The following is a 57,671-nucleotide window of genomic DNA, read 5'->3' as shown; positions in this document are numbered from 1 at the left end:
TGCAAAGATAGTTTACAAAAGTTGCTCAGGCGGTTGCCTTAGTCTATTGGAATAAAAAAGTTTAACAATTTCTGTTAAGTGTTTTACCCCGCTCCAAGCATCCGTCTAGAAATCGCTTGAAAGACCCTCTACGCCGCACCCACGCTACGTTATTACTAGAGCGATCGCCACTGGCTCATGACGGTTACGCCATAGCTGAATGGCACTAAGACTCATGTGAAACCTCGTGAGGGCAGGGTGTTGGGGGTAGGGTGTAGGCTGAGTGTGTTCCAGACAATTGAATGCGAGTGCGTCAAGTAGTTCAACATCTTCTTAATTCCCTATACCCGAACCTGCAACCCCACACCCAAAAGCCAGGAATACCAGGGATTTATGCTTTTCTTAGTGCCATTCCGCCATCGCTCTTAAGCTCTTCAAAGATTTCTGGTCTTATTTGGCGGTAACTCTACTATTATCCAGTCATCAGTAATGAGGAGCATATTTTCCAGTGTTGTAGAGTTTTTTGTTCTTGACTAATAAATTTCGTCTTCTTCATCTACCCAATCTTCATCCCAGAGAAGTTGACTATAAACCTTAGTAGCTTGAGATATTTTGAGGTTGTGAGCTGCTGTCACACAATTTCTTGGTTGCCAGCCAATGAGGGCGTATCTCCCATGTAAATATCTGACAGCATTTTTGCAGTCATTAATTACTGGAATATCCTCTTTGATGTATTTTCGCAATTGGACTCCTAAACGAATTGCCTCCATTTCATAATTGTGAAAGTAGGGTTCTTCAACATCAGGTGTAGAAATCAGTAATCCTCTTACCCAGGCATGATTTTTATAGATAGCCTTCGCTACAACTAAATTGACTTGTTTTGGTGTCCAGTTGCTCCGAAGTAAAAAGTTATCTATTGCTGATTCATCATCTAAATCTATATCGACGTTAGATTCTGAAAGTATTTCCGAGATATCTGTATTTTCTAAGAACAGCTCGTACCACTCTTGAAAAGTTTCGGGACTAAATAGTTTTCTGGCTTCTTCAAATGAAATTTTTTCCCATCCTGCATCTGTAACTATTTCGTTACCAGTCCTTGTAATAAACAGATTCTTTTCTTCTAGCATCCAAGGGAAGGATGTCTTGTGATGTCTTCTCTTTCGTTTACCCATTCAACTACCTGATGCCATTGCGATGTCTGCGATGAGTCGCCTAAGCGTTTATGCATTCAATTTTAGTGCTATCGTTAATTATCTTTTAGACTTCTTTATCAAAAGAAAACTTCTGTATGTGACAATGCGTACACACAATAGCAACGTATTTTTTTCAGCTATCTTTACTAGGTTTTTACCCGCAGAAATCATCAACGCGGATATCACGCCAAATATCAGAAATCTGCCAGCCTGATTTGCCCACCGATTGCACTGGAGGATTGTCAAGGAATGGAACATAGTCAGGAACTCTAGGCTCTGAAATTGCTACTGGTTTCTCCTCAACCTCAACCACAGGGGCAGTAGAATTGACAGTATTAGCTTCAAGAAGTTGGTCTTCAGCCTCCTCGATTAATTTCATCTGTCTCAGGGTAAGCTTGTCAGATTTTTTGATGATCTTCTTACTATCTGTATCATTAGAAGTTTTCATTGGCTGTTCCCTTGAAGGCATTGGCTTAAAATTTGGATGGGTAAAGTTGCGAGAAGTTAGGTATAAATAATTTGCACAGAATTAACAAGGTACACCAAATCGATGGGAAATACGAGTCCCAAATTGTAAGAATTTATTAATTGTGTACAAATTTCTTTTTTGTGCAGATGCACCAGCATAATCTGTTGCACAGATGCAAGTATCAAGCGATCGCTTCTTCATCATGACTGTACTTCAAGATTGTTTTGTGCTTTTGTCTCTCAATAAGCAGATAATGGATGGTTAAGAGTTCTCGCTGTGGAGGAACAGCGTTGAGAAACTTATCAGGTGAGAAAGGCACAATTTTAGTAGTAGATGATGAAGCCAGTATCCGCCGAATTTTACAGATGCCTTCAATAACTGCCTTCGTCTTTGACGTTGCCGCAGGCATCGCTAAATGCCCTACTCCTACGGAGAAGCAAGCTACGCGCAGCGCCTCCGACTGGAGTTGGCATCGCCTGCCTATGCCATTACTGCTCGTCCGGCATTTCAAGCTATAGCCCTTATTCCACAAAGTTTGGAGCTTTTCAAGCGTGCCATTCGTATAAGAATCCTTTAATACTTGGGTTGCGATCGCTGTCATTAAGCAATGCCAATGGTAACGCACGAATATGACTTATGCTGTCAAGGGATATCAGGAGATAGCGACAGTGATGAGAGTTAGGTTAAGGAGTCTTCATGCGATTGCTGTAGGCAAGATTTGCAGTACTTGTACAAAGGTATAAATAGTTGTCAAAGTATAAGCTGAATACTGATTAAAGATGATTATAGTAAATTTATATACTCTATTGATGTGAATAACTCGGTAGAGTATTTTTGTGAAAGTGCGTCTACCGTAAGCGATCGCCTCTCCTGTGGCCTTGCCACAACCGACCCTCCACAGCCTAGCCATTGAACAAATTACTGCAAGGACTAAAATTGAAGCTTTAGATCGTTCAATTGAGACTCTCAAACAGGGTTTAAAAGATTTAGTCGAAGAAACTTCCAATGATAAGAGAGAACTGAAAATTCATGATCCACTAAACTCCAGTAATAACAACAAAAATGTGAGTCTTATAGAAAAATTCGGTATTGAGGTCAATATTCATATATATTATGCTACGAAGTATCAATAGGAGCAACTAGGCAACTTCTGGAATTGAGGCAACCTCTTTATCAGTTCTGTTGATAAATATAATCTTTCAACAGGTCTCAGTATCTATGCCATGAAAGTACTTCATCGGTTATTCTATATCCCAGGTTGGCCGATCGCTACTAAAATTTCCGTAGCGTTGATATCAGCAGTTTTCATCCCGATGAGCTTTACAACATATTACAACCTGCGAGAGAGCTTAGATCGTGTGGAAACGGCTGAATACCGTAAATTAGAACTATTAGCTATCAGTACTGTTAGTCGTCTTGAGCAACTGATTATTGATATTCAACGTTTTGTTATTCAAGTTAGTGGCGATCTCAATGTAGTGGATTCGATGTCTGCTAACACACCTGAAAGGCAAAAAACCCTATATCCAAGATTGCAAAAAACTCTAGAGAATACCTACCGTTCCAATCCAGATTTTGATGCTGTCTATATTTTGGACATCAAAGGTCAATGTATTGCGGCTACAGATCCTACATTTATTGGTCAAAACTACGCCTTTCGCCAATATTATAGCTCCGCTATTCAGGGACAACCCTACGTATCTAGCATCTTAATGGGTAAAACAACCAGACGACCAGGGTTGTATTTTTCCTCCCCTGTGAAATCAGAAAGTGGTGCGATTGTAGGAGTGATGGTACTCAAAATCAAAGGACAAGGTATTTGGGCGATAGTCGATTCATTGAGGTTAAGTGACCAGAGCTATGCTTTTCTTGTTGATCAGGAAGGTGTAGTCGTTAGCCATCCCGATAAATCGCTTTTATATAATACTGTTTTTCCCCTTTCACCAGAGAGAATTAAACAGATATCTTCTGATCGAGGAGATGGTTTAACTTCAATTAAGAGCTTGAATATTCCAGAATTGAAAGTGATGGTGAGGGCCAAACAGACAGGTCACACCAATTATTATTCAGAATTTGAAAAAAAGCGAATGATCGTTGGCTTTGCTCCCATGAAAATAGAACCGTGGGTATTAGGAATCAGTCAATCCAGAGAACAGTTTGAACTTCCTTTGAATCGTCTCATATTATTCAATATTAGCAGTGTCATGATTGTGGGAGGGATTACCGCAATCATTGCTTTGTTGTTAGGTTCTAAAATTTCCCGACCGATTCGCGCCCTAACAGAAGCAGCACAAGCACTAGAAAATGAAGATTTTAATCAAGAAGCGCATAACACCTTGGTTAAAGTATCTGATAGGCAAGACGATATCGGTCAATTAGTCAGTGTCTACTTGGATATGGCTAAAAAAGTGAGGATGCGAAATCAAAATCTGAAAATGCAAGTGCAAGAACTTCGCATTGAAATTGATGAGACTAAAAGAGCTAGGCACGTTGAGGAAATTACAGGAAATGAACATTTTCAGAATGTCCAAAAAAAGATTCAAAAGATTAAACGCAACGAAGTAACTGCTAGAGAAACTGAGATTGGCTACTACGAACGATTGCAAAATCAAGTGCGATCACTTAAGGAACGATCGCACTTAAATGTACCTGTTTCTGATATTACTAAAATTGTTTGATTGTGGCTTTACTCCAATTCAATATAGGCATTTAAATGTTGCTAAGTAAAAGATGGAATTTAGTATATCTGGCAGGAGGTGATAGATATGTCATCCGATGATGAATTGATATCCCGTGAGGAGGCATTAGCGGGTTTACCTGCCAGACGAGCCAATACACTACTGTTTTTAATCGAAAGTCGAACAGCCCAGATAGCAGCGCGATCGCGTGTGGAGTTTTCTTTGGCTGAACAATCTGCAAATGAGCGCGATTTGGCTTTTCTAGAAGCTTTTGCTTTAGGAAATGCCCCCCCACTCCGCCCCAGCATTCAGCAACTAGAACGCCATGCTAGCCAGTGGGCATCCCTAGTACCAGAGAACCCCAGAATAAAAGCTGCGATCGCTCAAGCCCTCGGACAAAAGTATACTTTCACCTATCAAGCAGTACCTAATATTCGGGCAACTTTGGGTCTAGATGAAAAACCAGTGCAACTATCTTACTCCCGCCTGTATAGAACGCAGATATTGAACATCTTTGCATCCAGCGTTACATTAATTGAAGAGTTGCGTTGGAAGTTGACAGACATCTCACAAAAAATCGAATCTTTACCACCCTTCTGGCTGGCCTCCTTACTCACAGTTGCTCTTGGTTTACCCCAAGCGTTCTTGGCCTTACCCATCGCTGTAGTTGATATTGGGCCATTAGCTACTGTTGCCTTTTTGCTGATCATCGGTGCGATTAACATTGTAACTATGGCTTGCATGGCAGAGGCTTTCGGTCGTAGTAGCGACTTTCGTTATGGTCATCCTTTCATCAAACAATTAGTATCTAACTATTTAGGAGAAGCAGGTTCATTTATACTTTCCATAGCTGTTGGTATCCGAGTCTTTTTCATCGCTTTGGCTTGTTACATCGGGTTGTCAACAACAATGGGAAACTTTACGCATATACCGCCAGAGCTTTGGGCTGTATTGCTGTTCGTGGCGGGGTTCTATTTGCTATCGCGCAAATCTCTAAATTTCACAGTTGCAGTGCTGGTATTACTAGCAGCAATCAATGTTAGTTTGCTGCTCATCCTTTTACTGCTGACATTGGGTCATGTACAACTGGAAAACCTGTTATATGTAAACTTGCCCTTTTTTAATGGTGAAGCTTTCCAACCCTGGATATTGCAAAGGATTTTGGGTGTGAGTCTCATGCTTTACTTTGGACACGTTTATGTAGGTGAATGTGCCAAAATTGTCCTTCCCCGCGACCCTAGCGCCTCCTCCTTAATTTGGGGTAGCGTGGCGGGAACTGCTTTTTTAACCGTGCTTTTTTGCTTATGGGTGTTGGTTGTTAATGGAGCGATCGCACCGCAATTATTAGCCAAACAGTCAGGAACGGCCTTAGAACCACTAGCTACTGAAGTTGGTTCCATTGTCCCAGTCTTGGGAACAGTTTTAGTTACCCTGCTTTTGGGAATGGCTTGGCTTCGTAGTTCAAGTCTCCTAGTCAACCTCACGAAGGAGTGGATACCTGCCCCAGCCCGTCCTATTTTAATGTTACCTCGTCAAGGGGGGACATTAATCTTTCACCCCTCTGGTAATTCTACGTTTGTTCCTTATATCGGTATAACCTATTTGGGAATAGTAGATGCTCAACCAAAGTTTCAAATAGATATTCAGTTACAAGGCCACATCCACAATGTAGAAATTGCAGTTACTGAGCATTGGGAGATCAAAGAGTTATTTGCTCAATTTCCAGGTTTACGCCAGTGGGATATCCGCCTGATGTTAGATATCAGATCAGTTAACCACGATCGCGTATATCTGCAAATTACTTCACCAATGGTTTTAGCCTACAAAGCCAGTTTGAAAATTGAACACAGTAATACTACTTCTGAGTACAAGAATAAAGTACCACGCTTATGGGTAAAACTCCTCAACCAGCGTCGCTTCTTGTTATCCATCAGCCCATTACTCTTAGTATTTCTGCTGACTGAGTGGCTATTCTTTGCTGGTACGCAATCCTTTACTAATATACTCGCCTTCGCTGGTGTCCTTGGTAACTCCCTAGTTGGTGGTATTTTCCCAATTTTACTATTGGTTTCTAGTCGCCAAAAAGGTGAACTAATGCCCGGAGTAGTTTTTAAGATCCTCAATCATCCGCTTTTCAGTTTAGGTATATATAGCATCTTTTTAGGGATTTTGTTGGTTCACGGTTTGTTCATCTGGCAAAATCCTCTAGCGCGGATCAGTGCATTAAGCATCGCCTCATTATCACTAGGAGCAACAGTAGTGATGAAATTTTACGGCGCTTTTGCCTCCCGCGTAGTAGTAGAACTACGAGAGGAACAGCAACAAGGTGGGCATTCCGTCTTTACAATCACTGCTGGCGGACAACCAAAGATGGCAGAGGTGCTGCTGGGATATGCCCAGGGTGAAGTACACCACCAAGCCGCAACTGTGGATATTCCCGTACTTTCATCTCTGCGTTATGCCATCTTTTCCCTACCAACCAAAGGAGAAAAAGAAATGAGAGTGTGGACACATGGAAGCAACTATGACGATAAATCAAACAATTTACCGACACTTGTGGAAATTGAAAGTGGGAACAAAAAAATGCAGTTTGACTTAAAGTTATCCAGTGGCAAAGTTTTGCTACCTCTGATTAGTGATAACTGCTGGTTGAAATTCACATTTCCAGAGCGAATTTAAATATTAAATTCCAAAATCAACTCTTACTCTCTGCGCCTACCCTGCGGGAAGCCGCTTCGCGTCTATGCGTGAGATAAATCATCCCAAAAATATGCAACGCCAATTTCTAAATAAAAGGTGAATTATGGCACAAATTATATCTGTTCATTCCTTTCGTGGCGGCACCGGCAAATCAAACACTATTGCTAACGTCGCAGCTACTATGGCAATCCAGGGAAAACGTGTGGCTATTGTTGATACCGACATTCAATCCCCTGGAGTTCATGTAATTTTTGGTCTGAGCGAAGACAAAATTGAATCTTCCCTCAATGACTACCTGTGGGGACGCTGTGAAATCAAAGACACTGCTCACGATGTTACTCATACTCTCACTACTAAGAATACAGATAAAATCAATGGTAGTCTTTACTTAATTCCCTCTAGTATTAAAGCTGGTGAAATTGCCAGAATCATTCGTGAAGGGTATGATGTAGTTCGACTAAACGATGGCTTTCAAGAACTCATCTCTAGTCTCAAGTTAGATTATTTATTCATTGATACTCATCCTGGTTTGAATGAAGAAACCTTAGTTTCCATTGGTGTTTCTAATGTTTTGATCATTATTCTCCGTCCAGATCACCAAGATTTTCAAGGAACTGCTGTCACAGTGGATGTAGCTCGCAAGCTACGAGTTCCAAAAATGTTGCTCGTGATTAATAAAGCACTACCGAGCTTAAATTTTACCGACTTGCAACAACAGGTAGAGAACATTTACAACGTCTCAGTAGCTGGTATTTTGCCCCTCTCAGAAGATATGGTGCAATTAGCCAGCAAAGATATTTTCTCTGTGCAGTATCCTGAGCATCCCATCAGCCAAGGCATCAAAAAAATTGCTGAACAAGTTGCTGACATTGCTTAATTAAACACCATGAATAACCAACAGCAATTTCGGGCTGGTATACTAGCATCCTATGGTGCTACTACCTCAGAAATAGATGAGTTACTTGCATACAACCATAATGTATTTAATCATTATCATTTCAATCATTCGATTACATTTCCTTTACCTCCTGAAGCTCATTTAGCTGTTTGGGAAGAGTACACTGCTACAGCAAAAGTTGTCGGAGCTTATACAGTTCTCAAGCAACACCTAGTACAATTTCAGTTCCCCATACTCAAAGGTATCAGCGAAACTCAAGCATATAGAAATGCTACCCGTAAGGGTGCGTCTGTCGATGACATGGTTGAGGTGACTGGTTTAGTTTTGCAGCAACCAGAGCAACTCCAATTAAGGATACATCAGAGCTTGGCTGGCAATATCCCGATTTTACTACCTGGAAACCGGGAAGATTTTGTTTCTCTAGTACAAGCCCTGACAATGCGAAATGAACCCAAGCTAGTCCCGCCATCGATGGGAGCTTGTATGGTTAGTGGGTTTAACAATTGGGATAGAATTCACCGATATCGCCAACAATGGGAATTCCAAAATCCTCAGAATTGTTCTGCAAGTAATTGGAAGTTAGAGTTACAACGCCTAACTCCACAAAAGGAACTTTATCAAGATAAATTCATTATTTTGAGTAACAGTCCTTATAGCAATGTTGCAGCCAAAGAAATTGGTCTTGAGGAATCTCTATGGCAGCGTTTATCCTTAACAATTCGGCTGGAACATGAATGTACCCATTATTTCACACATCGCTTGTTTAACTCAATGCGAAACAATGCCTTTGATGAACTTCTTGCCGACTACAGGGGTATTGTAGCTGCCATCGGGTATTATCGAGCCGATTGGTTTTTACATTTTATCGGCTTAGAGTCATTTCCTGATTATCGAGAGGGAGGTAGACTACAAAACTATCGGGGTAAACCTCCACTTTCTGACGGTGCTTTTAATATTTTACAAGCATTGCTGAAGGCAGCAGCATTAAATTTGCAGCGTTTTCATACAGAGTGGAGCAATGATTTGAAAACTTGCGATCGCCAAATTAAATTTTTAGTCGCATTATCTTATTTGACATTAGAAGAATTAGCGGAGCCAGGATGCAATTTGCTGATTCAAAAAGCTTTTGAAAAATCCCATATTTCGTAGATTAATAAGATATTTAGCCGTGCTTTGTTGTTTTCTGTTGTCGTTATAAATGAGGATGATTTCGTTATGACAGAAGTTTTACTGAAAGAATTGATTAATAGTGACATTAATTGGATAATTGCCAATAGTTATCAGAAGGAACTATCATCTGAAACTGTACTTATCCAAGAAGGAAAAACTGTCGATTCTTTATATATTTTACTAGAAGGAACCTTAACAGTTACCATCTATCAATCTGATGACAATCCTCTGAATCGAGCATTTGCAGCTTTTGATAATAGTGTCAACTCAGGCCGGGAGATTGCTAGACTGTCAAGAGGCGAGGTAGTAGGAGAAATTCCCTTTGTCAATACTCGTCCAACTGTTACTACTATCAAGGCTTTAGAAAAATCATTAGTGATGTCAATTTCCCAAGAAAAATTAGCCACAAAATTGCAGCAAGATGCTGGTTTTGCTTCCCGTTTTTATCGAGCGATCGCAATTATGTTTTTAGATAGAATACAAAATATGATTCGTCAGTTTGGTCGGCGTAATATTATACAAACTAAGTCTTTGAGAGATATGCTGTTTGTGTTAGCCGAATTACATGATAGTGACATTGATTGGATGATAGCTTGTGGCGTTCCCCAAAAAATTCCTGCTAATCAAGTAGTTATTCATGAAACAAGCCCTGTAGATGCACTATATATTATCTTGAGTGGAAGAATGTCTCTATGTGTTTCTGACGATGAGCGGAATCCCTTAGTTCGTGCTTTTGCAGCTATTGAGGGTAACGAAATCATTGGTCGAGAAATAGCAAGATTATCGAAAGGCGAAATAGTAGGAGAAACACCTTTCATTGATGGTCGCCTCCCTTCTACAACAGTGAAAGCAATTGAAGACTCTATAGTTCTATCAATTTCTCGACATCAACTAGCATTAAAATTACAGCAAGATGTAGGATTTTCGTCTCGTTTTTATAAAGTAATTTCTATTCTGATGTCTAATAGATTGCAGGAAATTATGAGTAGAATTGGCTATAGAAGGAGGGTTTATAGCCAAGGTCTTTCACTAGATAAAAATGCTGAATATGAGGATGAATTAAATATTAGTGTTTTAGATAAAATGGCATTAGCTGGGAAAAGATTTGATTGGATGATAGAACGAATGAGCATAGCTTAAATTTGAGTCAAATTAACATTAAAAAGGCGGTTAAAAACCGCAACTACACAGGCAAAACCCGCCTGCGCGGGTTTCAAACACTCAATTTTTCCTCAGTCCGCGTAGGCAGACTACCCTGCGGAGAACTCCTAAAGTAGCCGCAAAGCGTCTATGTTTGTGTAGCCGTGGGGCTAAACTACGACAGATACAATTTTTTCCACAACACACATATTTGGTATTTTATGTCAAGGCATAATTCCTAAATATGTTTGTTTGGATATTGTTGAACTCAGCACCCTTTTTGATTGAACCACCGTGAAAAGTCTGGTGTTGCTGATTAGCAATATAAATTTTATTTCGCGCATTCTTGACTGCTGAGGTTTACAGCACTTCAATAAAATAGCGAGTTCCATCTAAACATTGTGCATTTGATCAGTAGTAACTTTTTTGTACTCTAAAGATGTGATTCATTTAGCTATAAACAGTCACCTAACTAGGATTTAAAAAGTTTTACAGAACAAATATGCGTTATTTGTTAGCCGCTAACTTATATCTATTATCTATAAAATGAGTATCTATGTTAGAGAAAAAGCGTAGTTTATTTCGCCAAGAATCCGTAGAACGTTTATCTTCCCCTGAAAGACTAGACCAACTGATGCAAGTAGTCAGTCCCAGAAGCTGGCTACCTCTTGTCGCTTTAAGCTCCTTAGTAGGAGTAGCCATTATCTGGAGTATTTATGGACGTATTCCTATCACAATTGAAGGGCGAGGAGTATTAATTTACCCACGCAAAGTAGTGCAACTACAATCGAAAAATTCCGGGCAATTAATGACTTTAAATTTCAAAGTTGGGGATATTATCAAAAAAGGACAAATACTAGCGACAATTGACCAAGCTGATCTCCGTCAGCAATTGCAACAGCAACGAGCTAAACTGGTACAACTAGAATCACAAGACCAAGCAGTAAACTCACTGCAAGGGCAACGCCTAGAACAAGATAAACAGTCAACGCAACAGCAACGTCAATATCTCCAGCAACGGATTCAGGAACTTCAAACCCTGACACCTGTGATCAAAACTAGAGATAATAGTTCTCTTGAGCAACAACGTAAAAGCTTAAAACAAAACCTCCAACAGGTGCAAGCTCTTAGTCCTGTTTTCCGCCAAAGGATGGAAATCCGTAAACAGCTATTCCGACAAGAAGGAGTATTTTCAGCCGATGAAGCCCTCCAAGCAGAACAGGAATATTTAGAGAACTTGCAAAAAATTTCTGACCTCGAAACCCAATTAAAGGAACTCGATGTTAAGGAGACCGAAAAAGAAAAAGAATATAGTGAAAATCTCTCGACAATCTCCGACTTACAAACTCAGTTAAAAAAACTAGATAGTGAAAGTGCTTCTCAAGCTCAACAAGATTTAGAAAATACAACTGTCCGCAAAAAAGAGATTCAAGAAGTCAAGCGAGAGATTGCTAAACTGCAACTGCAACTAGGTGATAACAGCGAAATTATTAGTCAGTATAACGGCAGAATTCTAGAAATTACTGTGGCATCTGGGCAGGTGATCAACGCAGGTACTCGCTTGGCAAACATAGAAGCAGAAAATCCTGGTAGTAAACTAGTTGGTTTAGCTTATTTTTCAGTTGCAGAGGGTAAGAAAATCCAGTCAGGGATGGCTATTCAAATTACCCCTGAAACCGTGAAGCGAGAACGCTTTGGTGGCATTGTTGGTAAAGTTACTAGTATTTCAAATTTCCCAATTAGCAAAGAAGCAGCAATTAATGAGGTAGGTAATCCAGAAATCGTCGAAGGTTTGGTATCTCAAAAACAGGAAGGATTAATACAGATATTCTCTGATATAGAACAGGATTCTCAAACTTTTAGTGGTTATAAGTGGTCTTCTTCAAAGGGGCCACAGATGAAAATTTCTTCTGGAACTACTACCGTTGTGCGAGTTCAGGTCGAAGAACGCGCTCCAATCACATTTGTCTTACCTATCTTGAGGTCTTTCAGTGGTATCTACTAATTCTGCCTTAGTCCCACCTATGAGTTTTTGGCAGTACCTGCAAAAATTACTGCCTACAAGAAGCAAGCGGGTAAAAACACCAACTCTTCTGCAAATGGAGGCAGTTGAATGTGGTGCTGCTGCTTTAGGAATTATCTTAGGTTACTTTGGTCGGATTGTGCCATTGCCAGAATTGCGTCGAGAATGCGGTGTTTCCCGTGATGGTAGCAAAGCATCTAATGTGTTGAAGGCTGCAAGAAATTATGGTCTTGATGCCAAGGGCTTTAAAAAGGAACTAGATAAACTACAAGAACTGCATCCTCCCTATATTATCTTTTGGGACTTTAACCACTTCTTAGTAGTGGAAGGATTTCGCAAAGAGAGGGTTTATTTGAATGATCCAGCTACAGGCCCTCGTAGTGTGTCTTTGCAGGAATTTGACGAGGGTTATACTGGAGTAGCGCTGGTGATGGAACCAGGCGCAGAGTTCCAAAAAGGTGGTCGTAAACCTAGCATGATTGGAGCTTTGTGGGAGCGTTTACAGGGTTCAACTAGTGCTTTGATTTATTGTGTGGTGGCGGGATTTTTCTTAACTTTGGTGGGGATGGCTGTACCAGTATTCAGCCAAATATTTGTAGACGAAATCCTGGTAGAACAAAGATTGGATTGGCTAAATCCTTTACTTGTGGCTATGGCGATCGCATCTGTAATGCAAGGGTGTCTAACGCTACTGCGGTTGCGATATCTGCGTCGTTTGAAAATCAAGTTGTCTGTGGGGATGTCCAGTCGCTTTTTGTGGCATCTGCTGCGCCTACCTGTTGGCTTTTATGCCCAACGCTTCGCGGGAGAAATCACTAGCCGCATGAGTCTTAACGACCAAGTTGCCAATGTGCTTTCGGGACAGTTGACAACGACAGTAATTGATGTAGTCATGGTAGTTTTTTATGCCATCCTCATGTTTCAATATGACTGGCTGTTAACCTTGATTGTTATTAGTTTAGCGATCGCTAACATCTTCACCTTACGCTTAGTATCCCGTCAGCGCGTAGACTTGAATCAAAAGTTGATGTTGGATTTTGGCAAAGCTGAAGGCGTTTCTATTGCAGCTCTCCAAGGGATAGAAACACTCAAAGCATCAGGATTGGAGTCAGATTTCTTTTCTCGGTGGTCAGGCTACCATACCAAGGCAATCAATAGCCAACAGCAAATGGATGTCACCAACCAATTATTCTCCATTCTACCTACACTCTTACAAGCTATTTCTGCCATGTTATTGTTGGTGATTGGTGGTTTACGAGTGATGGATGGGTATCTCAGCATTGGGATGCTTGTAGCTTTTCAAGGTTTGGTGGGAAGCTTTGAAGCACCTGTGAGTAGTCTCCTCAACTTCGGTAGTACTCTTCAGGAATTGGAGGGTAATTTGATTCGCCTTGATGATGTGTTAGACAACCCAATTGATACTTCAGTAACACAGAGAAACTTGGTTGATGACCATGAAAACAACAAAGATATCCACCCCCTTTCTTCCTCCAAATCTTTACCCAGATTGCAGGGATATGTGGAGTTGCAAAACCTCACATTTGGCTATAGCCGCCTAGATCCTCCCTTGATCGAAAATTTTAACCTCTCACTTAAACCAGGACAGCGAGTCGCTTTAGTCGGTGGAAGTGGCTCTGGTAAGTCTACTATTGCCAAACTTGTAAGCGGACTTTATCAACTGTGGGCGGGAGAAATTATTTTTGATGATCAACCCAGAGAACAAATTCCCCACCAACTACTAACTAACTCCGTAGCTATGGTAGAACAAGATATTTTGTTATTTGGTGGCACAGTTAGGGATAATTTGACTCTTTGGGATCACACTGTATCCGACAAAAACTTGAAGCGGGCTTGTCAGGATGCAGCTATTGATGATGTCATCCTCTCAATGAATGGGGGATATGATGCAGAACTGATGGAAGGTGCTGCTAATTTAAGTGGAGGTCAACGGCAACGGATGGAAATTGCCCGTGCTTTGGTGAATAATCCTTCCATACTCGTCATGGATGAAGCCACCAGTGCCTTAGATGCAGAGACAGAAAGAATTATTGACCAAAATCTCCGGCGGCGGGGATGCACTTGCATCATGGTGGCGCATCGATTAAGCACGATTCGGGACTGTGATGAGATTATCGTGCTAGAGCGAGGCAAAGTCGTACAACGAGGTACTCATCAACAGTTGTGGCAAGTTGAAGGTGTGTACTCGCGGTTAATCCGCACAGAAGGGGAAGCCCTGGAGGAGGAATAAATCAATTCAAAATTCAAAATTAAAAACAGCCACCCACAAGGGGCAAGTTTTGAACCTTTACTTTTTTGATAAAGATGCACAAGGAAACAGATAAGCAATTAAATAACTCAAAATCCGAAATTTTAATTCGCGGTCAAACTTATATATTTCAGGGTAATGAGCCGATGCTATTGGATGACCCCTCTAGGGTTTGGGTAATTCAATCTGGCTCTATGGCGTTATTTGCCGTCACAGTTAAAGATGGTGTTATTGAAGGAACTCGCCGTTATTTATCTAGTATTAGTGAGGAGCAAGCATTATTCGGTACTAAAACTATTAATCAGCAACACCAAATTTTAGCTGTGCCGATTGGGGAAACTGAATTACTACAAGTACATCAAGAGTGTTTTCGGGAGTTAGTAGCTAACGCAGATTCGAGAGCAGTTAGTTGGGTAGATGCTTGGCTGTTGCAACTGAGTAGTGTATTGTCTGGCGTTACTATTCCAGAAATTGATGTGAAATCTAAGGGAGAAACACGGTTTTCTTTACTGGATGGTCAAACCTTCCAAGCGGAAGCAGGGGTGATCTGTTGGGTACAAATTAAGCAAGGGATTGTCCGCTTTCTGGGGTTGGAAGAAATGACGCTGACAACTGCAACCGGATATTTCCCCCTGACTGACAAAATGTGGCTAGAAGCCGTGGAGGGGGTTCAACTAAGCACTCAAACAACTAGCCAATTTTGGAACTCAGATCAGCTTTTGGTAGGGTTGTCTGAGATGCACATTCAACTGCTGCACTGTGTTGACTTTTTCGATCGCCAAGAAGCGCAAGCGGAAATGATGCGGTTGCGCGATCGCCAACGTCTCAATCGTCAAGTCACATCTCAGGCGTTGGGAGAGTTAGCGTCAACGTTGAGTTCTCAAGATGGCAACTTTTTCTTAGAGGGGACACCTTTATTAGTAGCTGCTGGGGCTGTGGGGAAAGCTTTGGGGGTGAAAATCTGCCCTCCAGCCCGCTCAGAAAACCTCAAACGAGTTAAAGAGCCATTGGAGGCGATCGTCCGGGCTTCTCGCATTCGGATGCGGCGGGTGCTGTTGCGGGATAAATGGTGGGAAAAGGATTGTGGGCCTTTGGTTGCTTATACTGAGGAGGGCAATCGACCAGTTGCACTGTTACCAATTTCTGCTAATTCCTATGAAATTTTTGATCCAATTGACCATACCCGCATCAAAGTAAATGAACCTATAGCCGAGACGCTTTCTCCCGTCGCCTATATGTTTTATCGGTCTTTTCCCGATAGCGTCCTCAAAACTTACAATGTGATTTTGTTTGCACTCAAAGGACGTAGGCTGGATATCCTACTCACCTTATTAACAGGTATTTCCGTCACACTTTTAGGGATGCTTACGCCCCAAGCTACCGCTATTATTATGGATAACGCAATCCCAGATAGCGATCGCGGATTGTTGCTGCAAATCGGTATGGGGCTATTAGTTGCTGCATTGGGTACAGTTTTATTCCAGCTAGCACAGGGTTTTGCTCTTTTACGCATCGAAACAGCAGCAGCCACAGCGACAGAAGTGGCGGTGTGGGATCGGCTAATGAATTTACCAGTATCCTTTTTCCGCAAATATACCACGGGGGATCTGCACTCACGAGCATCATCTGTTGGTGAAATCAGTCGAGAACTCAGTGCAAACACGATCATCAAACTGATTACCAGTTTCTTTGCCTTGTTTTATTTGGGGCAATTATTTAACTATAACTTTAAATTAGCCCTACTTGCAGTTGGAGTTGCGATCGTCACCAGCGCAGTTACTCTGGTTTCTGGTATCCTCCTCGTTGGTAAAGTGCGTCCTCTACTGGAATTGCAGGGCAATATTTTTGGACAGACAGTACAAATTATCAATGGCATTTCTAAACTGCATATTGCTGGAGCCGAGGAACGCGCCTTCGCCTCTTGGAGTAAAAACTACACTCGCCAACTGAAGCTTACCCTCAGTACACAACAAGTAGAAGATGCTGTAGTTTTTTTCAATACAGTGATGCCCATATTCACATCTGGAATTCTTTTTTGGCTGACCATTAACCAATTTAAAGAAGCTCAGACTTCAGGCACTATGGTGATTACCATTGGCACTTTCCTGGCTTTCAACGCCGCTTTTGGACAATTTGTTGAAGGAACTACAAATCTGAGTAACGTAGTCACTGAGATTGTCCAAATTACTCCTCACTGGAAACGCACCCAGCCCATTTTGCAAGCCATTCCAGAAGTAGATTTGAGCAAAGCCGACCCGGGAAAACTCGTAGGTAAAATTATCGTAGACCATATTATGTTTCGCTACCGGAGTGACGGAGCATTAACATTGGATGATGTGAGTATCTCCGCAGAACCAGGGGAATTTATCGCCCTCGTTGGGGGTTCTGGAAGCGGTAAATCAACGATATTCAGATTATTGCTAGGGTTTGAAACTCCCGAAAGTGGCAGCATTTACTACGATGGTCAAGACTTATCTGGGTTGGATGTAGAAGCAGTACGCCGACAGTTGGGCGTTGTTTTGCAAAATGGTCGCCTGAATGCAGGTTCTATTTTCGAGAATATTGCTGGTGGTGCCAATATTACCTTCGATGAAGCTTGGGAAGCCGCTAAGATGTCTGGCTTTGCTGAAGATGTAGCAGCTATGCCAATGGAAATGCACACGGTAATTAGTGAAGGAGGTAGTAATCTTTCGGGAGGACAACGACAAAGATTGCTCATCGCTCGTGCTTTAGTATTAAAACCCCGGATTTTGTTATTTGACGAAGCCACCAGCGCCCTTGATAACAGAACCCAAGCAATTGTGAGTGAAAGTCTAGAGAAAATGCAAGTTACGAGGATAGTAATTGCTCACCGACTTAGCACCATTCGTAATGCTCACCGCATCTATGTACTCCAGGCGGGACGAGTTGTGCAACAGGGAAGTTTTACAGAACTAGCTGCTGTTGAGGGGCTATTTGCTCAATTAATGGCTCGACAAATGGCTTAGTACAAAGCTAATGCGCCTACGCATTACATTTTTTCCAAACAACAGTCATTAGTGTTTACAAATGACCAAAAATAATAGAGGTACATCATGAAAATTCAGATGATTGGACACGCTTCAATATTTGTAGAAACGCAAGATTGTAAAGTGATGATGGACCCGGTGCTTTGGGATAAATTTTGTGAAGTCACAACGAGTATATGCCCTGAGCGAGAAGTTATTTATGAGCAAATTCCTGAATTTGACGTATTAGTAATTTCCCATCGGCATTTAGATCACTTTGATATTCGTTCTCTTGCTTATCTTCCCAAAAATGTTGATGTTTTCATTCCTAAAGATAAGTTATTAGAAGCTTGTCTACGTAAATTAGGATATTCTAAAATCTACGCTTTAAAGGACTCTGATGAAGTAAAAATTGGTTCTACGACTCTGATTGCCACTCGTTCAGAGAATCGCGTACCTGAGTATGGAATGGTATTTGCTGATCCGTCAGGAGTTTTTTGGAATCAAGTAGATTCATCAGTAAACGCAAAAACAATTAATTTTGTCAAATCTCGCTACCCCGTGATCGATTTTTTGTTAGCGAGTTGGCAGCCTATGTTAGAAACTGAGTATCAATACAATCAAAGCTTATCATTCCCTTTTCCGGGTTATAGCCATATTCTCCAACTGATTGGCTTAATTAAGCCAAAAGCAATTTCTCCTGGTGCTAACGGTTTCAAGTTTATAGATGGGTCATCTTGGCTAAATCAAGTTGTATTTCCAGTAACTCAAGAACAATTTTGTCGAGATATCGGGAAAGTTTGCCCAGCAGTGGAAAACATATTTTCTCTTCAGCCAGGGGATATTTGTGAAATTAAAGATGGGACATCAACCTATATTTCTGGAAAATCTCAATTTGTCAAGACGGTTGAAGATGATAGAGAAAAGTTACATTTTTCACCTGTAACGGTAAATGGCGAATTAATTGATAGAAACCCAGACAATTATGACATCCATGAAATGAGAAAGGCAATAGAGGAAGAGGTTTCACTGAATCTATCACCATTCTTCATGGAACATAAAAATGATTTATTTGGAGAGTATTGTCATTGGGAGGTTATATACCAAATAGAAATAGTATTTCCAGATGATTCTCAAAAATGGTATTTTGATTTTTCTGAAGAAACTATTCAATGCAAAGCAGGGGCTAATCCTTTAGCTAATGTGTTTAATATCATTACAGCTTCAAGTTTTTATGGAGTTTTAAAATGCGATAAAACTTGGGATTATCCTGGCACTGGCGGACATTTACGCGCGTTTGAAAAATTATATATAGCTAGTACTCATGGTACTATCCGCCCCGATATTAAATCAGTGAATATTTCTCCTTTAGCTCTGAGATTTCCCTATGAGAAACTTTTTGAAAGTGTATTGTACAAAGAAGTGGAAAAATGGGGAAGAGAATACGGAAATCATCAGATTGAGGATGAGAATAAAACAGCAATGATGAAGCTAGGAAATACTCTGATTAGGGTCTTTCCACAAAACCTCAATGAGCAGCAATTGATGACAACTAGTGTATAACAAAGCTGCAATACTTCTCTGATACTAATGGTAGGTTGAGTTTTGCGATCGCTCAACTCAACCTACCATCTAAACTGTATCTGTATTACTATTTAAGCAATAAATGTTGTATTTTTTTTTACAAAAAACTAATTTATGAACATAACAAAAAAAAATATCAAAACCATTATCACAGAAGAACATTCTTCTCAACTTCATGTTTGGCATCAATTAGGCTGGAAAAATGCCACTCTAATTTATCTAGATGAACATCTAGATTTTCAATATATTAGTGAAAATCGTATAGAAGCATTGAAAAGATGTCAAACTTCTGCTGAAATTGCTGAATTAGAAAAACCTTATCATATATTACCCGATCGCGGATACAGCTATGGTATCGAAGATTTTCTTTTTGCTGCTCATCGTCTGGGAATAATTGAACACCTCATTTGGGTAACTCTAACTCCCAAAAATCAACTACCAAATTCCATAAATTATATTCGTAAGTTACGTAGTTTCTTGCAAAATCAGGACGGATTTAGAACTAACGATCTGACAAATTGTAAGATTACAGGCAATATAGTAACAGCGACAATATTGGGATTAAACCTGACGATATGTGGATATGAAGATTTAAAAGATTTAGCCTTACCTGACAAGACTTTCATTGATATTGACATTGACTACTTTATTGGCTTGCCTGAAGATTATCCTTTGGTAGATCCCGAAAATATTTTTAATTGTTTAAATTCTCTTCCTATTAATTATGATACAGTCACTTTTACTCGCTCTGTGAGTAGTGGTTATATGCCCCTACGTTACAATTTTATTGCTGATTATTTAGCGGCTCTCTGGCGCAATGATCTAGATGACATAGCACATTATCGCCATTTATATGCTCTCGATCAACAAGCACAAAATAATCAGGTTGAAGCAGCTAAAAAAGGTTGTCTTCAAGAATTGCAAAAAAAGCCAAATTCTGCCGCTACTTATTACTTACTCAGCCTTTGTGAAACTGAACCGCTAAATGCTGCTGATTATGAACGAATTGCAGGAGAGATTTCCCCTAGTTATCGCCCTAGTGTACTTCGTTCACTTAACGGAATTGTTAGCCGGGAATTAGAATATGATAAAAATACATTAAAATCGTTAACAGATAAACTGATGCTAGCTGAGACTAACCTAGAAGAAGAACGATTAACTCACTATACTTTAGGGATTTTATATAGTGTAAAATCAGAAAAAGTAGAGAGCATTAAACATTATGAATATTGCCAAACAATCCAAGCAGGGAATTATCCTGAATTAAGTTTTAACATAGGTCTAATATTTATGAAAAATCAAGATTATAAAACAGCGATTAGCTTTTTTAGTCAGGCATTAACTGATGAATCAACAGAAGCTAAAGCATATAAAATGCTCGGTAAAATTTATCTTGAACAGGGCAATTATCAGTTAGCACAGGAAAATCTGACATTAGCCACAAAAATTATACCTACCGATGAACAACCAGTGAAATTATTAGCAAAACTATACAAAGAGATAGGAGATAAAACAAGCTATGATCGTGAAATGCTAAAATACTATCGAATGAAATTGCTGTTTCAAAGATTTGCTTAAAAATAAATACTTTATCTCAATTATATGTAAGGTTTAAAAAAATGTAGGTTGGGTTGACGTAAGGAAACCCAACACCGAGATATAGGTTAAGCTTTCGAGATCCATGTTGCGTTGCGCTTAACCCAACCTACAGCTAATACACTAATTTAGAGTTTCTCTTAGCTCAAAGCGAAATAAGTTTGAGCAATATGCTTTTTAAAGAATCAAAATTGTCTCGCAAAACAATATTTTATCTCATGAATAGCTGCACATTAGAAAATTATCTTCAAGTTGTTGTACCTCACCTTTCACCTGAATTAGTTTCTCCCGAAGCTCTGTCTCATATCCAGCCAATTGCCAGAATTTTTCCACCTTCGTCAGAAGGTTTATTTGAGTGCCGTTTGGGTGCTGATAACTCCAAAGTAGACTTTTCGGTTCTCGCTACAAACTTCGATGGAAGTCATCATAACTTTGGAGGGATAAATTCGGTTATGAATTTTCCAGATATAATTTTTACTAATCCTATATGGAGACGCATTCAGGATTTTTGCTCTGTTTGTTGTCAGCCTAAATCCCTATTATCAAAGAGTGCAGAAAATATTTGGCTGGAATTTGATCTTGATGAGCAGCCGGAAGAATTACCAATACCTAGCTTATTTTTAGGTTTAAAAGAATTTCAGTTAAAAAAACATACTACAGAAACATCTAAGATTAGCGATGAACAATTACAGACTATAACAACTGTGTTGCAAATATTATTTGAGCATGATATTTCACCTCTTATTGAGAAAAATCTGGGTATTTGTGTAAATTCTTTACCATCCGGCTCCCAGGTGCTTTATGTAGGAGCTATGTTTTCTCGTCAATTGGATGCTGTAAGAGTTAATCTTGGTGGTATTCGTGTTGAGATGCTTGAAGATTATCTTGCTCAAATTGGTTGGATATATTCAGTCAAACCTCTCAAAAAAATAATTAAATTACTTGCTAAGTTTTCAGATGCAATAATTCTGAATCTCGATATAGGAACTAGTATTTTTCCAAAGATAGGGCTAGAGTGTTTATTAGAAAATAAAAGTTCGCGGCTTGAACCAAAATGGCAATTACTTTTAGATTTTCTGGTAGAGCAAGGATTATGTATACCTGAAAAACGTGATGCTGTTCTTAATTGGTCTGGATGCTCTCACGAGAAGTCTTATCCAGAGCTATGGTCAAAAGAATTGAGTAAAGTATCCAGCTTTCTTGGTTCAAAATGGTATAGTATTTGTTTTAGAAATTTGAACCACATAAAAATAATTTATCATCCAGATGGAAATTTGGAGGCAAAAGGATATTTAGCATTTGGTCATAGGTTTGTTTGCAAGAATTAGGAAATATATAGCAATCATTTATATTTGATTTGTGAAAATAGCCACATTTAGATTTCCGACTTATTTAATAAGTCGGGAATCTAATAGTATCTTCGTTAGATCAAAAAGTCTATATCTACAAAATGTGTATTTTGAGCGAAAAAATGTGTATTGTTTGGGCGATGTAGCTACTGTATTGTGTAGTTATAGCTTAGACAAAAAGAAATAAGTCATCTAGTACAACTTTTCACTTAATTATTGCTAAAAAATGGGCAATCAAAAGCAAATTGAAATAAAAATTGCAAGCACATAAACAGCAATATATAAGATGAAATAGTTATTATCAATACTTGATAAATGGTAAGTTTATTTTGTCTAAGTAAATATCCGCTCTATATGTCTGATGATGCTATTAGCTCACAGGAAATAATATAAATTACCCATGAGAGACTAAAGGTAATCAGAGGATATTAGTGTGGCTACTCTGTTCTGCAAAAATAGAAGGAGAAATCTCATGTCAACACAAGAATTTTCACGCGAAGAATTTAACGCAAATGTAGCTGCTAAAGCTTGGCAGAATGTTGCATTTAGACAAGAGTTATTATCTAATCCCAAAGCAGCTATTGCAAGGGAATTGGGAACAACTCTGCCTGAAAATTTGCAGATTCACGTATTTGAAGAAGATACCAACAATATATATTTGGTGATTCCACCCGTACCACAGGTGGATGAAGAACTTAGTGAGGAGGCACTAGAGCAAGTTGCAGGAGGTTACATTGCTTCTAGAAAGAAAGGTAAATTCTTTGTGATCACCTAATATAGGGCTATTGAACATCAAGTTCTTGATTGTTCTTGTTGCGATCGCCTTGCTCATGTCTGATTCACAATAGTGCAAGATTGACATGAGCATAAACCTCTTAAATTCAACTTACCACCCAGGAATTTTAAGGGATGTATTAGGAGAATGTAAAGATAATATATCTTAATAAACAGGATTTATTAGTAATTAAGTTTGCATTCTCCTCTCTCTTTCTCTGCATTTAAAATTTCCAAGCAATATCGGTTTAATGGAGTATAGAGTAAAGAGTAAAGGCTGCAATGATTGTGCGATCGTTTGATATTTTCGTCAGCTATAATCAATATTAAAAAATGGCGAAAAAGATGTGTAATTAAATATTAGTGTTGACAAAAACATCAAATCTAAGATTTGCAACTATTTGATCTAATTCCTAAAAAATATGCAAACTCAAGAATTAAATCAGCAGGTGGAAGCACAGTTGATTCCTCCACCTTTCAATATTAAAGAATACTGCATAGATAACCATGCTAGTTTTGAAAAAATTGATCAGATTGATCCAAAACTATTATCTAAGTTTAGCCAAGTTAAGCGATTTATCGAACGATGGGACGCAGATCAGGAATTTCGCAGCCAAGTTGTCAAAGACCCTTATCATACTTTTGTGCGATATGGTTTGCAAATAAATCCTGAAGATGTCAGACCAAAGTGGGATAAAGATTGCGTTAGTAAGTGGCAAGAAGAAATATCAGAGTTTTCATTATTAAAACTGAGTAATGAGTTTTATGAACGGCTTGATAAAGCGACAAATGAACCGGAATCCGCTCCAAGTGATCCCCATATTCGAGCGTGGCGGGAACGACAAATTACACGTACTGCTAGCCAATTAAATCCAGCCTTTCATAAAGTAATTCAACACATTCCAGTTTGTTTTGAACTGAGCAAGGGCTGTTCAATTGGTTGTCGCTTTTGTGCCGTGTCAGCACCTCGTCTCAGTGATATTTTCTTCTATACTGCCGAAAACGCCAAATTGTGGCGTGAAGTGCTGGAATTAATGAAAGGCTTTTTAGGAGATGCGGCTGGAAATGGTTTTTGTTATTGGGCGACAGATCCCCTTGATAACCCAGATTATGAAAATTTCTGTATTGATTTTCATGCTGTTACGGGATATCTTCCCCAAACTACAACAGCGCAACCCATGAAAAATCCACAGCGCACACGCTCTCTTTTAAAGTTATCAAAAGAGAAAAATGGCATCTGCAATCGCTTCTCGATTCCTTCCTTAAAGATGTTAGAGCAAGTGCATCAAGAGTTTAGTCCTGAAGAACTACTGGGAGTACAAATAGAGTTCTTGAATGATGGGGCAGAAGGTGCTGAAAAAGCTCATGCAGGGAGACAAAGAGAACAAAATATCCAACAAGGTAAGTTAGATGAAGAGTCTCACAAACAAGGGACGATCGCTTGTGTTTCTGGATTTTTATTCAACATGGTTGAGCGCAGTGTGAAGCTGATTAGCCCTTGTAATGCTGATGAACGCTGGCCACTAGGTTATATAGTCTACGATCAAGGAACATTTGTAAATGTTGATGACCTCAAGACTTTGATTGAGAGGATGATTCGGGATAATATGTCACGGATGCTAAGGTCTGGTGACTTGATACGCTTTCGTCGCGATCTTAAGTATGAAGCTCTTATCAATGGCTTTCAACTTTCCACCCATATTAAAACCTTCAAGTTCCGCCATAACTCTTTGTGGCAAGAGTTGGGGGTTTTAATCCACCAAGGTCAGCATACAACCGCAGATATTACTCAATTGTTTGCTAACAAAGGAGTATTATCACCGCAGACATCCTACTATCTCAATGTTTTATTTGAGCGTGGAGTTTTAGACTCCGAGCCTCAACCTTAAGAAGCGTAATACCATTTCTTTGTGACGCTGCATATATTTCCCCTTGGCTACGTCGTCGGGACTAGTAGTCTGCCAACCTAAAATTGTTAGGTGAGGGCTGGGAAAAGGGGAAAGGTTAAAGGTTAAAGGAATAAACATCTTTTCCCTTTCCCCCTTGCCCTTTACCCCGCCAAGTTTCCTTGGCGAACTACTATAGGGGGATATTGTGATGTATTCATACATAATTGGCATAAATTCGAGGAAGCATTGAATGTTGGTGGATAAGTTTAATTAATCGCATTGCGATCGCCTACTTCATAAGAATATTCACCAGCTATTTTGAAGAAGACTGAAAAGATTTTGAATGGAAACTAAATATCGTTGGTCAAACACACAAAGCAATACCAAATTCGTCAATTCCATCAATACTAAATTTGACGAATTTAGTAGCAAAGAAATACCACAACGTCTGCATTACTTTTTTGAAAATCGATGTGATATCGACGCTAATGCTGCTGCTCTAATCTGTGATACACAGTCTCTCACCTATGGTGAACTAGATGCACAAGCTAACCAGTTAGCTAATTACTTGGTGCATAAAGGTATCAGCCAAGGTGACAGAGTTGGTATTGTCCTCGAACGCTCAGTTAACACTTATGTAACTCTGCTGGCTATACTCAAGAGCGGTGCTGCTTTTGTGCCTCTAGATTCGTCTTTTCCTGAAGATAGAATTCGCTTCATTGCTGAAAACGCATCGCTGAATCTGCTTGTGAGTAGCACACAACTAACTGAGCTAACTAGGGGAGTTTCCTGTCAGGTTTTGATGCTGGACACTGTAGAAAAAGATATTGCAGCCCAGCCGAAGACGCGGATTAAACTTTCAGATTCAGAAGACGAACTCTGCTACATTATCTATACTTCTGGCTCGACTGGTCGCCCCAAAGGTGTTGCTGTTAACCATTCAAATATATGCAACTTTATCACAATATGTACACCAATTTACGGTGTTAAGAGTTGGGATCGAGTTTATCAAGGCATAATTATCGCCTTTGATTTCTCCTTCGAGGAAATTTGGCCAACCTTCGCTGTTGGAGCAACCTTAATTGTCGGGCCAATAGATCATCGAAAAATCGGTTCAGACCTTGCTGATTTTCTGATTGAGCAGAAGGTGACAATTCTTTACTGTGTCCCTACCCTGCTGGCAACAGTAGATCGTGATATACCTGCAATACATACTTTAATAGTTGGTGGTGAAGCCTGTTCCCAGGATCTAGTCAAGCGTTGGAGTCATTCGGGTCGCCGAATGCTTAATACCTATGGCCCAACAGAGACGACGATTACTGCTCTCTGGACTGAGCTAGTACCAGACAAAGCGGTGACTATTGGTAAACCGCTACCGAATTACAGCGTTTATCTTTTAGATGAGCATCTGCAAGAAGTACCACTGGGTGAGATTGGGGAAATCTGCATAGGTGGAATTGGTGTTACACCAGGTTACGTCAATCTTCCAGAACAAACTGCCTCTAAGTTTATTGCCAATCCCTTTGAGCCAAGCCATAAGGGAGAAAAATTATATCGTAGTGGTGATCTCGGTCGGGTAACACCAGACGGCGAAATAGAATTTCTGGGTCGTATCGATCATCAAGTGAAGATACGCGGTTATCGGATTGAACTTGCTGAAATTGAGGCAATTTTACTAGAGAATCAGGAAATCGAGAATGCTATTGTCTCGCTTGTATCTATTAATGATGCAGTCAAAGAATTAGTAGCTTATATCACATTACACATTTCCGTAACTGACTACGAAGCTCTGAAATATAGCCTCTACACATCACTAAGTAGCCGTTTGCCTAATTACATGGTGCCAGCATTCATCGAGATTTTGAATGCTATTCCCACGCTACCCAACGGGAAATCAGACCGTTCTAAGCTACCGACACCAACCACTGCGAGGCTTAGGCAAAACTCTGGTAACTATGTACCACCAACCACACAGCTTGAGCAAGAGCTAGCTAATACTTGGGGTCATGTCTTCGGGAACAACAATATCTCAGTTGAGGAAGACTTTTTTGAGGATCTTGGTGGTCATTCCCTATTTGCGGCTCGAACTATCTCTAATTTAAGACTTAACCCAGCATTACAATACCTTTCCATTGCTGATTTGTACTCTCATACAACTATCCGCGCTCTAGCAGGCCACATTGAGAGCATCCAGCAACAGCAAACTCAGTCAATTTCCTCTCAGTTATCCACCAAGTCGCAGCTTCGGACAGTGCGACATCATAGCAATCTACGAGTATGGTTCTGCGGAGGTGTACAGACATTATTGCTATATCTGCTGTTTGCTATTCTCGGAGTTCCATTGATATTGCTGTTAGCTAATACTCATAGCTGGTCATCACCACTCCAGATGTGTACTAGAGCTATTTTGCTTTCAGTTAGTTGGTTACTAATTACCTTAATGCTGCCAATAATAGCTAAATGGCTACTTATTGGTCGGTTCCGCCCTGGTCGTTATCCGTTGTGGGGTTGGTATTATTGCCGTTGGTGGTTAGTAAGAAAGATTTTGGAACTAGCACCACTTGATTATTTAGCAGGTTCGCCCTTGATGCCTTTTTATATGCGGTTGCTGGGCGGACGCATTGGTAAAGGATGCCATATTGGGACTAAAGACCTACATCTACCTGATTTAATTGCGATCGCAGATGAAGCGAGCATCGGTTACAGTGTGCAAATACAACCTTTTATAATTGAGGATGGATGGCTCTATCAAGCACCTATCCAAATTGGTGCTAATACCTTCATTGGTACTAACTCAGTAGTCATGCTTGGTAGTAGTGTTGGTCAGGGAGTGCAGCTAGCTGAACAGTCTTTGGTGGCGGAAGACCAAATAATCCCAGATGATGAGACTTGGGCCGGGTCGCCCTCCGAACGCACCAGTCATGCTGATCCAGTTATCACCGAAATTAGCGATCGCAAAACGCCTGTTCTCAAGTGGTCGCCAGTGCTGTGGCTAGGTTTTGTAGTTGGAATTGTTTTGTTTGAGACTTTACCCTTGATCATCTTTACTCCAGGGTTAGTATTCGAGTACTTTGTATCCCAAAGGGAACTTTTCAAAGGTTTTTTATATACACCGATCGCAGGTTTTTTGTATACATTCACCGCCTGTACGTTAGTCGCCCTTGGTAAGTGGTTGGTTATGCCAACTACCCGCCCCGGAATTTTTCCTGAGCAGTCTAGTTTTGGTTTGCGTAAGTGGGTGGTTGATAAGTTGATATTTACTAGTTTGGCTGTCACCAACACGCTCTACGCTACACTTTATACATCACCTTGGCTGCGTTTATTGGGAGCCAAAATCGGGCCAAGGTCAGAAGTTTCCACAGTATCGCACATCGATCCGAATTTGCTGAGGGTGGGTACTGAAAGTTTTGTTGCCGACTTTGCCACAATTGGGCCAGCGAAATACTACAACGGTTTCATAGGACTGGGAACGACTGAACTTGGTAGTCGTTGCTTTGTGGGTAACGCAGCTTTAGTACCCAGCAACACACATCTCGGCAATAATAGTTTGATTGGTGTGCAATCTGTACCACCCACTCAACCCGTGAAATCTGGTACATCATGGCTTGGTTCACCAGCCATTTTTCTACCACGCCGTCAGCAAAACGAGTGCTTTGACGAAAGCGTGACTTTCCGACCATCTATCCAGCTAGTGGCTGCTCGTCTGGCGATCGAGTTTGTGCGAGTTATCTTACCACCAACGCTGATTTATGTCGCGTTTATCCAGAACTTTTTAGGGCTAACTTGGCTAACTTCAGTAGTATCAACACCAATACAAATAGCTCTGTGGCCAGTAATTTACCTGACCTCTGGGCTGCTGCTAACTATATTGGTCGCCACCTTAAAATGGATTATAGTTGGGCGTTATCGACCCCGTGTAGAGCCACTCTGGTCTAACTTTGTGCGGCGCACAGAGTTGATTACTGGGTTATACGAAACTGTAGCTGTGCCATTTTTGCTGAGGTGGTTTACTGGTACACCATTGCTAGCACCGCTTTTGCGCCTGTTTGGTGCTAGTATTGGTCGGCGAGTTTATATGGAGACTACATTTCTAACTGAGTTTGACTTAGTTCGCGTTGCGGATGATAGCGCGATCGCTAACTTGACATCACTTCAAACCCACTTGTTTGAAGACCGAGTGATGAAAATGTCCAAGTTGAGGATTGGTCGGGGTTGTACTGTTGGTACTCGTTCTGTAGTGTTGTACGACTCCGAGATGGAGGCTGGTGCAAAACTAGATGCTCTATCTCTGCTTATGAAGGGGGAAATGCTGCCATTTAAGAGCCACTGGCAAGGAATTCCATCTCGCTCAATTGACTAACTCATATAGGTAACTTTTGGGAAAAGGGAAGGATTAAACACCTTTTCCCTATAGACTTTTTTGGGTGAAGATATTTAAAAATAGACCTATATTTCAATATTCGTAATAACTATATCTAGTGAATAAATTTCAAAATTTATGCTAAAAATCTAGCAGTTAGTAATCAAAATATTGCAGTAAATTATTGCTGATTCAATACTATTATACAGTTATAAAGCAAAAATCCCTGAGTTTTTTATACTCACACAATTTAGTTTAATTAGGAGAAAATCATGCCTGAAAACAACCAGGAACAAGAAAAAAATCAAGAAAATACACCCTTCTTTGAACGCTACTTAGAAGGTCAGGAATCTGAGGAAGTTTCTGAGGAACTCTCTGAAGAAGAATCTGATTCTATCAGTGGTGGTCTTAAGTTTGTAACACGAGCATATCCCTCTGATCGGGAAGGTTATAAACCCATTAATGTGACAATGCGCTATCCCTCGGATCGGGAATAAAAAATCAAACAGAGAAATTATAGTTAAGCTAATCGTCATTTAAATTGCATCCCCACGTCTTTTTAGCAATTTTAATTATGCAACTTAAAAGCACATCAGCTTATCCTTTTTCTTCTGCTTATTCAATTTGATAAAAGTCTGTTTTTTTTACAAATATTTAATGGCAGACTTTTTTTGCAATTTTATCAGCTTTTATCAGGATAATATATCTTAAGTATGACTGTTTTAATTATTACTCACAGTCAAGATAACCAAAGTATTCCTCTAGTTATCCAGGCAATTGAGAATCAAGGGGGGAAAGCATTTCGCTTTGATACTGACCGATTTCCTATAGATATACAGTTGGATATTTACTATGGTAAAGGTGAGCAATTAGTTCTAACTAGCGATGAGCAAAAGTTAGATTTGAGTGAAGTGTCCGCAGTTTGGTATCGACGGATTGAAGTGGGGAAGAGAATTCCCAAAATGACTAATCCACAAATTCGAGAGGCTTCAATTGGTGAATCATACACCACTATTCAGGGAATGATTAGCAGTATCAAGGGGTTTCACCTTGACTCTGTACCAAATATTCGCCGAGCAGAAAATAAGCAGCTACAACTACAAGTAGCAAGAGAGATAGGTCTTGATACCCCACGGACTCTAACTACAAATAATCCAGAGGTAGTGAAGCGATTTGCCCAAGAATGTGAGCAGGGTATGATTACAAAAATGCTTTCTTCCTTCGCTATTTATGATGAGCAAGGTCGAGACAGTGTTGTGTTTACTAATCCAGTCAAACCCGAAGACCTCAACGACCTCAATGGACTACGTTTTTGTCCAATGACATTTCAGGAGAACATCCCCAAAGCCCTTGAATTGCGGACAACTATTGTCGGAAAGCGTGTGTTCACCGCCGCAGTTGATTCCCAGTCACGGGAAAAGGCACGTTACGATTGGCGACAAGAAGGTATTGCCTTCATGAAATCTTGGCAGCCCTACACCTTACCCCAAGATGTAGAAGAGAAGTTGTTAAAACTCATGGCTTACTTCCACTTGAACTATGGGGCAATTGATATCATTGTCACCCCTGAGCATCGATATGTATTCCTAGAGGTCAATCCTTGTGGTGAGTTTTTCTGGCTAGAACTATGCCCCGGATTGCCAATTTCCCACGCAATTGCTGAACGTCTGCTAACTCAGTCTGAGAGGGTGTTTGAAAACTATCACAAAGGTCAGACATAACTTTGGATTGTTTCATCAAATTAGAAATGAAGAAATTGATGATAAAGCTTAAAAATTTTACATTTTCTTTTTACAAAGGCATATTATCAGAATTACTGTTCAGAGGATTTGTTCAAAGTTTCATAATACTTTTTATAGTCACACTTGTCGGTATTCCTCTGAAAGTGATTGCATCCAAAGATAATTCCAATAATGAAATTGAAACTCTCCAAATTGATATCACACAACAGGATCTCATAAATATTGATGAACTAGTTACCATTGCTCAACGTAATTCTTCTCAAATACGGGAGGCAAAAGCTGCAATGGGTTTAAGTCCTTTTAATGATGTGATGAGTGTCGAATTATCTGCATCAACGGATAACTCATTTACAAGCTATGAGGATTTTTACATCACTCTCACAATTGACCCAATTAAAATGTTGACCGCAACTAAACAATTATCTGTTGTCGAAAATCGTTGGCATGAAGAAAAGCGTCTCAAACGAGTAGCTGTTGTACAGTCCTATGTCGAATATCTGCAAGCGCGGCAAGCCTCGAAAATTGCCGTCTACCAAATGCAAAAATTTACTGGCGACTCACGCATTGCAAGTATTGATACCCAAATCAAGCCTCAAAAGATCATTAATCATATTAGCAATGCTGATTATGTTGCAGCTGCAACAGAAATGCTAAATACGAATACACGCGAACGAGTGGCTTTAGAGCAACTAGCAGCTTGTGTTGGCTTATCGCCACAAGCAACAACTACCATCATCAACAAACCATAAATTGTCAATATCTTCTTAGTACAACTTAAAATTAGTCAAAAATTAAATTTATGAATCAGCTAATTTCTGTAGTTAAATCTGATAATAGTCTATCTGGTGAAAGCAATCTTCATTCAGCAAAATTTCCTATGCCTTTTTATCGCCAACTAGGGCGCACTGATTTAACAGTAAGTTGTTTGGGAATAGGTGGTGGAGGTGGTATTTCGAGTGAAGATACACTCTATGCTTTCGATCAAGGAATTAACTTTTTTTTCTATTCCAGCGATTTGCATCATTTTATTTATCAAAATATGGCATCTGGCCTGCGCCAACTGTGTGGACGCGGTTCTTCTGTTCGAGAAAAAGTGGTTTTAGCGGCTGTAACTTATATTAAGAGTCCAGAATCTTTATTTGGTACTCTGATGGATCAGTTTGAAGAATTAGGAATTGATTATATCGATGTATTGTTTTGGGGTTGGGTCGGCGATCGCGATGGTGGAGTTATCCAAGATTGTTTCGAGCATTCTCCCTATTTGCGGGGGACAAATACGGTATATCAAAGATATGTAGAAGAGAGTTATGGCGCGTCTGAGCGGCTGAAGAAGATGGGTGCTGTTCGTTATATTGGCGCATCGTTTCACAATCTCGATCATGCTCAAGCATGGCTCAATCATCCTTTTTTAGATGTGGTCATGGTAAGACATAATCCTGCTCATCGAACAGCACAGAAAAAAATATTTGCCAATTTAGATTCACAAGATCCACAACGTTCAGGAATTGTGACTTTTAAATCCATCGGTGAACATATAATACCATCTCCAGCATTGCCTGAGTGGTGTTGGCGACCTGATATACCTGATTATTATCGTTATTCTCTATCACAAAACTGTGTAGATGTTGCCTTAATGGGAGCGACGAACAGACAAGAAATTGATGAGGCGATCGCCGCAGTCAAAAAAGGCAAACTTTCCCCGGCTGAGATTGAACATATCAATATCTATGGTGACATATTTCGTTACGGATTGAATATTAATCAAATCCATCCCTTCCAATTATTTAAACTTCTGCGACAGCCTCAAACTTAGTAAACAAAATAGGCTCAGAATTAATATCCTAGATTTATTTAATAAATCTAGGATATTTGTTTGAAAATCAATATATTTTAGGGCTAAAAATACCTAAAAATTAAGTAGTCAATAATAAATATCCATGATTCACAACTTGATTTAATTCACATATTATAAAAGTAATCAGACACAACTTCAACTCCTTTTTTGAGTTAGGTATACCTGATTTAAACATAGCTAATTGGAGAATAAATTATGACTCAAAATTCTGAAGGAATTACCCCAATTACATTGGAAGAACGGATTATTGCGAAAGCAATGGAAGACCCTGCTTATAAGCAACGTTTGTTGAATGACGCTAAAGCAGTAGTAGAAGAAGAATTGGGTGAAAAATTAGATGAAGATATCACAATTCAGGTGTTACAACAAAATGCAAAACATCTTTATCTGGTTTTACCATTAAATATTGATGATTTGATTCATGATGGTATGATTTCTCAGGAAGAATTAGAAGCAGTAGCTGGTGGCAAAGTTTTCTCTCGAGGAGGTAAGTCCTATAGTATTAATCCAGGAAATCTGACACCAAATACACGAACATTGAAAAATGTTGAATCAGCTTTAAAGGTTTCAGTGGCAGCTGTAAGTACAATTGTCTTAAGTCGAAGAGCTACTACTAAGCCATAGTCGTTCATTTTACTAGAAAAGTTATTGTTTTCAGCTTACACTGTCTCTTAGAAAAAGTGTTTTATAAGCAACAGAACAGAGCAGAAAACAATACTTTTAAAGATTCAGGAGAGCAGTGCGATTGCAGTGAATAGCTGTTTTTATTGAGAATCAAGCTATGTAACTAAAAATTAAAACCCAGTCTCACATATCGCTCCCTTTCAAGATATCCTTTAAGCAAACTAATCAAACTTCAAACATGACGATAAATTCTGAAGAATTCAACCCCCAAACATTGGACAATCATATTATTGCAAAAGCAATAGAAGATGCTGCTTATAAACAGCGTTTGCTGAATAATCCTAAAGCAGTAGTAGAAGAAGAATTAGGCTCAGATTTGCCAGAAGATGTCACAGTTCAAGTACTACAGCAAAGTGCAAAACATCTTTATCTGTTGTTACCAATAGATATTGACGAACTGGTTCGTGAAGGTCTTATTACCCAACAAGAATTAGAAGCAGTAGCAGGTGGTAGACTTAGGATTACTCTACCTGGAAGGGTAAAAGGTAAGTCAGAATTTTTCCAAAGTGTGACAGGCAATATTGCAACAGTGGCATCTTTAGTTTCTACTCTATACAGTGCCATCAGGAGTAGAAAAGGGTAATAAAATTTAACACAAATCTTGCACCTGTGTGAGAAACCAGATTTATTAGGAATATTGACTGGTCAAAAGCCTAATTCTTCGTTTATAAACCTGGTTTCTCCATGCTTCTTGAGAATGGTACAAGATATGACTGTAAGCACAATAATTATTGACTGGAAAATCAATCATGATTACAAATTCTGAAGCATTAAATCCCCAAGATTTGCAAGAGCATATTATTGCTAAGGCACTAGAAGATCCTGCTTATAAACAACGCTTAATCAGCGATACTAGAGCAGTACTAGAAGAAGAATTAGGTACAAATTTACCAGAAGATTTGTCAGTTCAGGTTTTACAACAGAGTCCTAAGCATCTCTATTTGTTGTTGCCATTGGATATTGATGAACTAGTTCGTAATGGGATTATTTCTGAGTCAGAAGTAGAGGCTGTTGCAGGAGGAGGAATAGTTTCGCTAATTGGAAACACACTTGCTCAGGTGTCTATTTTTACGAGCATACAGTATTCTATCGACTATGCTCTTAGAAAGACAAAGAAGAGAAGATGATTTGCTTTGACCTTTTTCTTAAAATCACAACCAAAGAAAAAGATTAAATGTGAACAGCCATAAAAATCATCCGAAATAAGCAAATATCCTCCTGGATTAGCGAGTTACCAATACTAACTTTCAAGAGAGTGACAGTAATAAAAGTTCAAGTTTATTAACCACCGGAGAATCAATCATGACTACAAACTCAGAAGCATTAAATCCCCAACAATTTCAAGAGCATGTCATTGCTAAGGCAATGGAAGATCCTGCTTATAAGCAACGCTTGTTAAGCAATACTAAAGCGGTGTTAGAAGAAGAATTAGGTGAAAAGCTACCAGCAGATTTAACAGTTCAAGTTCTACAACAGAGTTCAAAACAACTCTATTTGCTGTTGCCAATTGATATTGATGAACTGGTTCGTGATGGGGTTCTCTCTGAGTCGGAATTAGAAGCTGTAGCGGGAGGATTTTTCTTTCTTGCTTCACTTGCTTCACCATATATTGCTAAACAATCCCCAAGAATATCAAAAGCAGTAAAGGGAGTGTTTAAATAACAATTCCATCTTGTTTTTGAAAGTTCAAAAGGATAATAGCAGGTTGGGTTGAATGTAGTGAAACCTAACTAGCTCCGAAAATGTTGGTTTGCCGTGCAGGATATTGCTACGTCAATCAATCCAACCTACGTAATTTCAGGTTTTTGGCTCTAACTGAGATTTTTAAACTATAACCATTGGAGAGGAAATCATGACTGCAAATTCTGAAGAATTTAACGTGGAAGAATTTAAAAATAGCCTAATTTCTAAGGCAATAGAAGACCCTACTTACAAGGAACGCTTGTTAAGTGATACTAAAGCAGTTGTAGAAGAAGAACTAGGTACAAATTTACCTGAAGATTTGACAATTCAGGCTGTACAACAGAGTCAAAAACGACTTTATTTGTTGTTACCGGTCAAGATTGATGACGAGGTTCATGATGAAATCCTCAGTGACGAAGAATTAGATGCGGTAGCTGGAGGTTATACGAAGAAAATTTGGAAGGGAATAGGACAGGCAACTGTACGAATTTCGAAAGCATTATGATAAAAGGCAATCAGAAGCGTAGTGCAACCTGCATAATGCTAACAATTACTCAGATGATAGATTAAACTGCCACCTCTTGCCTTATATCTGGCTGTTGTGCATTTTTAATGCACAACAGTTTACTCAGTTTTTTTTGAAACAGAATTGCATCGGATTCAAGTCAATCTCTAAAATAAAAACTTTTTAGATGTCTTATGGAATTTTCCCGCGAACAATTAGTTAACATCGTAGAAAAAGCCAGTACGCTATCTGAGCGTCTTAGTTCTAAATTTATAGTCAACAGGACAAAAACAATTGATAATTTAGTGAATACTAGGATAGAAAAATGGCGTGAGTCTGCTGCTAATGGAGATGATAAAAAGTTTGAAAATCGTTTGGCTTGGGATGGGTTGACCTTAGAAGATGCTCGCCGTGCTGTTGCTCCTGTTTCTCTAGTTGATCAAATCAATTTACCTGCTTGGACAGAAACATTAAATGAAGGTGTTAAAGCAGCTACAATTGCTTTTTCCCAAGACATAAAGTATAACTGCATTGACGCTGAAGAACCGATTCCTTTTGAAGAACTATTTCTACCCTTTGTTTATATAGCTAGACAAAAACTAGCTGCGCGAACAGGACAAAATTATCACCAGCTTTCAGACACGGCTCATGGACTACTAGAACGGAGGTTGCTGATTTCTTTTTCTGAGATAGGCGCTCATGTTGCGGAGTTGAAATTTTCTAGTTTTCGCGCAACTAGACAATCTGCGATCGCCTATATTCTCAAACAATCAGAAAATCATGTCAGCCGCGATCGCTATGAAGCATTTATCAATCAGATGCTCAATAATAATGGACTTATAGCTTTTTTTCAAGAGTATCCTGTGTTGGCAAAGCTATTAGCAATTAAGATAGATTTCTGGCTTGATGCTATTGAAGAATTTTTGTCGCAATTAGCCGCAGATTATCCAGAGATTCAGCAAGTATTTCAGCCAGATGCAGATTTAGGACAGGTGGTTGAAGTTAAATCCAATCTTTCCGATCCTCATAATGACCACCATACTGTGATTATTATTACCTTTGCCTCTGACTTGAAGTTAGTATATAAACCCAAAAGTTTACATATAGATGAAGCATACTTCAATTTTTTGTCCTGGTTTAACCAACAAGAAATTGATTTATCATTTAAGTGCCTAAAAATATTAAATCGTCCCAATTATGGATGGGTTGAATTTGTAGAATCTTTACCTTGTGAAAATCAACAAGCCGTACAACGCTTTTATCAGCGAACTGGTATCTTATTAGGTTTGTTATATATATTGAAAGGTAACGATTGCCATGTAGAAAACCTTATAGCTTGTGGGGAACATCCAGTTATCATCGATTTAGAAACGATAATGCACCCCACAATTAAGGAGCAAGCAGATTCATATACAAGTCAAAATGCACTTGAATTGGCTCTAAGATTTCTTGTACAAAATTCTGTATTACAAACTCATTTGCTACCTCAATGGCACACAGCATTAGGTGGAAAATTAGTTTACGATCTCAGCCCATTAGCGGTAAGCGATGATGAAGATAGTAAACATGACAGTCCCATTTTTATCGACATTAACACCGATAAAATGCGTCTTAAGTATGAGCCAATTTCTATAGATTTTGGGAAAAGTCATCTCCCATTATTGGGAGAAACGTATATATCTCCAGATAATTATGTAGAAGATTTAATCATCGGATTCCAAAAAATATATCATTTCATCATTGATCACCGAGAAGTCCTGTTAGATACTAATAGTCCCTTATTAAATTTTTCGCATCAACGAATTCGGCTGCTCTTTCGGGGAACTCAATCTTATGCTTCGATATTAGATAATGCTCAAAGACCTGAATATTTCAAAGACGGAGTTGAGCGCAATATTAAACTTGAGCTTCTGAGTCGAGCTTATCTGACAGAGGAAACTAAACCTTTATTTTGGCCATTGTTACAGCAAGAACTGCGTTCAATGGTGCAGATGGATATTCCCTATTTTAGCGCATTTACAGATAGCGATCGCTTATTCGCCGGCTTGTCATCAACGCCTTTTACAGATTGCATGACACCCACCTATCCAGATGTTATCGCTCGAATTCAACAACTTAGTGAAACTGACTTAAAGCGACAAATAGAAGTTATTCGAGGTGCTTTTAATACTAGTATTGCCGATAGTTCAGAAGGTACTTTATCTATAAATCCTGAACAAACTGAGCCAATTTATGAAAATATTACACCATTAAGTCGGAACGAATGCTTAGAAAAAGCAATTGCGATCGCTAAAGAAATTCAATCGCAAGCATTTTATAGTGATGATGGTAGTGCCGCATGGATTGGATTGGAATATATTCCAACAGTCAAACGATTTCAGCTAAAGGCACTAGGCTATCATTTATATGACGGTAGTTGTGGCATCGCTCTATTTTTAGCAGCAGTATCGGTAGTGATGAAGGATAATCAATATCGTAGTTTAGCTCTCCAGGGATTGCAACCATTACGCCAACATTTACAAAATTTAGAGACAGAAAAGCCGACGAATGATATTGGGCTTGGCAAAGGTTTAAACTTAAAGAAACCAACAGAATTAACCGAGTCTGTTAATATTGGGGCTTGCGTAGGATTAGGCTCAATTATCTATGCACTAGTTCAAATTAGTAACTTGCTAAATGAGGCAAGCTTGTTAGATAATGCCAAACAGGTTGCTAGTTTAATCACAACAGAGATAATTAGCCAAGATCAAGAGTTAAATATTAGTTCAGGTGCTGCGGGGTCAATTTTAGCACTATTAGCCTTGTACAAAGCTACTGGGGATGCAAAATATTTAGAACTGGCTGTTACCTGTGGAAATCATATATTGAGCCAAGAAATTACCAGCGATGTGGGTATAAAAAGTTGGGCTACTGACGGGAAAAAACTTTTGGCAGGATTTGCTTATGGAGCAGCTGGTATTGCCTACGCCTTGTTGAGATTATATGATATCACTTTAGATTCTAGTTTCTTCTTAGGCGCAAAAGAAGCGATCGCTTATGAACGTAGTCTTTTTGTCCCCGAAGCTGGTAATAAAGATAGCTCATTCATGACTAGCTGGAGTAATGGTGCGGCTGGCGTTGTTTTAGCTCGTTTGGGTAGTTTAGAAGTACTTGATACTGATGAAATTCGTCAAGAGATTGAGATTGGTTTAAATACAATCCAAAAAAGTAGTTTTGACAAAGTTGATCGGCTTTCTTGTGGCAACTTTGGCATCATTGATATTCTCCTAGAAGCTTCTACTAGACTCTCACATCCAAGTTTATTAAAAGATGCACAACAACGAGCAGCATCAGTTGTGCACAAAGCACAACTGACTGGTTCTTTTTATTTGTTTTCCAAGTATCACCAAGATATGTATAATCCTAGCTTTTTCAATGGAATGGCCGGAATTGGCTATGGATTATTAAGATTTAGCTATCCAAAATTATTACCCTCAATTTTGCTGTTTGATTGTAATTAGGACTTACGCATTGAAAACCTGAAACCTAGATCCTTTCCTTCCTAACCTTATATCTTGCACCTAGCCCTGGCGATTAGAAATCGCGGCTATACAAACAAGGTCCGCCTACGCGGACTAATGCAAAACCCGCACTTCAACCCGCGTAGGTGGTCACTGAGTTTGTTGAAGTGCGGGTAAAGCCTCGTGTAGGCGTGACTTCCAATGGCCTGGTGCAAGATATCAGTAACCCCCCTTAAAATCTATTCACTACAAAATGGAGAGGAAGAGGCTGCCGTCGGCAGCCTCTTCCTCTCATAATGATTATTATTTTTATTGGCTGTATATTTTATTTTCTTGAAGCACATTAGGAATAAGAACTTTTCGGCCACTGCCCTCATTAAATATTGCTACAGGTTCTTGAGCAATATCTTGCAAATCAATAGACTTTAAAAAGTTAGCCCAATTAGTTTTGAGATTATTATTTTGTGAATCAGTCCGAAGTAGTTCGCCCAATTCGGTGAGAGCGTCATACCAAATCTTTTGATCAAAATAAGTTAAATACTTACGAGATTTTACCGCCTTTAATTTGAGTTCAAGTTCTTTTGTGAGAGCAATTCTTTCTATCCAGGCATCAACGTAAAAATATTTAGCTTCTGGTTGTCCACAATAGATTTTAAAATACCATTGATATTTATTACCTATTTTTAGAGCATATTTAGGATTTGATGGCAGGTTAATGCTGATGACTGCTGATGCTGGAGGAAGCGTTAAAGATGTTCGGTAAATATCTTCTCCGGCTTCATCTTGCAAAATAAATTCTGCATTGCGAGTATTATTCGGTAGCTCTGGAGTATAGACCCAAAAGGTTGGATACTCGGAAATGGTTGAGGCTAACAAAGATGTGGAGTCTTGAAAATCATTTAACCTTTCTTTACCAGGAACTAAGGCGGTAACTGGAATCTTGAGTGCTGGACAATCATTGCGACTAGTTCCTCCTCTGCGGCGACCGACTGGCGCTCCATTGTCAGGTAATGGGGGTGGCGGCACTGATTGATTTTGCTGGAGGTTAGTACGAGTTGTGCCTAATTTGACAATTGATGCTTGCATTGGTAAAGAAGAACTTGCCAAACTAGCGATCGCCAAAGGAACAAAGAATCTCAGGCTAATTAATGTAAGAAGTTGTGTCTTCTGAATCATAAGTTCAAAACCTAAATTTTTTGGCGTTTCCTAAACTAGGATCGGCGATGTCTCGAACTGACGAACGATACAACTGCCACTGGGACAGTTACCAGTGCTAATGCAGGTGGAATTAGTGGTATCCATCCTGCGTTGATAAATGTAATACAGCAAATACAGAAAAGAAGGGAAAGTGCGATCGCAACTGCTAACCCCAGATACAAGGGGCGACGAATGCACCAAGCAAGAATACCCCCCAACAATGACCATCCCAAGATCCACAGTGCTTCTAGCCAACTAGGCCACCACCAAATTAAGGGTCGCCCATCCAGAACTGCGCCCAGAATTTGAGCGATCGCCTGAGCTTGAACAAAGATTCCTGGTATTTGTTTACGACTGGGAACTGCTGTGAGACTATAGGGGGTTTTCCAGCGATCGGTGGCGCTGGCAGCAGTAACGCCGATGATTATTATACGATCTTTAACTAAGTTAATCAATTCAGGCGTAACTCGATTTTCTAAAATCTCTCTGAGAGAAACTTGCTGGGCAATATCTACAGGAGAGCGCAAAGAACGATAATTAAGCAGTACTTGATAACCAGACGCATCTATGTTTTGATAACCACTACTATGAGTAGTTAATTGTTTGAAAAGTACTTTGCCAATCTGTAATTGCCTATCGGCAGTCACATTTGATTTAATACCCTGAGCATCTAAATAGTGGAGTGCTATCTGGAGGTTTAAGGCATATTGTGTGGCGCAAGGGGACGTAACTGGAGGGGTTAAATGTAACAGATGGCGACGAGTAACTTCATCATCGTCAGCAACAAAATCGCTAAAGCCCAAGCGGGATTTTGGCACTTCTGGAGGTTGAGGAATGCCATCTGGAACACCATCTTCAGGAGATGGAACTTTGCAGGGAGCAAAAAAGCGAGTGTCGGAGCGCAGGCGATTTGCTAAATCTGGATAGTTAGGGTTGACGGGAAAATCACGATAGATATCTATTCCTATGGTTCTTGGTTGATATTGCTCTAGTTTTTCTAGAAGTTGCAGAAGTGCTTGATCGGATAAAGACCATCGGATCGGCATTTGCAACTGATTTTGATATTGAATATCAGCTTCATCGATAGTCACTAATAAAAGGCGCGGATCTGGTTTTTCTATTGGTCGTAGCGCCATCAGGTGATCGAAACTTTTTAACTCAAAGGGTTGGAGTATGCCCACATACCTGATACCCGTAACTAAAAAGGCGATCGCTAAACTCACACTAATTACTTTACCAAGGTTGCGCCAAGTGTTGGCCAAGTCACTGGCAGCTTGAGTTCTCGCTCTCCACAAGGATAACTCTTTTTTCCCGGCGCTTAACTGATTAATTTGGAGGTCTTGGTTTCGGCTTACCTTGAGTTGCTCTAAAATTATCTGCGGTTTTAGAGGTCGCTCTTGGGGCGCAGGGATCATCAAATCGTCGATTAAATTGGCTAAACCAGGAGAAATCTCAGGTGCTTGTTCTCGCCAAATTAAGCGACCGCTTTGGGGATGTTTCGGTAAATCATTAGGGTGTATTCCTGTCAATAAATTTACAAACGTCCGCCCTAGAGCGAAATAATCTGATTGATAACCAGCTTGACCTTGAATTTGCTCTGGTGCCGTATATCCCAGAGAATAAACTCTAGTAATGTCACCTCCTTCTAGTTTTTCAACATAAGTCACGGTCACTTGTCTCGCCGCGCCAAAGTCAATTAATACCAGTTTCCCATCAGGACGAACCATGATGTTAGATGGCTTAATATCTCGATGCAAAATTTTTTCTCTATGGAATTCTTCTAATAATTTGACAAGTTGTAGTAACCAATCAATTGCTGATTCTTCAGATAATGCGCCATTTTCTTCTAACCAACTAGCTAGATTCTGCCCGGGAATTTTATCCATTACCAAGCAAGGCAATTTCTCATATCTATCTTGAGGAGAAAAACAGAAACAAGTATCAACTTGGGGAACTTCTAGATGTCTCAACTGTTTGAGAATTCTAGCTTCTTGCTCAAACATTTCAATTAATCGACGGCGATTGCTAATCAAAACTTTTAGAACTTTTGTTGTTCCTAAGTTATCTATTTCAAATATTTCTGTATGGTGATTTTGATTTAATTCTCGTAATGGCTTAATTACGCGATAACGCTCGTTAATGATTAAGCTAGAGCCACAGTTCTGGCAAAACTCTTGATCGTCGGGATTTTTGCGATTAAGACACCAGGGATTGATACAGTAGCTCATATTTAAACATTTTATATTTGCAAAAAAATTAACTGTTATCGATAGCTGATATCACTGAGATCCAATTTTAGTTCTAAGAGCAGGCTTTCAATATTGCTTTTGGCGTAGCCGACAACTAGCGAAGTTTTGCCTTGCAAGAAAGAGAGAATTTTAGTTAGCTGCTGCTCAATCAGACTTTCATCTTTTAAAATTTTACATAGTTTGTTCTTAATGGGTTTCAAGATTAAGCAAAGTTGCATTTCTTGGATAGCTTTATCTGTTTGTGTCTTTTTAACCAAGGCTAGTGTTCTCAAAAGCTCAATTTTCTCAATTTTTTGATTTTTACCAAATTCCCGAATTTCTGTACAAATATGCTCACAGATTTGGTTGATGACGTATTGGGAAACTACAGGCTGCTGAAGTGAGAATACCACATCTTCTTCTACCACAGTTCTTTCAATGAGCGATCGCCTCAAAAGTGATTCTAAGGCTTCAATTAATTCTGCTTGAGCCACAGGTGCTAAGATATCCGCACGCAATTGAGATAGAGAAATCGGTTGATACTCAATGGCCAGCCAGTAGAGGATTTCTTGTTCTAGAGCCGATATGTACTCGAATTGTTCATCCAAAATGTCGTTGAGTTCGCCAAAAACAATCGTCTCTTGTCTCAGGAAGGCAGAAACTTTGCCACCGAACAATTCTTGAATCGTACTAGCAACGATTTTTAAAGCTAAGGGATTACCTCTATAAAGTTGAATTAAATCATCCCAACTATTTGGATCTAATAATTTTTTATCTTTGAATATTTCCTTGGCTTGTGAGTCTAACCCCTTGAGACACAAAGAGCGAACCGGGCGATTTTCTCCTTCCATCATCACGATTTCTCTTGGTTTCTCACGAGCTATCCACATCAAGCAGCTACGATGAGATTCTTGCCCTAATCGTCTTAATAACTTGCCATAGGTTTGATATCCTTCTCGATAATGTCCAGAAAAATGGCTACTTTGCTGGATTCCCGTTGTTGTATCTAGAACGATTAGACAACGATGTTGGCGTAAAAAACTAATGAAATCAGAGATTTGAACGTCAATGTCTTCTTCTGCCAAATAATTGTTTGATAGGAGAAGACATTGCCTTAGTTCAGCCAACAGTTGGCTGACTGATGGAGCGCTCCGCAAATCTCGCCAAATTACGAACTCAAATTCATGCTGTATCTGTTGAGTGCAATGTACAGACAGAGTTGTTTTGCCAATTCCCCCCATTCCCACAACTGCTACCAGTCGGCAACTATCATTGACGAGCCATTTTTTTAACGTGGTAAGTTCTTGAGTGCGTCCGTAGAAAATATTGATTTCTGGTACTTCACCCCAATCTTGGTAAGGTTTTGTTTGATTGCTGATTAGGCGATCGCTCTGGATTATACTTGCTGGTGATAAAGAATTCACCAATTCAGGCGAAGGTAATATTTTCTCTGGTTCGCCTCCCCACAGCTGCTCAATGATAAATCGAAAATTTGTTTTACTAATGTCCTCTCCCAAGGCTTCTGACAACAATTTCCAAAGCTTGGGGGCTGCTACTTGTTTGATGTAACCCAGGCTGTATTGACAAGTTTCTGCAATTTGTTCATAGGTTTTAGCCTGCCAAGCTCCTCGTAGTACAATAGCCTCTACATCTCTCAAGTGCTGGCCAGTGTTGGTGAGAAGGACATTATCTATGGTTGTTATGACTTCTTCCAAATTCATTGACGGTTAAGAGTGTACATAAATTACTTCCTATATATTAACTCTTGTATTAACTTTGTTTTAATAGGATGAGTACAGATTATCCGCAATCATCATGCTACCACCTCAAGACAGTATAAACAATTAGTGTTTAGTCTATTTGTCCAAATATATCTGAAAAACATCTCCAGTCTCAATACGGTTCGGATAAGACTCGATCCACCAACCCCACTTCAAAAGAGAGGTTTTCCATATACGGTGAAAATATTTTACTCAGTAATCAGATCAAAAAATACATTGTAAAGTTTTGCCAAAAGATAAACTTAATTTAACCTTGGTTTATTACCTTGATAATTGAATTTATTAACTTAGTTAATATAAACTATGAATTAACTAAGTAATAAGTGTAATTTTGCCTATATTTCCAAAAGTATGATTTTGGGCAAGATTTGACCAGTTTAATTTCTCTTGCTCGTACCTTTGCTTCGAGTTTATGGACTTCCAAATAAAAAAATATCCAATTAACTCCTGTGGGGTGGGCGACACGAGAGCTAAGTCCATAAGGCGATAATGTTGCTCACCCTATAAGTTTGAATAATTTCTTTTTTGGAGTTTCCTTAAATCATTGTGCGATTAAATGTTGTCAAACCCCAATTAGATAGACTACCTGACGCGGCTGAATCTTCACCTTCATCCCTAAAACTCACTTCTAGTAAGTATTTCTCTATTTTGGATCAGTCTATTAATTACAGTGAGGTTGAACTATGGCTTCTAGCACTTGTATTGCTGGGCAAAGTAATTTTCAAGGTACACTGAGATTACAACATGAAGAGTTACGCTTTACTCAGTTTTTGATGGATCGTGTAACAGATCCAATTTTCTGGATAGAGCCAAATGAAAAACCAAATGCACAACTTTTATACGTTAATCAAGCAGCTTGTTGTCTGGTTGATTGTTCTCATGATCAATTGATATCTATGGGTGTACAAGACTTAAACCTAGATTTCTTGATCAATGTTTGGTCAAACTTTTGCAACACCATCAAAAAGCAGCGTTATTTATCCTTTGAGACTCGACATCTTACAACAGAAGGTCATAGCCTACCAGTAGATATCACTGTCACCTCCATAGAATGCGAAGGTAAAAACTATAGTTATCTCTTTATCTGTCATATCAAGCCACAACAGCTTTCTTCATCAGCTTTACAAAAAAATCAACAACACACTTCCCCCGAAGAGTTGTACAATCTCCAGGCAGCAACACCAACGTATCCACCATCAATATTTCCTTTAGACTCCCTGTTGAATCAAGTCTTCAATTTTATTGAAGAAAACTATCATCAATCCATTAGCTTGTGCAATGTGGCGACAGCAGTCGGTTACTGTCCAGCTTACTTAACTAATATGATACGCCGCCACACAGGAAAAACAGTTAATCATTGGATTGTTGAGCGTCGGATGTTAGCAGCACGTACTTTGCTCCGGGAAAGCAACCTATCAGTAAGTCAGATTGCCGAGACAGTAGGCTATCAACATGAAGGGCATTTCTTCCGACAGTTTCGCCAAAATCATCAAACTACGCCTCAAGCTTGGAGAAAAGCTCAGTTCATCTATGTATAAAAGCCTTTTTTGTTTGAATCACAATTCTTGGTAATGGTTTCAGAGCTTGTTTACCTAAAGTTAACCTAAGACTTTTCGTAATTGCCGTAGAATCATCGACAGCAGACGTTAAAAGATATATCCAGTATGACTCACAGTAGTTGGCATTACAGAAAAAAATTGAAATTAGCGATCTGCCTAGCTTTCGTTGAAATAACTGTCATTTCATCAATAGAACCCACCTTAGCACAGAGTATTATTGTGCCTGATAATACATTAGGAAGCGAGAGTTCCAGAGTAGTAATCGATGAAAACAGTCTGAGTCAAGAGCTAATCACAGGTGGAGCGCAGCGAGGTGTGAACCTGTTCCATAGTTTTCGAGAATTTAACGTCGGTGAAGGACGTGCTGTGTATTTTAGTAATCCTGGGGGAATTGAGAACATTTTAGGGAGAGTCACAGGGAACAGTCGTTCAGAAATTTTGGGGAAGTTGGGAGTATTAGGCAATGGCAACTTATTTTTAATTAATCCCAATGGGATTATCTTTGGGGCAGATGCAAGTTTAGATGTCAGTGGTTCATTTGTAGCCACATCAGCCAATGCCATCAAGTTTGGTGAACAAGGATTTTTTAGTGCCTCATCGCCAGAAACCCCATCATTATTAACAATAAAACCCTCAGCCTTGTTTTTTAATCAAATTGGTGCAGGGTTAATCGAAAACAGTTCTATTGCTGCGGCTGGAGTAGATGCTGTAAATAACCCTGTATTTGGGTTGAGAGTTGGCGATCGCCAAAGCTTGCTGTTAGTGGGAGGAAACGTCTTGAATGCAGGGGGATTAAACGCTTTAGGGGGACGAGTGGAGTTAGGAAGTGTCGCTAGTTCCGGGGAAGTTGGGTTGAATGTGAATAACCAAAATCCGGCATTAACATTTCCTAATCAAGTTGTGCGAGGGGATATATCGCTGACAAATGGGGCTTTTGTCGATGTGGCTGCTGATTCTGGTGGTGCGATCGCACTTCATGCCAAAAATATAGATATTAGTAGAGGCAGTTCTCTCAATGCTGGGATTGCACCAGGTTTGGGGACACCAGAAACTACAGCAGGCAATATTACTTTAAATGCCACACAAGCCATATCCATCAGTCAATCAAGCAGTGTTACCAACCAAGTCAGTGAGGATGCTACAGGTAATGGTGGGAATATCAATATTCAAGCAGGCTCACTGAATTTAACTGAGGGAAGTGAGTTAGCTTCCCGCATCTTGGGCGAAGGAAATAGTGGAAATATCTTAGTTGATGTAAGTGGTGCTGTCATTTTGGATGGTTTGGGTAGCGATGGCCTTCCTAGTAGAATTATCAATTCAGTGCGGCCTCTGGCAATTGGAAATGGTGGCAATATTAATCTCAAAGCACAGTCTCTCACTCTAAAAGCAGGTGTTTTAAGTTCTAATACCTTTGGAAGAGGAAATACTGGAAATATCTTAGTTGATGTAAGTGGTGCTGTTACCTTAGACGATCCAAGTAGTGTTGGCTTGTCTAGTAGAATTGTCAATCAAGTGCTATCACCGGCTGTTGGAAATGGTGGCAATATTAATATTAAGGCAGAATCCCTGACTGTAAAACAGGGCAGTTTTTTGAATGCCAGTATATCGGGAAAAGGAAATAGCGGCAATATCTTGATTGATGTGAAGGGTGCTGTCACCTTTGAGGGAGAAGGCACAGAATTTTTCAGTGGTATTGGTAATCAAGTCCTATCATCGGGAGTTGGAAATAGTGGCGACATTAATATTAAGGCAGAGTCCCTGATTTTAGGACAGGGTAATGATTTGAATGCTAGTACCTTGGGAAGAGGTAATGGTGGAAATATTTTTGTGGATGTGAAGGGTGCTGTAACTATAAATGCCGAAGCTGGTATCTTTAGTGTAGTCAGATCGTCGGGAATTGGAAATGGTGGCGACATTAATCTCAAAGCAGACTCGCTGACAATAAGACAAAGTGGTGCTTTGAATACTTTCACATTAGGTAGGGGAAATGCTGGGAATATCTCTGTGGATGTGAAGGGTGCTGTGATCATAGACGGTAACAACACAGACTTTAATACTGGCATAGCCACTATAGTCACAGACTCAGCAATTGGAAATGGTGGCGACATTAATCTCAAAGCCGGATCTCTGACTCTAACACAAGGAGGTCTTTTGAGTGCCGGTACTGACGGAAGAGGAAATGCTGGGAATATTTTTGTGGATGTGAAGGGTGCTGTTAACTTAGATGGTATAGACAGCAGAGGTTTTAGCAGTGGAATCTCCAGTCAGTTAGCCCCATCAGCAATCGGAAATGGTGGCGACATTAATCTCAAAGCAGACTCCTTGACTTTAACACAGGGCGGTTTTTTGAGTACCACTACCTTTGGACAAGGGAATGGAGGAAATATCGGGATTAACTTAATGATGCCTAACTCTAGGTTAACACTGAGCGATAAAGCAACGATCGCAGCTAATACACTAGGACAAGCAAAAGGTGGAAATATCCAAATTGAGGCTTTTGACTCTATAAATCTGACCAATAACTCGGAAATTTCCGTTAATAGCCAAGGACAAGGTGATGCAGGTGATTTGAGAATTACAACTGGTTTTCTAACTCTGCAAGAGCGATCGCGTTTATTGGCAGATACATTTAGTAGTGAAGGTGGTAATATTCAATTACAGGTGCGAGACCTACTACTGCTACGCAACAATAGTAGTATTTCTAGCACAGCTGGCCAGGAGGAGACTGGAGGCAATGGTGGCAATATAGACATCAACACCAAATTTTTAGTCGCCGTCCCTTCAGAAAATAGTGATATCACCGCTAATGCTTTTGCAGGTAAAGGTGGTTTGATCAAAATTACTACTCAGGGAATTTTTGGGATAGAAGAGCGGGAAAACTTAACTGAATTCAGCGATATCACTGCCTTTTCTCAACAAAATCCCCAACTTGATGGCGAGATAGTCATTGATATTCAAAATGCAGATATCAGCAATGAGTTAGTAGCTTTACCGACAAATGTAGTTGATGTCAGTAAACTAATTGCTCAAAGGTGTTCGGTACGACCAATTGCTACCAATCAACTTCAAAGCCAATTTATTATTACAGGACGAGGTGGATTACCTCCACAGCCAGGAGAAGCTTTACGTATGCCAGCGATCGCACTCTCTGGAAGCACTATTAATACTGAAAAAGAAGACCAATCTCCAGATATACCCTCCACACCCCTATTAGAAGCCAATAGTTGGAGGTTTGATGAGCAAGGACAAGTCATTTTGACTGCTTCTAACGCTTCTAGTTTGGGGATCAAGCACGGCAACTGTCGAGGTAATTCGTAATTACAATTAGTAAAAAAACAGCGAGATAATTTGGTTGACTTGGAGTACTTATAAAGTATTAATTTAAATTAAGTGATGAAATCACCGTTTATTTTATTGCGTTGGGTCAATGCTATGGTGCTAACCTTAGGGGCGATACTTACCTTATCTAGCTTTGCCAAAGCCCAGGTAACTTCTGACGGCACTACCAACACAACTGTCAAATCTGTTGATAATCGCGATTTTATTATTATCAATGGCAGTGGGGCAAATAGCAATCTGTTCCACAGTTTTAGTCAGTTTTCCATTCCTACAGGTGGATCTGCCACTTTTGATTTAGTTAATACGCCGAATATATCGACCATTTTCAGTCGAGTGACGGGTGGCAATGTTTCTGATATTAATGGCTTGATTCAGACTATTAATAGCAAAAATCAGGTCAGTCTATTCTTACTGAACCCCACGGGTATTATTTTCGGTTCTAATGCAAAGCTGAATATTAGTGGTTCTTTTGTTGGTTCTACAGCATCTAATATCAAGTTTGCAGACGGTTCACAATTGAGTATAACCAACTCTACCCCCCCTCTTCTGACAATCAGTACACCTGTTGGCTTGCAACTTGCAGCTAATTCGGGAGAGATTCGTGTCCAAGGTTCAGGACATAATATCACCAAAGTTGGGCTTTCTCTGCTCGATCGCAGAGGCAATATTGGCACAGGTTTAGAGGTTTTTCCTGGCAATACCTTGGTTTTAGTGGGAGGAAACATCACTCTCGATGGCGGTTTGTTGACTGCTGACTCTGGCAAGATTGAGTTGGCGGCTTTGAGCAATGGCCAATGGGTAATTGGGCAAAACAATAAATTTTCAACTATCAATTCCACACCTACGACTGAATTTGGGGATATTCAACTTCGCTCTGCGGCGTTAGTAGATGTTAGTGGTGTCAGGGCAGGTTCTGTTCAGTTAAGAGGTAGGAATATTGCTTTGCAAGACGGCTCAATTGTTGTTGGACAAAATTTGGGTGAGCAACCTAGTGGGAACATACAAATCATCGGTAGTGAATCCTTGGCAATCAATGGCACAACTCCAGCTTTGTCTAGTCGTTTTACTACTCAGTTACTCGGTGCAGGAGGAGGAGGGAATATCAATATTGCTGTACCTCGTCTGATTCTTAGGGATGGAGGTAATATTGCTTCCCAAACCTTTGGTTCAGCCCAAAGTGGCAATGTCACCATCGATGTACCAGATTTGATAGAAATGACTGGAACTTCACCTATTGACCCGTCTGATCTTAGCGCAATTACCACGGCGACCTTTAGCACCGGAGGAGCGGGGGGGCTGACGGTATCGACTGGCACTTTAAAAATCCGGGATGGGGCGCAAATCACAGATTCGACATTGGGTGAAGGAAATGCAGGACAGATTACACTCAACGCTACAAACCTGATTGATATTCAGGGCAATTCAAATGCATTATTGTCAAATAGTGCGATCGTCTCTAACTCCTTTGGCGAGGGTCATGCCGGAAAAATTATTGTTAATACCCCTAGACTTAGCCTCAGAGACGGAGGTTCAATTATTTCTAGTGGATTTTCTAGTGGTAACGGCGGTGATGTCACAATTAACGCCACAGAATCTATTGAAATTGCTAATTCTAGTATTCTAGATTTTAGTCCTGTAGTTACAACATTTATCAGTAGTCGGATTAGCTCTGATATTGTGACTCCGCCTGATTTTTTACAAGCTATTTTAGGGCTGCCACCAATTGCAACGGGCAATTCTGGCTCAGTTGTGATTAATACACCTCAGTTAACGTTGACCAATGGTGCTAGTCTATCTGTTGCCAACACTGGCCCAGGAATTGGGGGTCAAGGAAATGCAGGAGATTTAAGAGTTACAACTGACTCCTTAACGCTGCAAGGGCGATCGCGTTTATTGGCAGATACATTTAGTGGTGAAGGTGGTAATATTCAATTGCAAGTACGAGACATACTACTGCTACGTGACAATAGTACCATCTCGACCACAGCTGGCACACAGATATCTGGGGGTAATGGTGGCAATATAAACATCAACACAAAGTTTTTAGTCGCTGTCCCTTCAGAAAATAGTGATATCACCGCTAATGCTTTTGCAGGTAAAGGTGGTTTGATCAAAATTACTACTCAGGGAATTTTTGGGATAGAAGAGCGGGAAAACTTAACTGAATTCAGCGATATCACCGCTTTTTCTCAACAAAACCCCCAATTTGATGGGGAGATAGTCATCGATATCCAAAATGCAGATATCAGCAATGAGTTAGTGGCTTTACCGACAAATGTAGTTGATGTCAGCAAACTAATTGCTCAAAGGTGTTCGGTACGACCAGTTGCTACCAATCAACCTCAAAGCCAATTTATTATTACAGGACGAGGTGGATTACCTCCACAGCCAGGAGAAGCTTTACGTATGCCAGCGATCGCATTTTCTGCAAGCACTATTGAAACCGAAAAACAAGACTCATCTCCACAGATAAATTCCACATTAGAAGCAAATAGTTGGAAGTTTGATGAGCAAGGACGAGTGATTTTGATAGCCTCTGCAACTTCTGAAGCTTCTAGCTTGGGGACAAAGCATGGTTACTGTCATGGTTCTTAGAAAAACTTGGCGACGTAGGTTATTCAAGCTGCTCAAAGCAATTGCCCTCGTCTTATTAGGGATAATTTTCTCTCTCAAGATCCCAGTTTTCTTACCTGAGCCGGCAATAGCAACAGAAAAAGCGATCGAGGCTATAAAGTTAGAACTTGAAGGCAAAAACCTCTATGAAGCAGGACAATTTGATGCGGCGGCAAATATTTGGCAACAGGCTGCTAATGCTTACAAACGATCAGGTAATGAAGAAGGCAAAACTCAAAGTTTGATTAATGTAGCCGAAGCCCTGCAAGCCAACGGACTGGATCTCAAAGCTTGTAATCAGATATTACAAGCCTTTGATATTGCCCAGCCTGACTGCCGAAAATTAATCCAAAATAATGAAAAATATCAACAAATTTCTTGGTTACAAACTCTTGAATCTCAACCCAATTCTCTGATTAAAGCTAACGGCTTGCGTAGCCTTGGTGATGTCCTACAAAAACTTAATCGCCCAGATTTGTCAACAGAAGTTTTAAATATCAGTTTGCAAGTTGCTCACCAGCTATCATCGCCGACTACTGAAAGTGCAGTTTTGTTAAGTCTTGGTAATGCTCAACGAACTTTAGGTGAGAGAATACAAATCCAACAAGGTAGAATCAATCAACAAAACTCTAGTCCTTTAAGTTGTGGGGAACAAGTCAAAGATGATGCAGAAACTTCGTTTTATCAGCAAGCAACTTTACTGTATGTGCAAGCAGCAACTAAATCCTTATCTGTTGATACTTGGGTGCAAGCACAACTCAACCATCTGAGTCTTCTGCTCAAAATTAATCAGCTAGCACAAGCACAGAGTTTAGCACCACAAATTGAGTTGAAGCTGAAAGACTTGCCTAAGACGCAAACAACAATTTCTGCACGGATTAATTTTGCTAAAAGTCTAGTTTGCCTTAATCACTACTCTGCTATAGCTCCTGTTGACTTGAAAGATATTGCCAAAGAGTTGATAATTGCTCTGCAACAAGCACAAAGCCTAGGCGATCAGCGTGCTGAATCTTATGCTCTGGGGTATCTTGGTTGGCTTTATGAAGAAAACCAGCAATTCTCGGAAGCTCTAGCCCTTACCCAAAAAGCACTTTTTCAGGCTCAAGCAATCCAAGCAACCGATGTAGCCTATCAGTGGCAATGGCAATTAGGACATATCCTGAAAGCTCAGGGAGATATTAAGGGAGCGATCGCAGCTTATGATGTGGCTACTGCTAGCTTGCAATCTCTGCGTTTCGAGATCAATGCTCTTAATTCTCAGATGCAGTTTTCCTTTCGGGAAAAAGTTGAACCTGTTTATCGTCAATTAGTTGAGTTGCTCTTGCAAAATCAAGGAAATTCTGAGTTCATCAAGAACAATAATCTTCAAAAAGCTCGTACTACGATTGAATCTCTACAATTAGCAGAACTAGAAAATTTTCTGCAAGAAGCCTGTTTAAAACCTAGAGTTGCGATTGATCGAGTTATAGATAAAGATGATTCCAACGCAGCAGTTATTTATCCAATTATTCTGGAGAATCAGTTAGCAATTGTTCTCAAGTTGCCTCAGCAAAAGGAACTTCGTTATTATGCAACTTCCATATCCCAAGAGGATGTAGAAAGCACTCTCACTAAGTTACAACAATATCTGCCAAATGTGACTCGGACTTCTCAAGTCAAAAATTTATCTCAACAGGTATACGATTGGTTAATTCGTCCTTTAGAAGCAGATTTAAATAGCAGCAGCATCGAAACTTTAATATTTGTTCTAGATAGTTCCCTAAGTAACATTCCTATGGCAGTTTTGTACGATACCCAACAACAGAAATACTTAGTCGAAAAATATGCGATTGCGATCGCACCTGGCTTGCAACTTGTCGAGCCAAAACCTCTACGGAGTTCACGAATTAAGGTTTTAGCTGCTGGAGTCAGCGAAAAACGCTCTATCGAAGGTCAAGAATTTGCTCCCCTAACTAATGTTAAGAAAGAGTTAGCCAATATCCAGGTTGAGATACCCCAGAGTGAAGAACTTTTAGATAGCAAATTTACTAAAACTAATCTTCAAAATAAACTACAATCATCTGCTTTTTCTGTAGTTCATCTAGCGACTCACAGTCAATTTAGTTCTAATCCTGAAAAAACTTTTATTCTCACTTGGGATCAACTGCTCAATATTGAAGATTTAGTTGATTTACTCAAGCGAAATAACTCAAATTATTCTAATTATATTGAATTACTAGTTCTTAGTTCGTGCGAAACTGCTACAGGCGATCGACAAGCAGCTTTAGGATTAGCTGGAATCGCTGTCAGAGCCGGAGCAGAAAGTATAGTGGCAACTTTATGGTCAATAGATGATTTTTCTACTAGTGAAATTATGAATTACTTGTATCAAGAATTAAACAAAGGAACAACTAGAGCTAAAGCACTTCAGCAAGCCCAATTAGCTCTATTGAAAAAAGAAAAGCGTCCTTATTTTTGGGCAACTTTCGTGTTATTAGGAAATTGGCTTTAACTCACTTCGTTGGGAGCAATGCGAATTTATGAATCTTTTGATGAATTCATTTCGGGAGTTTCAACCAATGGCTAAAGTTGGCGCATACTGGAGAAGCATGGAGGTAATCGGGGCGGCGGGGAAAACCTAGAAATCCTAACCGTGCTACTTTCTTGCACTGTTAGTTGGATTATTCTACAGCCATACCCGCTAAAGTTGTGGTGATGGGTTTTGGCGATCGCCCTGCTCAAGTCTGGTTTGCTTGGGTCAAATTCCACTGCAATGACTGGGCGAATACCAGCTTGAACCATCCCCGCTTCAATTCCGCCGCCACCAGCGAAAAGTACTACGGCGATCGGGGCATCATCTGGGAGTATTGGTTTTATTTTTGTGTTATCAAAATTTTTGCAGACATCTAATTTTGGTGATGTCTTTTTGGATTTCGCTTTTTTGATAAAGGTTGACCCATCAAGTAACTTTTTAGTTTTGAGGTACGGATACAAACATCTAACCGATTCGCATTGTGAGCCTTTGACCCCTTTCTCTAAGAATTTTTCGGGTATTACAGATAACTTAGCTATTACTGATTTAGTCATGCAGCCACCTCCATGACCAAATCATCCGGCACTTCAAAAATCGCCAGTTGGCCGATGTAAGGAATTGGTGTAATCTCGCGCGGATTTTCCAGCTTCCAGTGGTATTGCCCAGCCATTCCCCAGCCAGATGCAACTTGTGAAAACTGACAGTCTACTATTGTGACAATGCCAATAACTTGACCGCGACGTAGAGAGATTAATTCTGGGATTATTATCCCCATGCTTTGGCAAAATTCTTTCGCTACCTGGTACTCTTTTTTGGTACAGGTTTTGGCGGCGTGAATCAGAATGTCGCCGCGATAATGAATGGGCCAGCCTCGGTTTTCAATATTTTTGAGAGCATAAATAATTGCCCATGCCCAAGGCTGACGGACGGATAGCGCTTTCACGGTGTTTTAAAACTCCAGTAATTGAATGTATGCGTCTAATGCCGCGATCGCTGGATGTGGGTGTATTTGCGACTTCAGTCCATTGCAGATTGTGGCAATAGTTCCAAGCTCTACGAAAGTGAAATGAATATTGGACTGACGGACAGAACAGCGATGTAGAACTGTTAGAAGAACAAAATTCAACTGTCTAAGAATTACATCTTCAGCTACATGAAGTCGCCAAGTAAGGTTTTTGGAAGTAATCGAACGCCAGGGCTTATCGAAAGAACATTTTTCAACTTGGGGTAGCACTTTTACCTTAAACCTGTAATCCCGGTCAGTAGTAGAGCATTCATCAGGGGCAAGAGCCGCCCATTGTTGTAAAAGTTGTTGGTAAGTTTCAATCATTCTCAGTTCCCGCGTAAAAGACAATGTTTATCCTCCAGTAGAGCCTTAAAAACTACGACCACGAGATAAATTCTTGAATCTGGTAAACTGATGGTCAAACAAAAGCTTGACTGTACCTGTGGGGCCATTGCGTTGCTTGCGAACGACTAACTCAGCAATGCCACGATCTGGAGTATCAGGGTTATACATTTCTTCGCGGTAAAGCATGATTACAACATCACTGTCTTGCTCAACAGCACCACTGTCTTTTAAATCACTTAGTACAGGGCGTTTATCGTTACGGTGTTCAACTTCGCGGTTGAGTTGGGACAAAGCCAGTACAGGCACATCCAAATCTTTGGCTAATCTTTTTAATCCCCGGCTGATTTCACCGACTCGTTGAGCCATGTTCACCCGTGAATCAGTATCAAGAGCCATCAGTTGTAAGTAGTCAATGATCACAAGCCCAACACCACCGTAATGGGATGAAATTCGGCGGACTTGGCTACGGATTTCATTAAGAGAAGGGCAAGATTCGTCGTTGATGAAAATCTGTTGTTCGCTTAACGTAGCGATCGCCACACTCAAGGGTTGCCACTGGCTGTCAGAGACATTCCCAGTTTCTAGAAAATTATTTTCAATGCCAGATTCACTGCTTAAAAATCGCTGTACGTACTCATCAGTAGACATTTCCAAGCTGAAAACGCAGATCGGCATCTTCCCAGTTTTGGCAACATTGAGAGCGAGATTACCAGCCAAAGCGGATTTACCAACAGAAGGACGAGCAGCCAGTACATACAACCGTCCTTTGCGAAAACCACCGCCGAGTATGCTGTCCAGGTCATAAAATCCACTAGCCAGTGCTGGTGAGCCTGTACCAGCATGACGCGCTTCAATTTCGGTAAAAGTGTCGGCTAGGGCATGAGAAATATGAACCAAGTCAGAGGCAGAATGCTCAGACTTAATGCAGTAGACTTTTTGTTCGGCTTCGTCGAGAATTACAGGTAAATCGGTTTCGGTGGCATAGCCGAGTTGAACAATCTCAGTGCCAGCAAGGATTAACTGCCGCCTTTGGTATTTTTCCATTACCAAGTCAGCTAAAGCATCGATGTTCACAGCTGACACAGTACAGTCAACCAGACTAGCCAGTTTATTGCGTCCACCAATACGGAACAATAAACCATTATCAGACAACCAGTTGGTGACGCAAAGCAAATCCGTTGGTAATCCCTGGCTGTACAGTCGTAGGGCTGCTTGATAAATGTCTTTGTGGGCATTGATGTAAAAAGCATCTGCCACTAAGCGATCACTGATTCGGCTCATGGCACTTGGATCGAGCATGATGCCACCAAGTATTACTTCTTCAGCCTCAATGCTTTGTGGGGGCAAGCGGTCTTGTTGCGATGTGAAGTTTGATTTGTCTTGTGTCATAGTTTACCTCATTTGAAAATTTTGATTTCTAGAAAATCTAGATTCCATATTGCTCACGCAGCTTGTGGATGCAAGTAGACATACATTTGAGGATGTGTAAGTTTTAACCAATCCAACCATTTGAGCGTTGCACCTGGGTCTTGTTGGTCATAACGGCTGCTGAAAGAAGCGATCGCTTTGTCTTTACCAACTTCATCCATGCGGTCTAGAAGTTCACTGAAGGTCGCTTTATGCCAATCAAGAGAACGATTTGAGTAGTAACCGATGGGTTGGTCATTGGCTTTTGATTCTTCAGTTTGTGGCGTAGATGAAGAGAGAACTTTTGACCAATAAACCAGCAGTTCTTCTAAACCAGCTTTACTAACCTCCAAATTGCTGATTGATTTGATCACAGTGGGGACTTTTTGCTGCCAATTAACCTTGTCCCACTCGGCTCTCTCCTTGGCGATTAACTCCACCAAACGGCGATCGCAAGTTTGGTAAATGTTGTCTCTGCAAGAAGTACGCCAGGGGAAACGCCAAGAACGGAGCTTGATTTCATTTCTGTAAACTGCGGGTAAAGGCTCAGATGCCAAGATGCCGGGGTCAAGCAAGATGTGATTGAGCAAATCATCAATCGACTGAAATTTTGGTTTGCTTGGTTTCTTGTTTGCTTGTTCGTTTTTTTTATCGAACAAC

Annotated in this window: 39 protein-coding genes and 1 pseudogene; 28 read left to right on the top strand and 12 right to left on the bottom strand. The window is 40.0% G+C overall.

Going from position 1 to position 57,671, the window contains the following annotated elements; translation table 11 throughout:
• Positions 1-512 precede the first annotated feature (512 nt).
• From A4S05_RS02780 to A4S05_RS39960, 4 genes are all read right to left on the bottom strand, one after another.
• Positions 513-1,151 carry a hypothetical protein gene (locus A4S05_RS02780; protein ID WP_069068298.1) on the bottom strand — a complete coding sequence of 213 codons (639 nt, stop codon included), beginning with the start codon at positions 1,149-1,151 and terminating at the stop codon, positions 513-515.
• A 175-nt stretch (positions 1,152-1,326) separates the two neighbouring features.
• A complete protein-coding gene (locus A4S05_RS02775) occupies positions 1,327-1,620 on the bottom strand; it encodes a hypothetical protein (RefSeq protein ID WP_069068297.1) in 294 nt (97 codons plus the stop codon).
• A 202-nt stretch (positions 1,621-1,822) separates the two neighbouring features.
• Positions 1,823-2,266 carry a hypothetical protein gene (locus A4S05_RS41300; RefSeq protein ID WP_176726897.1) on the bottom strand — a complete coding sequence of 148 codons (444 nt, stop codon included), beginning with the start codon at positions 2,264-2,266 and terminating at the stop codon, positions 1,823-1,825.
• Positions 2,267-2,335: 69 nt separating this feature from the next.
• Entirely contained in the window at positions 2,336-2,551 is a 216-nt protein-coding gene (locus A4S05_RS39960) for a hypothetical protein (protein ID WP_141699628.1), read from the bottom strand.
• Positions 2,552-2,864: 313 nt separating this feature from the next.
• On the opposite strand from A4S05_RS39960, the gene A4S05_RS02760 reads away from it, so the two are divergent.
• The 24 genes from A4S05_RS02760 (at position 2,865) to A4S05_RS02645 (ending at position 39,024) form a co-directional block, all read left to right on the top strand.
• Positions 2,865-4,319, top strand: coding sequence for a cache domain-containing protein (locus A4S05_RS02760; RefSeq protein ID WP_069068294.1), 1,455 nt, complete (start codon positions 2,865-2,867; stop codon positions 4,317-4,319).
• 87 nt (positions 4,320-4,406) lie between these two features.
• Complete coding sequence (locus A4S05_RS02755) at positions 4,407-6,998, top strand: amino acid permease (protein ID WP_069068293.1); 2,592 nt, start codon at positions 4,407-4,409, stop codon at positions 6,996-6,998.
• A 124-nt stretch (positions 6,999-7,122) separates the two neighbouring features.
• Positions 7,123-7,896, top strand: a complete 774-nt coding sequence (locus tag A4S05_RS02750; RefSeq protein WP_069068292.1) for a MinD/ParA family ATP-binding protein — start codon at positions 7,123-7,125, stop codon at positions 7,894-7,896.
• A 9-nt stretch (positions 7,897-7,905) separates the two neighbouring features.
• Complete coding sequence (locus tag A4S05_RS02745) at positions 7,906-9,066, top strand: DUF7005 family protein (protein WP_069068291.1); 1,161 nt, start codon at positions 7,906-7,908, stop codon at positions 9,064-9,066.
• A gap of 66 nt (positions 9,067-9,132) precedes the next feature.
• On the top strand, positions 9,133-10,227 hold the full coding sequence (locus A4S05_RS02740) for a cyclic nucleotide-binding domain-containing protein (protein ID WP_069068290.1): 1,095 nt from the start codon (positions 9,133-9,135) through the stop codon (positions 10,225-10,227).
• Between the two features lie 556 nt (positions 10,228-10,783).
• On the top strand, positions 10,784-12,232 hold the full coding sequence (locus tag A4S05_RS02735; protein ID WP_069068289.1) for an NHLP bacteriocin system secretion protein: 1,449 nt from the start codon (positions 10,784-10,786) through the stop codon (positions 12,230-12,232).
• Entirely contained in the window at positions 12,219-14,498 is a 2,280-nt protein-coding gene (locus A4S05_RS02730; RefSeq protein WP_069068288.1) for an NHLP family bacteriocin export ABC transporter peptidase/permease/ATPase subunit, read from the top strand. Before A4S05_RS02735 ends, A4S05_RS02730 begins: the two co-directional genes overlap by 14 nt.
• 74 nt (positions 14,499-14,572) lie before the next feature.
• Positions 14,573-17,503 (top strand): NHLP bacteriocin export ABC transporter permease/ATPase subunit, encoded by a 2,931-nt coding sequence (locus A4S05_RS02725; protein ID WP_069068287.1) that lies wholly within the window; start codon positions 14,573-14,575, stop codon positions 17,501-17,503.
• A gap of 87 nt (positions 17,504-17,590) precedes the next feature.
• The gene (locus tag A4S05_RS02720) at positions 17,591-19,066 is read left to right on the top strand and encodes an MBL fold metallo-hydrolase (RefSeq protein ID WP_069068286.1); all 1,476 of its coding nucleotides are present in this window, start codon (positions 17,591-17,593) and stop codon (positions 19,064-19,066) included.
• Positions 19,067-19,201: 135 nt separating this feature from the next.
• The gene (locus A4S05_RS02715; protein WP_069068285.1) at positions 19,202-20,665 is read left to right on the top strand and encodes a tetratricopeptide repeat protein; all 1,464 of its coding nucleotides are present in this window, start codon (positions 19,202-19,204) and stop codon (positions 20,663-20,665) included.
• A 188-nt stretch (positions 20,666-20,853) separates the two neighbouring features.
• The gene (locus A4S05_RS02710) at positions 20,854-22,011 is read left to right on the top strand and encodes a hypothetical protein (RefSeq protein WP_141699627.1); all 1,158 of its coding nucleotides are present in this window, start codon (positions 20,854-20,856) and stop codon (positions 22,009-22,011) included.
• Between the two features lie 493 nt (positions 22,012-22,504).
• Entirely contained in the window at positions 22,505-22,807 is a 303-nt protein-coding gene (locus A4S05_RS02705; protein ID WP_069068283.1) for an NHLP leader peptide family RiPP precursor, read from the top strand.
• A gap of 421 nt (positions 22,808-23,228) precedes the next feature.
• A complete protein-coding gene (locus tag A4S05_RS02700) occupies positions 23,229-24,695 on the top strand; it encodes a radical SAM family RiPP maturation amino acid epimerase (RefSeq protein ID WP_084226960.1) in 1,467 nt (488 codons plus the stop codon).
• A 343-nt stretch (positions 24,696-25,038) separates the two neighbouring features.
• Complete coding sequence (locus tag A4S05_RS02695) at positions 25,039-29,055, top strand: Pls/PosA family non-ribosomal peptide synthetase (RefSeq protein WP_069068282.1); 4,017 nt, start codon at positions 25,039-25,041, stop codon at positions 29,053-29,055.
• 272 nt (positions 29,056-29,327) lie between these two features.
• Positions 29,328-29,552, top strand: a complete 225-nt coding sequence (locus A4S05_RS02690) for a microviridin/marinostatin family tricyclic proteinase inhibitor (RefSeq protein ID WP_069068281.1) — start codon at positions 29,328-29,330, stop codon at positions 29,550-29,552.
• 216 nt (positions 29,553-29,768) lie between these two features.
• A complete protein-coding gene (locus A4S05_RS02685; RefSeq protein ID WP_069068280.1) occupies positions 29,769-30,776 on the top strand; it encodes an MvdD family ATP-grasp ribosomal peptide maturase in 1,008 nt (335 codons plus the stop codon).
• A 164-nt stretch (positions 30,777-30,940) separates the two neighbouring features.
• Positions 30,941-31,546: a hypothetical protein gene (locus A4S05_RS02680; RefSeq protein ID WP_256090798.1), complete on the top strand. Its 606-nt coding sequence runs from the start codon at positions 30,941-30,943 to the stop codon at positions 31,544-31,546.
• A gap of 50 nt (positions 31,547-31,596) precedes the next feature.
• Positions 31,597-32,610: an aldo/keto reductase gene (locus A4S05_RS02675; RefSeq protein ID WP_069068279.1), complete on the top strand. Its 1,014-nt coding sequence runs from the start codon at positions 31,597-31,599 to the stop codon at positions 32,608-32,610.
• A 237-nt stretch (positions 32,611-32,847) separates the two neighbouring features.
• On the top strand, positions 32,848-33,276 hold the full coding sequence (locus tag A4S05_RS02670) for an NHLP leader peptide family RiPP precursor (protein ID WP_069068278.1): 429 nt from the start codon (positions 32,848-32,850) through the stop codon (positions 33,274-33,276).
• A 238-nt stretch (positions 33,277-33,514) separates the two neighbouring features.
• Positions 33,515-33,919 carry an NHLP leader peptide family RiPP precursor gene (locus A4S05_RS02665; RefSeq protein ID WP_069068277.1) on the top strand — a complete coding sequence of 135 codons (405 nt, stop codon included), beginning with the start codon at positions 33,515-33,517 and terminating at the stop codon, positions 33,917-33,919.
• Positions 33,920-34,085: 166 nt separating this feature from the next.
• A complete protein-coding gene (locus A4S05_RS02660) occupies positions 34,086-34,463 on the top strand; it encodes an NHLP leader peptide family RiPP precursor (protein ID WP_069068276.1) in 378 nt (125 codons plus the stop codon).
• Between the two features lie 175 nt (positions 34,464-34,638).
• Positions 34,639-34,998 carry an NHLP leader peptide family RiPP precursor gene (locus A4S05_RS02655; RefSeq protein WP_069068275.1) on the top strand — a complete coding sequence of 120 codons (360 nt, stop codon included), beginning with the start codon at positions 34,639-34,641 and terminating at the stop codon, positions 34,996-34,998.
• A 190-nt stretch (positions 34,999-35,188) separates the two neighbouring features.
• The gene (locus A4S05_RS02650; protein ID WP_069068274.1) at positions 35,189-35,524 is read left to right on the top strand and encodes an NHLP leader peptide family RiPP precursor; all 336 of its coding nucleotides are present in this window, start codon (positions 35,189-35,191) and stop codon (positions 35,522-35,524) included.
• A gap of 194 nt (positions 35,525-35,718) precedes the next feature.
• On the top strand, positions 35,719-39,024 hold the full coding sequence (locus A4S05_RS02645) for a type 2 lanthipeptide synthetase LanM family protein (RefSeq protein WP_069068273.1): 3,306 nt from the start codon (positions 35,719-35,721) through the stop codon (positions 39,022-39,024).
• A 309-nt stretch (positions 39,025-39,333) separates the two neighbouring features.
• Here the strand turns inward: A4S05_RS02645 and A4S05_RS02640 are convergent, their stop codons facing one another.
• From A4S05_RS02640 to A4S05_RS02630, 3 genes are read right to left on the bottom strand one after another with little or no spacing between them, the layout of a single operon-like run.
• Entirely contained in the window at positions 39,334-40,200 is an 867-nt protein-coding gene (locus tag A4S05_RS02640) for a DUF928 domain-containing protein (RefSeq protein ID WP_084226959.1), read from the bottom strand.
• Positions 40,201-40,235: 35 nt separating this feature from the next.
• Entirely contained in the window at positions 40,236-42,449 is a 2,214-nt protein-coding gene (locus A4S05_RS02635; protein WP_069068272.1) for a CHASE2 domain-containing protein, read from the bottom strand.
• A gap of 35 nt (positions 42,450-42,484) precedes the next feature.
• The gene (locus tag A4S05_RS02630; protein WP_069068271.1) at positions 42,485-44,170 is read right to left on the bottom strand and encodes a helix-turn-helix domain-containing protein; all 1,686 of its coding nucleotides are present in this window, start codon (positions 44,168-44,170) and stop codon (positions 42,485-42,487) included.
• 743 nt (positions 44,171-44,913) lie between these two features.
• On the opposite strand from A4S05_RS02630, the gene A4S05_RS02625 reads away from it, so the two are divergent.
• From A4S05_RS02625 to A4S05_RS02610, 4 genes are all read left to right on the top strand, one after another.
• Positions 44,914-45,768 (top strand): helix-turn-helix domain-containing protein, encoded by an 855-nt coding sequence (locus A4S05_RS02625; RefSeq protein ID WP_069068270.1) that lies wholly within the window; start codon positions 44,914-44,916, stop codon positions 45,766-45,768.
• A 126-nt stretch (positions 45,769-45,894) separates the two neighbouring features.
• Complete coding sequence (locus tag A4S05_RS02620) at positions 45,895-49,107, top strand: two-partner secretion domain-containing protein (protein ID WP_069068269.1); 3,213 nt, start codon at positions 45,895-45,897, stop codon at positions 49,105-49,107.
• 75 nt (positions 49,108-49,182) lie between these two features.
• Complete coding sequence (locus A4S05_RS02615; protein ID WP_069068268.1) at positions 49,183-51,723, top strand: two-partner secretion domain-containing protein; 2,541 nt, start codon at positions 49,183-49,185, stop codon at positions 51,721-51,723.
• Positions 51,701-54,232 (top strand): CHAT domain-containing protein, encoded by a 2,532-nt coding sequence (locus tag A4S05_RS02610; protein WP_256090796.1) that lies wholly within the window; start codon positions 51,701-51,703, stop codon positions 54,230-54,232. Before A4S05_RS02615 ends, A4S05_RS02610 begins: the two co-directional genes overlap by 23 nt.
• Before the next feature lie 71 nt (positions 54,233-54,303).
• Here the strand turns inward: A4S05_RS02610 and A4S05_RS02605 are convergent, their stop codons facing one another.
• The 5 genes and pseudogenes from A4S05_RS02605 to A4S05_RS41295 all read right to left on the bottom strand — a co-directional run.
• Positions 54,304-54,807 (bottom strand): DNA cytosine methyltransferase, encoded by a 504-nt coding sequence (locus tag A4S05_RS02605; protein ID WP_069068266.1) that lies wholly within the window; start codon positions 54,805-54,807, stop codon positions 54,304-54,306.
• Positions 54,804-55,196, bottom strand: a complete 393-nt coding sequence (locus A4S05_RS02600; RefSeq protein ID WP_069068265.1) for an ASCH domain-containing protein — start codon at positions 55,194-55,196, stop codon at positions 54,804-54,806. The genes A4S05_RS02605 and A4S05_RS02600 overlap by 4 nt, the downstream gene beginning before the upstream one ends.
• 6 nt (positions 55,197-55,202) lie before the next feature.
• Positions 55,203-55,607, bottom strand: coding sequence for a hypothetical protein (locus A4S05_RS02595; RefSeq protein WP_256090795.1), 405 nt, complete (start codon positions 55,605-55,607; stop codon positions 55,203-55,205).
• Between the two features lie 21 nt (positions 55,608-55,628).
• The gene (gene dnaB / locus A4S05_RS02590) at positions 55,629-56,993 is read right to left on the bottom strand and encodes a replicative DNA helicase (protein ID WP_069068263.1); all 1,365 of its coding nucleotides are present in this window, start codon (positions 56,991-56,993) and stop codon (positions 55,629-55,631) included.
• Between the two features lie 53 nt (positions 56,994-57,046).
• Positions 57,047-57,671: pseudogene (locus tag A4S05_RS41295) on the bottom strand (helix-turn-helix domain-containing protein); the annotation flags it as partial.

It is taken from the genome of Nostoc sp. KVJ20, assembly GCF_001712795.1.
Classification (GTDB): Bacteria; Cyanobacteriota; Cyanobacteriia; order Cyanobacteriales; family Nostocaceae; genus Nostoc.
Note: the sequence above shows the minus strand (reverse complement) of the source record. Positions and strands in the feature narration are given on the sequence as shown.

Coding starts and splice junctions, on each gene's coding strand:
- A4S05_RS02755 (WP_069068293.1), top strand. CDS start 4,407: ATGTCATCCGATGATGAATTGATATCCCGTGAGGAGGCATTAGCGGGT.
- A4S05_RS02635 (WP_069068272.1), bottom strand. CDS start 42,449: ATGAGCTACTGTATCAATCCCTGGTGTCTTAATCGCAAAAATCCCGAC.
- A4S05_RS02660 (WP_069068276.1), top strand. CDS start 34,086: ATGATTACAAATTCTGAAGCATTAAATCCCCAAGATTTGCAAGAGCAT.
- A4S05_RS02695 (WP_069068282.1), top strand. CDS start 25,039: ATGGAAACTAAATATCGTTGGTCAAACACACAAAGCAATACCAAATTC.
- A4S05_RS02645 (WP_069068273.1), top strand. CDS start 35,719: ATGGAATTTTCCCGCGAACAATTAGTTAACATCGTAGAAAAAGCCAGT.
- A4S05_RS02750 (WP_069068292.1), top strand. CDS start 7,123: ATGGCACAAATTATATCTGTTCATTCCTTTCGTGGCGGCACCGGCAAA.
- A4S05_RS02740 (WP_069068290.1), top strand. CDS start 9,133: ATGACAGAAGTTTTACTGAAAGAATTGATTAATAGTGACATTAATTGG.
- A4S05_RS02760 (WP_069068294.1), top strand. CDS start 2,865: ATGAAAGTACTTCATCGGTTATTCTATATCCCAGGTTGGCCGATCGCT.
- A4S05_RS02745 (WP_069068291.1), top strand. CDS start 7,906: ATGAATAACCAACAGCAATTTCGGGCTGGTATACTAGCATCCTATGGT.
- A4S05_RS02725 (WP_069068287.1), top strand. CDS start 14,573: ATGCACAAGGAAACAGATAAGCAATTAAATAACTCAAAATCCGAAATT.
- A4S05_RS02735 (WP_069068289.1), top strand. CDS start 10,784: ATGTTAGAGAAAAAGCGTAGTTTATTTCGCCAAGAATCCGTAGAACGT.
- A4S05_RS39960 (WP_141699628.1), bottom strand. CDS start 2,551: ATGGCTAGGCTGTGGAGGGTCGGTTGTGGCAAGGCCACAGGAGAGGCG.
- A4S05_RS02605 (WP_069068266.1), bottom strand. CDS start 54,807: ATGACTAAATCAGTAATAGCTAAGTTATCTGTAATACCCGAAAAATTC.
- A4S05_RS02630 (WP_069068271.1), bottom strand. CDS start 44,170: ATGAATTTGGAAGAAGTCATAACAACCATAGATAATGTCCTTCTCACC.
- A4S05_RS02665 (WP_069068277.1), top strand. CDS start 33,515: ATGACGATAAATTCTGAAGAATTCAACCCCCAAACATTGGACAATCAT.
- A4S05_RS02705 (WP_069068283.1), top strand. CDS start 22,505: ATGTCAACACAAGAATTTTCACGCGAAGAATTTAACGCAAATGTAGCT.
- A4S05_RS02610 (WP_256090796.1), top strand. CDS start 51,701: ATGGTTACTGTCATGGTTCTTAGAAAAACTTGGCGACGTAGGTTATTC.
- A4S05_RS02775 (WP_069068297.1), bottom strand. CDS start 1,620: ATGAAAACTTCTAATGATACAGATAGTAAGAAGATCATCAAAAAATCT.
- A4S05_RS02685 (WP_069068280.1), top strand. CDS start 29,769: ATGACTGTTTTAATTATTACTCACAGTCAAGATAACCAAAGTATTCCT.
- A4S05_RS02780 (WP_069068298.1), bottom strand. CDS start 1,151: ATGGGTAAACGAAAGAGAAGACATCACAAGACATCCTTCCCTTGGATG.
- A4S05_RS02640 (WP_084226959.1), bottom strand. CDS start 40,200: ATGATTCAGAAGACACAACTTCTTACATTAATTAGCCTGAGATTCTTT.
- A4S05_RS02700 (WP_084226960.1), top strand. CDS start 23,229: ATGCAAACTCAAGAATTAAATCAGCAGGTGGAAGCACAGTTGATTCCT.
- A4S05_RS02720 (WP_069068286.1), top strand. CDS start 17,591: ATGAAAATTCAGATGATTGGACACGCTTCAATATTTGTAGAAACGCAA.
- A4S05_RS02655 (WP_069068275.1), top strand. CDS start 34,639: ATGACTACAAACTCAGAAGCATTAAATCCCCAACAATTTCAAGAGCAT.
- dnaB (WP_069068263.1), bottom strand. CDS start 56,993: ATGACACAAGACAAATCAAACTTCACATCGCAACAAGACCGCTTGCCC.
- A4S05_RS02620 (WP_069068269.1), top strand. CDS start 45,895: ATGACTCACAGTAGTTGGCATTACAGAAAAAAATTGAAATTAGCGATC.
- A4S05_RS02650 (WP_069068274.1), top strand. CDS start 35,189: ATGACTGCAAATTCTGAAGAATTTAACGTGGAAGAATTTAAAAATAGC.
- A4S05_RS02670 (WP_069068278.1), top strand. CDS start 32,848: ATGACTCAAAATTCTGAAGGAATTACCCCAATTACATTGGAAGAACGG.
- A4S05_RS02715 (WP_069068285.1), top strand. CDS start 19,202: ATGAACATAACAAAAAAAAATATCAAAACCATTATCACAGAAGAACAT.
- A4S05_RS02690 (WP_069068281.1), top strand. CDS start 29,328: ATGCCTGAAAACAACCAGGAACAAGAAAAAAATCAAGAAAATACACCC.
- A4S05_RS02615 (WP_069068268.1), top strand. CDS start 49,183: ATGAAATCACCGTTTATTTTATTGCGTTGGGTCAATGCTATGGTGCTA.
- A4S05_RS02710 (WP_141699627.1), top strand. CDS start 20,854: ATGCTTTTTAAAGAATCAAAATTGTCTCGCAAAACAATATTTTATCTC.
- A4S05_RS02625 (WP_069068270.1), top strand. CDS start 44,914: ATGGCTTCTAGCACTTGTATTGCTGGGCAAAGTAATTTTCAAGGTACA.
- A4S05_RS02675 (WP_069068279.1), top strand. CDS start 31,597: ATGAATCAGCTAATTTCTGTAGTTAAATCTGATAATAGTCTATCTGGT.